Source organism: Salibacterium halotolerans, assembly GCF_900115625.1.
GTDB classification, from domain to species: Bacteria; Bacillota; Bacilli; order Bacillales; family Marinococcaceae; genus Salibacterium; species Salibacterium halotolerans.
Genome location: NZ_FOXD01000005.1, coordinates 115,027 through 172,697 on the forward strand (window position 1 = coordinate 115,027; position 57,671 = coordinate 172,697).

At 47.8% G+C, this 57,671-nt stretch carries 52 protein-coding genes (1 of these 52 running past the window's edge); 36 read left to right on the top strand and 16 right to left on the bottom strand.

The window, feature by feature from the left end:
* Positions 1-417, bottom strand: partial view of an HAD family hydrolase gene (locus tag BM124_RS06175; protein WP_093336070.1) — the 5' portion only. Its footprint begins 363 nt before the window's first position; the window shows 417 of its 780 coding nt (coding positions 1-417); its start codon is at positions 415-417; its stop codon lies off the left edge, out of view.
* A 480-nt stretch (positions 418-897) separates the two neighbouring features.
* Between BM124_RS06175 and BM124_RS06180 the strand changes: the two genes are divergently transcribed.
* From BM124_RS06180 to BM124_RS06215, 8 genes are all read left to right on the top strand, one after another.
* Entirely contained in the window at positions 898-3,732 is a 2,835-nt protein-coding gene (locus tag BM124_RS06180) for a 2-oxoglutarate dehydrogenase E1 component (protein WP_093336072.1), read from the top strand.
* Between the two features lie 13 nt (positions 3,733-3,745).
* Entirely contained in the window at positions 3,746-5,029 is a 1,284-nt protein-coding gene (odhB, locus tag BM124_RS06185) for a 2-oxoglutarate dehydrogenase complex dihydrolipoyllysine-residue succinyltransferase (RefSeq protein ID WP_093336073.1), read from the top strand.
* Positions 5,030-5,256: 227 nt separating this feature from the next.
* On the top strand, positions 5,257-5,478 hold the full coding sequence (locus BM124_RS06190; RefSeq protein WP_093336075.1) for a hypothetical protein: 222 nt from the start codon (positions 5,257-5,259) through the stop codon (positions 5,476-5,478).
* Positions 5,479-6,333: 855 nt separating this feature from the next.
* Positions 6,334-6,645 carry a hypothetical protein gene (locus tag BM124_RS06195; RefSeq protein ID WP_093336077.1) on the top strand — a complete coding sequence of 104 codons (312 nt, stop codon included), beginning with the start codon at positions 6,334-6,336 and terminating at the stop codon, positions 6,643-6,645.
* A 246-nt stretch (positions 6,646-6,891) separates the two neighbouring features.
* Positions 6,892-10,398 carry a helicase-exonuclease AddAB subunit AddB gene (gene addB, locus BM124_RS06200; protein ID WP_093336078.1) on the top strand — a complete coding sequence of 1,169 codons (3,507 nt, stop codon included), beginning with the start codon at positions 6,892-6,894 and terminating at the stop codon, positions 10,396-10,398.
* Entirely contained in the window at positions 10,391-14,074 is a 3,684-nt protein-coding gene (addA, locus tag BM124_RS06205) for a helicase-exonuclease AddAB subunit AddA (protein ID WP_093336080.1), read from the top strand. The genes addB and addA overlap by 8 nt, the downstream gene beginning before the upstream one ends.
* Positions 14,071-15,234 carry an exonuclease subunit SbcD gene (gene sbcD, locus BM124_RS06210; protein WP_093336081.1) on the top strand — a complete coding sequence of 388 codons (1,164 nt, stop codon included), beginning with the start codon at positions 14,071-14,073 and terminating at the stop codon, positions 15,232-15,234. Before addA ends, sbcD begins: the two co-directional genes overlap by 4 nt.
* Positions 15,234-18,644 carry an AAA family ATPase gene (locus BM124_RS06215; RefSeq protein WP_093336083.1) on the top strand — a complete coding sequence of 1,137 codons (3,411 nt, stop codon included), beginning with the start codon at positions 15,234-15,236 and terminating at the stop codon, positions 18,642-18,644. Before sbcD ends, BM124_RS06215 begins: the two co-directional genes overlap by 1 nt.
* A gap of 265 nt (positions 18,645-18,909) precedes the next feature.
* On the opposite strand, the gene BM124_RS06220 is transcribed toward BM124_RS06215, so the two are convergent.
* Positions 18,910-19,242 (bottom strand): CHY zinc finger protein, encoded by a 333-nt coding sequence (locus tag BM124_RS06220; RefSeq protein ID WP_342028599.1) that lies wholly within the window; start codon positions 19,240-19,242, stop codon positions 18,910-18,912.
* A 328-nt stretch (positions 19,243-19,570) separates the two neighbouring features.
* Here BM124_RS06220 and BM124_RS06225 point away from each other — a divergent pair, with 328 nt between their 5' ends.
* The 7 genes from BM124_RS06225 (at position 19,571) to BM124_RS06255 (ending at position 24,393) form a co-directional block, all read left to right on the top strand.
* Positions 19,571-20,005: a hypothetical protein gene (locus BM124_RS06225; RefSeq protein WP_093336084.1), complete on the top strand. Its 435-nt coding sequence runs from the start codon at positions 19,571-19,573 to the stop codon at positions 20,003-20,005.
* Between the two features lie 236 nt (positions 20,006-20,241).
* Positions 20,242-20,670 (top strand): hypothetical protein, encoded by a 429-nt coding sequence (locus BM124_RS06230; protein WP_212634939.1) that lies wholly within the window; start codon positions 20,242-20,244, stop codon positions 20,668-20,670.
* 236 nt (positions 20,671-20,906) lie between these two features.
* Complete coding sequence (locus BM124_RS06235; protein ID WP_093336088.1) at positions 20,907-22,127, top strand: NupC/NupG family nucleoside CNT transporter; 1,221 nt, start codon at positions 20,907-20,909, stop codon at positions 22,125-22,127.
* Positions 22,128-22,222: 95 nt separating this feature from the next.
* A complete protein-coding gene (locus tag BM124_RS06240) occupies positions 22,223-22,666 on the top strand; it encodes a GNAT family N-acetyltransferase (protein WP_093336089.1) in 444 nt (147 codons plus the stop codon).
* Positions 22,663-22,866, top strand: a complete 204-nt coding sequence (locus BM124_RS06245; protein WP_093336091.1) for a DUF6501 family protein — start codon at positions 22,663-22,665, stop codon at positions 22,864-22,866. The genes BM124_RS06240 and BM124_RS06245 overlap by 4 nt, the downstream gene beginning before the upstream one ends.
* Positions 22,867-22,920: 54 nt before the next feature.
* Positions 22,921-23,313 carry a hypothetical protein gene (locus tag BM124_RS06250; protein WP_093336092.1) on the top strand — a complete coding sequence of 131 codons (393 nt, stop codon included), beginning with the start codon at positions 22,921-22,923 and terminating at the stop codon, positions 23,311-23,313.
* Positions 23,314-23,559: 246 nt separating this feature from the next.
* Positions 23,560-24,393 (top strand): S1C family serine protease, encoded by an 834-nt coding sequence (locus tag BM124_RS06255; protein WP_170841003.1) that lies wholly within the window; start codon positions 23,560-23,562, stop codon positions 24,391-24,393.
* Positions 24,394-24,466: 73 nt separating this feature from the next.
* On the opposite strand, the gene BM124_RS06260 is transcribed toward BM124_RS06255, so the two are convergent.
* Positions 24,467-26,068, bottom strand: a complete 1,602-nt coding sequence (locus BM124_RS06260; protein WP_093336095.1) for an ABC-F family ATP-binding cassette domain-containing protein — start codon at positions 26,066-26,068, stop codon at positions 24,467-24,469.
* Positions 26,069-26,273: 205 nt separating this feature from the next.
* Here BM124_RS06260 and BM124_RS06265 point away from each other — a divergent pair, with 205 nt between their 5' ends.
* The 3 genes from BM124_RS06265 to BM124_RS06275 all read left to right on the top strand — a co-directional run bounded on the left by BM124_RS06265 (position 26,274) and on the right by BM124_RS06275 (position 29,529).
* Positions 26,274-27,155: a TetR/AcrR family transcriptional regulator gene (locus tag BM124_RS06265; protein ID WP_170841004.1), complete on the top strand. Its 882-nt coding sequence runs from the start codon at positions 26,274-26,276 to the stop codon at positions 27,153-27,155.
* A gap of 19 nt (positions 27,156-27,174) precedes the next feature.
* Entirely contained in the window at positions 27,175-28,587 is a 1,413-nt protein-coding gene (locus tag BM124_RS06270; protein WP_093336099.1) for an MDR family MFS transporter, read from the top strand.
* A gap of 135 nt (positions 28,588-28,722) precedes the next feature.
* Positions 28,723-29,529, top strand: coding sequence for a uroporphyrinogen-III synthase (locus BM124_RS06275; RefSeq protein ID WP_093336100.1), 807 nt, complete (start codon positions 28,723-28,725; stop codon positions 29,527-29,529).
* Here BM124_RS06275 and mobA read toward each other — a convergent pair.
* From mobA to modA, 3 genes are read right to left on the bottom strand one after another with little or no spacing between them, the layout of a single operon-like run.
* Positions 29,520-30,098, bottom strand: coding sequence for a molybdenum cofactor guanylyltransferase (gene mobA / locus BM124_RS06280; protein WP_093336102.1), 579 nt, complete (start codon positions 30,096-30,098; stop codon positions 29,520-29,522). The two genes, BM124_RS06275 and mobA, sit on opposite strands and share 10 nt — an antisense overlap.
* A gap of 12 nt (positions 30,099-30,110) precedes the next feature.
* Complete coding sequence (gene modB, locus BM124_RS06285; RefSeq protein WP_093336103.1) at positions 30,111-30,773, bottom strand: molybdate ABC transporter permease subunit; 663 nt, start codon at positions 30,771-30,773, stop codon at positions 30,111-30,113.
* Positions 30,773-31,561, bottom strand: coding sequence for a molybdate ABC transporter substrate-binding protein (gene modA / locus BM124_RS06290; RefSeq protein ID WP_139217074.1), 789 nt, complete (start codon positions 31,559-31,561; stop codon positions 30,773-30,775). Before modA ends, modB begins: the two co-directional genes overlap by 1 nt.
* Before the next feature lie 172 nt (positions 31,562-31,733).
* Here modA and BM124_RS06295 point away from each other — a divergent pair, with 172 nt between their 5' ends.
* Positions 31,734-32,435 carry a response regulator transcription factor gene (locus BM124_RS06295; RefSeq protein WP_093336106.1) on the top strand — a complete coding sequence of 234 codons (702 nt, stop codon included), beginning with the start codon at positions 31,734-31,736 and terminating at the stop codon, positions 32,433-32,435.
* Between the two features lie 125 nt (positions 32,436-32,560).
* Positions 32,561-32,716, top strand: a complete 156-nt coding sequence (locus BM124_RS06300) for an anti-repressor SinI family protein (protein WP_093336108.1) — start codon at positions 32,561-32,563, stop codon at positions 32,714-32,716.
* Positions 32,717-32,792: 76 nt separating this feature from the next.
* Here BM124_RS06300 and BM124_RS06305 read toward each other — a convergent pair whose 3' ends face one another.
* From BM124_RS06305 to BM124_RS18820, 3 genes are all read right to left on the bottom strand, one after another.
* Positions 32,793-33,299 carry a cupin domain-containing protein gene (locus BM124_RS06305; protein WP_244504252.1) on the bottom strand — a complete coding sequence of 169 codons (507 nt, stop codon included), beginning with the start codon at positions 33,297-33,299 and terminating at the stop codon, positions 32,793-32,795.
* Between the two features lie 65 nt (positions 33,300-33,364).
* Positions 33,365-33,655: a hypothetical protein gene (locus BM124_RS06310; RefSeq protein WP_093336109.1), complete on the bottom strand. Its 291-nt coding sequence runs from the start codon at positions 33,653-33,655 to the stop codon at positions 33,365-33,367.
* Between the two features lie 94 nt (positions 33,656-33,749).
* Complete coding sequence (locus tag BM124_RS18820; RefSeq protein WP_170841005.1) at positions 33,750-34,010, bottom strand: HPr family phosphocarrier protein; 261 nt, start codon at positions 34,008-34,010, stop codon at positions 33,750-33,752.
* A 393-nt stretch (positions 34,011-34,403) separates the two neighbouring features.
* On the opposite strand from BM124_RS18820, the gene BM124_RS06320 reads away from it, so the two are divergent.
* A complete protein-coding gene (locus BM124_RS06320; RefSeq protein WP_093336112.1) occupies positions 34,404-35,300 on the top strand; it encodes a 5'-3' exonuclease in 897 nt (298 codons plus the stop codon).
* Positions 35,297-36,151 (top strand): CvfB family protein, encoded by an 855-nt coding sequence (locus tag BM124_RS06325; RefSeq protein ID WP_093336113.1) that lies wholly within the window; start codon positions 35,297-35,299, stop codon positions 36,149-36,151. The genes BM124_RS06320 and BM124_RS06325 overlap by 4 nt, the downstream gene beginning before the upstream one ends.
* 17 nt (positions 36,152-36,168) lie before the next feature.
* Here the strand turns inward: BM124_RS06325 and BM124_RS06330 are convergent, their stop codons facing one another.
* Together BM124_RS06330 and BM124_RS06335 are read right to left on the bottom strand one after the other, a co-directional pair.
* Positions 36,169-37,731 carry an FAD-dependent oxidoreductase gene (locus BM124_RS06330; protein WP_093336115.1) on the bottom strand — a complete coding sequence of 521 codons (1,563 nt, stop codon included), beginning with the start codon at positions 37,729-37,731 and terminating at the stop codon, positions 36,169-36,171.
* A gap of 75 nt (positions 37,732-37,806) precedes the next feature.
* Positions 37,807-38,556 carry a sulfite exporter TauE/SafE family protein gene (locus BM124_RS06335; protein ID WP_093336116.1) on the bottom strand — a complete coding sequence of 250 codons (750 nt, stop codon included), beginning with the start codon at positions 38,554-38,556 and terminating at the stop codon, positions 37,807-37,809.
* A 186-nt stretch (positions 38,557-38,742) separates the two neighbouring features.
* Here BM124_RS06335 and BM124_RS06340 point away from each other — a divergent pair, with 186 nt between their 5' ends.
* Both BM124_RS06340 and BM124_RS06345 read left to right on the top strand, forming a co-directional pair.
* Entirely contained in the window at positions 38,743-40,797 is a 2,055-nt protein-coding gene (locus tag BM124_RS06340; protein ID WP_093336118.1) for a catalase, read from the top strand.
* A 137-nt stretch (positions 40,798-40,934) separates the two neighbouring features.
* Positions 40,935-41,132 (top strand): hypothetical protein, encoded by a 198-nt coding sequence (locus tag BM124_RS06345; RefSeq protein ID WP_093336119.1) that lies wholly within the window; start codon positions 40,935-40,937, stop codon positions 41,130-41,132.
* A gap of 12 nt (positions 41,133-41,144) precedes the next feature.
* Here the strand turns inward: BM124_RS06345 and BM124_RS06350 are convergent, their stop codons facing one another.
* The 3 genes from BM124_RS06350 to BM124_RS06360 form a co-directional block, all read right to left on the bottom strand.
* Complete coding sequence (locus BM124_RS06350) at positions 41,145-41,984, bottom strand: protein-glutamine gamma-glutamyltransferase (protein ID WP_244504253.1); 840 nt, start codon at positions 41,982-41,984, stop codon at positions 41,145-41,147.
* A gap of 127 nt (positions 41,985-42,111) precedes the next feature.
* Positions 42,112-42,654: a phosphoribosyltransferase family protein gene (locus BM124_RS06355; protein WP_093336121.1), complete on the bottom strand. Its 543-nt coding sequence runs from the start codon at positions 42,652-42,654 to the stop codon at positions 42,112-42,114.
* Positions 42,655-42,666: 12 nt separating this feature from the next.
* A complete protein-coding gene (locus BM124_RS06360) occupies positions 42,667-43,743 on the bottom strand; it encodes a solute carrier family 23 protein (RefSeq protein WP_093336122.1) in 1,077 nt (358 codons plus the stop codon).
* A gap of 234 nt (positions 43,744-43,977) precedes the next feature.
* Here BM124_RS06360 and BM124_RS06365 point away from each other — a divergent pair, with 234 nt between their 5' ends.
* The 10 genes from BM124_RS06365 to BM124_RS06410 all read left to right on the top strand — a co-directional run bounded on the left by BM124_RS06365 (position 43,978) and on the right by BM124_RS06410 (position 54,312).
* Positions 43,978-44,430 carry a MarR family winged helix-turn-helix transcriptional regulator gene (locus tag BM124_RS06365; protein WP_093336123.1) on the top strand — a complete coding sequence of 151 codons (453 nt, stop codon included), beginning with the start codon at positions 43,978-43,980 and terminating at the stop codon, positions 44,428-44,430.
* Between the two features lie 126 nt (positions 44,431-44,556).
* Positions 44,557-45,171: an NAD(P)H:quinone oxidoreductase gene (gene wrbA / locus BM124_RS06370; RefSeq protein ID WP_093336168.1), complete on the top strand. Its 615-nt coding sequence runs from the start codon at positions 44,557-44,559 to the stop codon at positions 45,169-45,171.
* A 302-nt stretch (positions 45,172-45,473) separates the two neighbouring features.
* Entirely contained in the window at positions 45,474-47,336 is a 1,863-nt protein-coding gene (locus tag BM124_RS06375) for an assimilatory sulfite reductase (NADPH) flavoprotein subunit (RefSeq protein WP_093336125.1), read from the top strand.
* 23 nt (positions 47,337-47,359) lie between these two features.
* Positions 47,360-49,081 carry an assimilatory sulfite reductase (NADPH) hemoprotein subunit gene (gene cysI / locus BM124_RS06380; RefSeq protein ID WP_093336126.1) on the top strand — a complete coding sequence of 574 codons (1,722 nt, stop codon included), beginning with the start codon at positions 47,360-47,362 and terminating at the stop codon, positions 49,079-49,081.
* Positions 49,082-49,176: 95 nt separating this feature from the next.
* Positions 49,177-49,368, top strand: a complete 192-nt coding sequence (locus BM124_RS06385) for a YfhD family protein (RefSeq protein ID WP_093336128.1) — start codon at positions 49,177-49,179, stop codon at positions 49,366-49,368.
* A 131-nt stretch (positions 49,369-49,499) separates the two neighbouring features.
* A complete protein-coding gene (locus BM124_RS06390) occupies positions 49,500-49,766 on the top strand; it encodes a hypothetical protein (RefSeq protein ID WP_093336129.1) in 267 nt (88 codons plus the stop codon).
* 144 nt (positions 49,767-49,910) lie between these two features.
* Positions 49,911-51,425 (top strand): BCCT family transporter, encoded by a 1,515-nt coding sequence (locus tag BM124_RS06395; RefSeq protein WP_244504254.1) that lies wholly within the window; start codon positions 49,911-49,913, stop codon positions 51,423-51,425.
* A gap of 3 nt (positions 51,426-51,428) precedes the next feature.
* Positions 51,429-52,274, top strand: a complete 846-nt coding sequence (locus tag BM124_RS06400; RefSeq protein ID WP_093336132.1) for an MBL fold metallo-hydrolase — start codon at positions 51,429-51,431, stop codon at positions 52,272-52,274.
* Between the two features lie 61 nt (positions 52,275-52,335).
* Complete coding sequence (locus BM124_RS06405; RefSeq protein ID WP_093336134.1) at positions 52,336-53,541, top strand: MFS transporter; 1,206 nt, start codon at positions 52,336-52,338, stop codon at positions 53,539-53,541.
* A 156-nt stretch (positions 53,542-53,697) separates the two neighbouring features.
* Positions 53,698-54,312: a cell wall hydrolase gene (locus BM124_RS06410; RefSeq protein WP_093336135.1), complete on the top strand. Its 615-nt coding sequence runs from the start codon at positions 53,698-53,700 to the stop codon at positions 54,310-54,312.
* Positions 54,313-54,486: 174 nt separating this feature from the next.
* On the opposite strand, the gene BM124_RS06415 is transcribed toward BM124_RS06410, so the two are convergent.
* Positions 54,487-54,696 (bottom strand): hypothetical protein, encoded by a 210-nt coding sequence (locus BM124_RS06415; protein WP_093336137.1) that lies wholly within the window; start codon positions 54,694-54,696, stop codon positions 54,487-54,489.
* A gap of 144 nt (positions 54,697-54,840) precedes the next feature.
* Between BM124_RS06415 and BM124_RS06420 the strand changes: the two genes are divergently transcribed.
* Positions 54,841-55,482: a LysE family transporter gene (locus BM124_RS06420; RefSeq protein ID WP_093336138.1), complete on the top strand. Its 642-nt coding sequence runs from the start codon at positions 54,841-54,843 to the stop codon at positions 55,480-55,482.
* On the opposite strand, the gene BM124_RS06425 is transcribed toward BM124_RS06420, so the two are convergent.
* Complete coding sequence (locus BM124_RS06425; protein ID WP_093336139.1) at positions 55,479-56,810, bottom strand: amino acid permease; 1,332 nt, start codon at positions 56,808-56,810, stop codon at positions 55,479-55,481. The genes BM124_RS06420 and BM124_RS06425 overlap by 4 nt on opposite strands.
* Positions 56,811-57,018: 208 nt before the next feature.
* Here BM124_RS06425 and BM124_RS06430 point away from each other — a divergent pair, with 208 nt between their 5' ends.
* Positions 57,019-57,639, top strand: coding sequence for a DUF421 domain-containing protein (locus tag BM124_RS06430; RefSeq protein WP_212634940.1), 621 nt, complete (start codon positions 57,019-57,021; stop codon positions 57,637-57,639).
* Positions 57,640-57,671: the final 32 nt, after the last annotated feature.

A 57,671-nucleotide genomic window follows, 5' to 3' on the forward strand; every position in this document is an offset into this window, starting at 1 on the left:
ATCAAATGTTTCAGGATAAACATAAGCAAGATGCATGCGGTGATACGGAAACCGGGCAGCCAGCCGGTTTCCAAGTTCAGTGTCCTGGATACCATGGCGGTGCAGGGATTTTGTCCATGTGCGCTGTTGAAAGTCGGGCATTTCTTTATTCATAAGGCGGAATCCTTTATCTATTTTATCCGGAAATGTTCCCCAGAGTCCTTCAAATGGATTAATGCCTATTTTTTGAGTGAAGCTGTAGGATTCATATCCAGCATACAGTTCCTTTGCGGTTTCACGGACCGTTTCTTCAAAAGTTTCTGAATCTATACCTGTTACTTCGGCAGCTTCCATACAGACAGCTCTTAATGCTTCTTTTACACTTTTTTTATCCCAAAGCAGTGTATCGTCCAAGTCAAATAATAAAGTATTTACCATAATCGATTCCCCTTTCTTATTCTTTTTGTTATTATAACCTCCGAAGCCGGTTCAAGCACCAAAGAATTTTATCAGAGGTCTTTTCATCTATCGGAAATGATGTACAATATGATTAGACACTCGGCTCCTGCCGGCTGCGTTACAGTTTGAGGACAGTAGTAAGCGTTTCAACTGGATAGCAGCGATATCGATTTAACGAATGTGTATCCGGTTTCGCAATTTTTTTTTGCAGTACATTTCACCTGGTTTCTTCTTATTTATTAACGCGGGCCATGAGAGCGCATATTTAACTGCACAGCTTTTGAGAAGGCTTTACCCGCATGTTAGAATAAAATATAGCGTTATAGAAAAAGGAAAATAGGTTTGTAACAAATGAGAGGGGGGAGTGGAAAACATCCGCCTTAAATATTGCAATGATACCGGAATGTCTACATATTTTACAAAAGCCAACTATCACGTACCATTTGGAGGTAGAGCCAGATGAGCAAAAACGAAGCCGGGCAGGCACCATGGGAAGAATTTTTCGGGCCGAACCTGGGCTACTTAATGGACCTTTACGAACAATACAAAGAAGACCCCGAATCCATTGATGAAGAAACCAGGGAATGGTTTGACACGTACGGCGCTCCAAAAGACCAGAACCTTGATACCAGCGGGGCGGCAATGCCGGCTGAATCCACAGCTTCTGAAAGGGATATCATCAATAAAACAGCTGCAGCTGTGAGACTCGCCGGCAATATCAGAATACACGGGCACCTTTCAGCCGATGTGAATCCTCTGCAGGAACCCGGAGGCGAAACATCATTTCTGAAAAGTGAAGAATACGGCTTATCAGAAGAAGATCTCAAGCGTATGCCCGCTGATTTGTTCTGTCCGGATGCTCCGAATCATATCGAAAACGGTCTGGAAGCCGTGAATCATCTGAAGAGAATGTACACCAGATCGATTGCATTTGAATTTGAACACGTACACGACGTGGAAGAACACCAGTGGTTGAACAAACAGGTGGAATCCGGCGAAATTTACCGTTCGCTTTCAGACGATAAACGAAAAAAAGCATTGCAGAGTCTCACTGATGTAGAGAGCTTTGAGCAGTTCGTTCATAAAACATTTACCGGTCAGAAACGTTTCTCCATAGAAGGCGTGGACACACTCGTACCAATGCTGGATGACTTTGCCCAGGACGCGATCAAAGACGGAGCAAGAGACGTCATGATCGGCATGGCCCACCGCGGCCGGCTGAGTGTTTTGGCGCACGTACTTGGAAAACCTTATGATCTTATTTTCTCTGAATTCCAGCATGCACCGAATAAAGACCTGGTTCCATCCGAAGGTTCCATCGGGATCAACTACGGATGGACCGGAGACGTTAAGTACCACCTGGGCGCCCATAAAAAGGTGGAACAGGAAGCGTTTGAATCCCGAATTACATTGGCCAACAACCCGAGCCACCTGGAGTTTGTCAACCCGGTGGTAGAAGGTTATGCGCGGGCTTCCCAGGATGACAGCTCCCGTCCGGGCTTCCCGCAGCAGGATACATCCAGGGCAGCCGCCGTACTGATTCACGGAGACGCTGCATTTCCAGGTGAAGGCATTGTAACAGAGACACTGAATATGAGCCGCCTGAAAGGCTATCAGACGGGAGGAACCCTCCACATTATCGCCAACAACCAGCTTGGGTTTACGACGGACACTCATGATTCAAGATCAACGACGTATGCAAGCGACCCCGCGAAAGGTTTTGAGATTCCTATCGTGCATGTCAATGCCGACGACCCGGACGCATGTATGGCGGCTGTGAAGCTGGCTTATGAGTACAGAGACCGTTTCAGCAAAGATTTTCTTATCGACTTAATCGGATACCGGAGATTCGGACACAACGAGATGGACGAGCCGGCATCGACACAGCCGCACATGTATGATGTCATTAAACAACACCCTACTGTCCGGAAAGTCTATGCGGATGAACTTGAAAAAGAAAACATCCTGAACAGCGGTGAACCCGACAAAATGAAGCAGGATGCGCAGCAGTTTCTGTCTTCCCAGTATGAAAAAGTGGCAGACGCCATGCAGGAAGAACCCCAGGAAGAAGACATCCCCGAAGAAGTGGAACGCAGACTTCCTATTGTTGATACGTCTTATGATGCAGAGGAACTGAAACGGGTTAACAAGGAGCTTATAACTTGGCCGGAAGGTTTCAGTGTCTTCCCGAAACTGAAAAAAATACTGGAACGCCGTCACGGACAGCTCGAAGAAGGCGGTAAAATCGACTGGGCACATGCAGAAACACTTGCCTATGCGACAATTATTTCCGACGGCACTCCGGTACGCCTTACCGGACAGGATACCCAGCGCGGAACCTTTGCCCAGCGTCATCTTGTTCTGCATGACTACAAAAACGGAGATATTTATTCGCCGCTTCATACACTGTCTACAGCTGACGCTTCCTTTGCGATTTATAACAGCCCGCTTTCCGAAGCATCTATTGTCGGGTTTGAATACGGGTATAATGTTCATGAACCGACGACCCTTGTGCTGTGGGAAGCCCAGTTTGGCGATTTTGCCAATGCCGCACAGGTCATTTTTGATCAGTTTGTTTCCGCCGGCCGGGCGAAATGGGGACAAAAATCCGGCATCGTATTCCTGCTTCCGCATGCCTATGAAGGGCAGGGTCCGGAACATTCCAGTGCGCGGCTGGAACGTTTCCTCACACTGGCAGCGGAGAACAACTGGAATGTTGCCAACCTGACAAGCTCCGCCCAGTACTTTCATCTGCTGCGCAGGCAGGCGGCAACACTTGGAACCGAAGAAATGAGACCGCTCGTTCTTATGACACCAAAGAGTCTTTTACGAAATCAAAACGTTGCATCTGCACCGGAAGAACTAACGAACGATCATTTTCATCCGGTGATGGAAGAGCCATTAACCGGGAAAGAAAAAGACAAGGTAACCCGGATGATTTTTGCTTCCGGCAAAATAGCTGTTGACCTGCATGAAGCAATAGATGAAGACGATGTGCCGGACTGGCTCCATATTATACGGGTCGAAGAGCTCTACCCATTCCCGGGTGAAGAAATCAAACAGATTATGGACCAGTACCCGAATGTTAATGAACTTCAATGGATTCAGGAAGAGCCTGAAAACATGGGAGCGTGGAGTTATATTCAACCGCTTCTGCGCGGTATTGCACCGGAACATGCAGAAACCGGCTATATCGGAAGAAGAAGACGCTCCAGTCCGTCTGAAGGCGATCCAAAAGCACACAAAAAAGAACAGACCCGTATCATTAACAAAGCTTTGACAGGAAAAGAATAAGGAGGACTCATTCATGGCGGAAATTAAAGTACCAGAGCTTGCGGAATCTATTACCGAAGGAACGATTGCAGAGTGGTTGAAACAGCCGGGTGACGCGGTTGAAAAAGGAGAAAACATCGCGGAACTGGAAACAGACAAAATCAATGTGGAAATCACATCCGAGCATGCCGGAGTCATTCAGGATTTGTCCAAGGAAGCCGGCGACACCGTTGAAGTCGGCGATGTTATCGGTCATATTGATGAAAGCGGGCAGGCTTCGGGCTCCACAGGCGGCGCTGCTCCCGCGCAGGAAAGTGAACCGGAAAAAACACCTGAAAAACCAGCAGAACCGGCTCAAACTTCTCCGTCAGAAGACGAAAGCAGTGACGAACCGGATGACAACTCCAGCGAACGCCCGGTAGCTTCCCCGGCAGCACGTAAAATGGCCAGAGAAAAAGGTCTGGATTTAAACGCTGTACCGACTAAAGATCCAATGGGCCGGGTACGAAAAGAAGATGTAGAGAACTATGAAAGCAATAAAGCCGCAGCTTCTGCCGCCAAAGAGCAGACATCCGCCAAGGAAAGTGCTCCTGCACCGAAAGATGAATTTGACGGAAAGCCGGTGGAACGCCAAAGAATGTCAAGACGCCGTCAGACGATTGCGAGCCGCCTGGTTGATGTTCAGCAGAACACAGCCATGCTTTCCACCTTTAACGAAATTGATATGAGTGCTGTAATGGATATTCGTAAACGCTGGAAAGAGACCTTCCAGGAGCAGCACGATGTTCGTCTGGGCTTCATGTCTTTCTTCACCAAAGCCGTCATTGCAGCTCTTAAACAATTCCCGCTTCTTAATGCGGAAATTGACGGTAACGAAATTATTCAGAAGCAGTTTTATGACATTGGTATGGCTGTATCCACTGAAAACGGTTTGATTGTTCCTGTTGTGAAAGATGCAGACCGCAAATCATTTGCCGAGCTCGAACAGGAAGTTGTCGATCTTTCCCTGAAAGCCCGCGACAACAAATTATCACTGAGTGAACTGCAGGGAGGATCCTTTACGATCACAAACGGCGGCGTATTTGGATCGCTTCTCTCGACACCGATTCTGAATGCTCCGCAGGTTGGTATTCTCGGCATGCACAAAATCCAGTGGCGTCCGGTGGCAATCGACCAGGAGAACATGGAAAACCGGCCGATGATGTACATCGCGCTGTCCTATGACCACCGGATTGTAGACGGAAAAGAAGCCGTCAGCTTTCTTGTTAAAATCAAGGAACTCCTGGAAAATCCGGAATCCCTCATGCTTGAGGGTTAATAAAGAATGAAAAGAGTCTGGGACAAAACCTTTATAAGATAGAAGAATGCCGAACGATTTCTTAAAATCGTTCGGCATTCTTCATTTCTGAGATACACCGCTGCTCCAAAATGTTTTGCTTTTACTCCGGAGTACAAAGGCGTTATCAGTTCGCTGGGGCTCACCGTGTCTTCTTTGCCCCGGCATGGCTCGAAAAAGAGGAAGATCGGCTAAGAGCCCTGCGCCGGGTGTCGAAGCCACCACAGCTCGCGGCCGTGGTCCCACCGTATCAGCTGCTTATTGAAACCGACGAACCCCGGCCGTTCCAGGGCCCGTTTGCCGGAATCGAAACCACCCATGAGCTGCTCCGCGATGTGATCACGACACCAGCCGGTATAACGGAGGAAAGGGAAGCAGTTCCGGCCGTACGGATGCAGAACAATGCAGGGCGGATGTACGGTGGTTCGTAGAAAATGGAGGCGTTTGTTTGTTTCGTTCAGGTTGGATGGAAAGCGGGGGGACGGATGTTCATTGGGAATGGGTCCCAAGGCACTTTAGGGAGTTGAGCGCCCCCTTAAACGTCGTTAAGCATGGCTCATGAGACACTTTAGAGTGCCCGGTGCGCCCATAAACGTCATTATGAATGATTCATAAAGCACTTTAGAGGGTTTCGTACCCCTGTAAACGTCATCATGAGCGAATCCAGGTTGCGTTCAGCCGGGAAACGAACAGGTCGACGCAGCAAAGAGCCCGCGTCGCTGCATGAAAAGTAGGATGAATAGTCCATAAGGCACTTTAGAGGGTTCAGCGCCCTCTTAAACGTCGTTAAGCATGTCGCCTGAGGCACTTTGAAGTGACAGGTGCACCCTTAAACGCCATTATTCTGTGGAGGTACGTCACGTGCGGGCGCCGACGTGCCCCGCATCCTGTGGGGTACCCGTGATTCATGATTTTCTCAGCAGGAGCCGAAGCATTTTGACTCCACTGCTATGCGGCTCTTGAACAACGCCGCAAGACATTCGTGTTTTCCTGCGCCTTCTTTATTCTTGTCCCAGATTTTTTTAGTAACAGGCCGTGTACTGCAGGACGGCTGGTCGGAAAATACGGCAGGCGGATTCATGTGATCATGATTATTTTTACTCCTGTTTCAACCTCAAATAATTGTGACATAACCTGATGAATATCCACATTATTCGATTAAAACGTAATATATATAAATAAATCAAAATTCCTCATTGTATATATTGATAAATACGTGTACCTCTGTGTTATAATCATAGTACACAAATAACATGTGATGATATGGAGTGGGGGAGGTCCTGAATATGAACCGCATTCATCTGGACAAAAAATCGGCAGCATGGATTAGTAAAAATGGCGGCGCCGTATGTTTGTATCCGTTTTATCCCTTCAGCCACCATAAAGAGCGCGGACCCCTGGATGTTATGATGTCATTTGAAAATCCTTCTTCTGAAACAGATTATGAAACCATTACCTGCCACAGCGGGGTTGTACTCTATATTCACCGTGATCTGGAAATTAAACGACAGCTGCGTATCAGAATCAACGGGTTCGGACCTTTTCAGCACCTGAGCTGCACAGGCATTAAGCATTTCAAAAAGAAGTCCGGGGCTTAAGCGTCTGAAAAAAGCCGCCTGCCGGCATAAGTCAAAGGGGTGCTGCCGAAGCAGCCCATGTAAAAAGCTGTTCCTTTATGGCCGGGAACAGCTTTTTTGTGCAAACAGGTGATGTCATCTTTTCGAAAGGACCTCCTATGCATTCGTCAAGACTTTATCTTTCCTCCATATTTGTATAAAATAAAAAAAGCGAACATATGATTTCCGTTTAATGTACAATACCTCAAAAAGTCGGAGGGACGTAACATGACTGTACGTTTTTTTACAGGAAGATCCGGTACCGGAAAGACGACCGCTGTTCAGGAAGAAATCATTAATTCCCTTCAAAACACAGCTTCATCAGACAAATCTATTATTTATCTCGTCCCGGACCAGATGACGTTTCAGGCCGAACAGAATCTCGTTTCGGCACTAGGGACCGGCTTCACAAACCTGAAAGTGCTGAGCTTTTCCCGTATGGCCTGGAATGTGCTGCAGGAAACCGGAGGCATAACACGCACGTACCTGCAGCAGCACGGCATTTATGTACTGATTCGTAAAATCATTGAAGAGAAAAAAGAAAGTTTTCGTCTATATGAGTCGGCAGCGGGAAAAACCGGCTTTATCGAGCAGATGGAACAGTTTATTACCGAATGCAAGCGCCAGTTGGTCTCAATCCCCGGGCTTCATGAAAAGCTGGAAGAGCTCGATGAAAAAGAGGAAAAGACCGGACGGGAAAATGTACTTTCCGATAAAATCCATGATATTCTCACCGTTTGGGAACAAACCGAGCATGTACTGGAAGGGCAGTATGCCGGTGCGGAAGATTACCTGGAGCTGCTGGCTGAAAAGGTGAAAGACGCTGCATTTGTGCAGGAGGCGGACCTGTACATTGATGGATTTCATTCCTTTACCCCGCAGGAATACAACGTCCTGCAAGCTCTTTTTCAATGCGCTTCAAACATGACGTTTGCATTGACGATGGACCGGCCTGATCCTGAAGAGACTCCGTCGATGCTTGATTTGTTTTATCAGCCGGCGCGCACGTACCAGAAACTTTCGGCGCTTGGCAGTGAGATGACAGCAGATGAGGAGCAGGCCATCCATTTTTCAGCGAATCAAAAACATCAGAGCAGCGGCCTGGTCCATTTGGAACAGTCTTTTGAAAAAAGACCCGCGCAGCCGGGGGCAGTCGATAACGACATTTATCTTGCAACAGCTGTGAACCGCCGGACTGAAATCGAAGCCTCGGCGCGTGAAATCAACGAACTCGTTAGAAACGGATACCGCTACAAAGATATCGCCGTGGTGAGCCGCAATGCGGCAGACTACAGCGAAATGCTTCAGTCTGTTTTCCGGGATTACAATATCCCCTTATTCATGGATGAAAAACGCCCGATGCTCAACCATCCCGTTGTGGAATGCCTTCGTTCCACCCTTGAGACCCTGTCGCTTCGGTGGAGATATGAACCATTGTTCAGAGCATGGAAGACGGATATGTTTTTTAACCTGGATGAGGACTGGAAACGGGCCAAAGAAGAGCTCGACTTTCTGGAGAACTATGTCCTGGCCTACGGGGTTCAGGAAAAACACTGGAAACAGAGCGGAGACTGGTCCTATACGAAAGCACAAACCTCGGCAGAGGACAGCGCCAAAGTTGTGCAGGACACTTCCGTCGAAGAACAGTTGAACCAGACCCGGAGACGACTGGCATCGCCCCTTTTAAACCTTGAAAAGCAGATGAAAAGAGCGGGGACAGTGAAAGAATACTGCGCTGTACTGTATACCTTTATGGAAGAGCTTTCGATTGCACAAAAGATCGAGAAAATACGGGATGAAGATCTGGCGAAACAGGACTTGTCGAAAGCAGGCGAGCATGATCAAGTCTGGAACGCGGTCATGGATTTACTCGATCAGATGGTGGAAATGGCGGGAGAAGAAAACGTTACGTTTGATACGTTCTATCAAATGATGGAGACCGGTTTTCATTCCATGTCTTTTGCCATCGTTCCTCCTGCTGTCGATCAGGTGACTGCCGCTGACATGGAACGCTCCCGTGTAGGAGACGTGCGTGTCTGTTTCATTCTTGGAGTGAATGAAGGTATCCTCCCGGCAACGTTTGAAGAGGAAGGATTATTGACGGATGAAGAACGGCAGTGGTTTGCCGGAGAAGGAATAGAACTTGCTGATGACGCGGGCACCAGGCTTCTGAATGAATCGTTCCTCATTTACAGAGCCCTTACTCTCCCCCGCGAGAAACTTTATATCAGCCGTCCGCTGGCTGATGAAGAAGGACAGTCCCTGCAGACCTCAAGGCTGATCACACAAATCCGGAGTCTGTTTCCGGAGCTTGAAGATAAGCTTCTTTATAATGAACCACAGGAATATCCCGAGGACGAGCAGGAAGCGTTCGCCGGTGCTAACCGGAAAACCCGTTCGTTTTTGACGTATCAGCTGCAGCGCTGGAAACAGGGCTATCCGGTTGCTCCACTCTGGTGGGACGTGTACAACTGGTTTACCACAAGTGCTGATCCGTCTTCCGTACTGATGATCGTTGACAGCCTGTTTTTCACGAACAAAGCAGACCCCGTTCCCTCTCATCTAACCAGGCAGCTGTACGGGGAGACGCTGAAAACAAGCGTGTCGCGGTTCGAACAGTTTGAATCCTGTGCTTTTGCCCAATTTGCATCCTATGGTCTCCGTCTGCGGGAACGGGAGTTGTACAAACTGGAAGCGCCCGATATCGGACAGTTGTTTCACGGGGCGTTAAAAGACATGAGTGAACAAGTGCAGGAAGCCGGAAGAGAATGGGGCAATTTGTCGCAGGAGGAATGCCGCTCCTTTGCCAAACAGTCGGTCGGACGTGTTGTACCAACGATACAAAAAGAAATTTTACTGAGCAGCAGCCGGTACCGCTATCTGCAGCAGAAGCTTGAAAATACCGTCGTACGGGCGGCTGATATTCTGCGGCAGCAGGCGGGAGTATCGGGATTTACGCCGATGGGACTCGAACTTGGATTCGGTCCGGGGGAAACACTGCCTCCGCTCGCCTTTCATTTATCCGACGGAACGAAAATGGAAGTAGCAGGGCGTATTGACCGGGTGGACGGCGCCGAAGGAGAAAACGGCTTCTACGTCCGGATCATCGACTACAAATCCGGAGCGAAGGACATTCGTCTGTCCGAAGTCTATTACGGGCTTGCTCTGCAGATGCTCGTGTACCTTGATGTCGTTCTTTCCTTTTCGGAAGATTGGATCGGCCGCAGCGGGATCAAACCGGCCGGCGTCCTTTATTTTCATATTCATAACCCATTTCTGCAGGCAGCAAACAGCATGGATCCCAATGAACTGGAGCAGGAATTTTTTAAACGGTTTAAAATGAAAGGACTTCTTATGGCTGAAGAAGAACCGGTCCGGCTCATGGACACGTCTCTATCGACAGGTTATTCGAATGTGGTCCCTGCAGCCATCAAGAAAGACGGTTCATTTTATTCCAATTCCTCTGTTCTGCAGGATGAAAAGTTTGAAGCGATGCGTTCGTTTATCCGGTCCAAGCTTCAGCAGGATGGTGAAAAGATTATGGGAGGAGCGGTGGATATTCAACCGTTTAAAAACGGACAGACGACAGCTTGCGCGTATTGTTCCTTTAAGCCGGTCTGTCAGTTTGACACGTCGTTTGCATCCAACAGTTACCGCCAGCTTCGCAGCAACCAGGAGGAGATTGTGTCACACCTTTTCTCCCCGGACAAGGAGGATGATGGAGAACATGAATAGACCTGAAAAACCGCTTCATTCCGGATGGACAGACGCGCAGTGGGAAGCTGTCTCTGCCTCAGGTGCGGATATGCTCGTTTCGGCGGCGGCAGGAAGCGGAAAGACCGCAGTGCTCGTTGAGAGAATTGTTCATAAAATGACGCACCCCGATCCACCCGCTGATGTGGACCGTCTGCTTGTCGTGACGTTCACCAAAGCAGCAGCGGCAGAAATGAAAGGGCGGATCTCGACAGCTCTCAGCCGGGAACTCAACAAGCATCCGGGATCGCTTCATCTTCAGCGTCAGTTGTCCCTTGTCAACCGTGCGCAGATTTCCACCCTGCATTCTTTCTGTATGAGCGTGATCCGCAAATACTATTACAAAATAGACATCGACCCGCAGTTCCGCATTTTGGATGAAACCGAAGGCGAGTTAATGCGCGATGAAATCATGGATGACCTGCTGGAGGAGAAATTTCAGGATCCGGACAACGAAGCGTTTCTCAAAGCGGTGGAACGTTTCAGCAGCGACCGCAGCGACGAAGGCGTGCGCCGCATCATCCGCCGGCTGTTTCAGTTTTCAAGAGCTCATCCGGATCCTGATGAGTGGCTCGCACAAAACGCTGATTACTATAATATACCGGCCGGCACCCCTCTTGAAACAACAGATTGGGGGCGGGAGATACTCGAAGATGCATCCGTCCGTCTCCGCTCCTCGGCAGAAAAGCTGGAGCAGGCGGAATCTCTCTGCCGGCAGCCAGGAGGCCCTGAAGCCTACCTTGCCAACCTGGAAGAGGATAGACAGATGCTCGAGCGCCTGCTTGATACGCCGGACTGGACAGACTTATATGAAGAACTTCAGACAGCATCTTTTGCAAAACTGAAAACCATCAAGAAAAACGAGGATGTTGATGAAGACATTCAGACCCGCGTGAAAACCCTGCGCGATGTTGTGAAAAAGGAAATCCGCGATCTGCAGAGTGAAGCATTTGCGCGTCCGCCGGAAGAACTTCGCGAAGACATCCTCGATATGGCCGATTCCATCCACGTACTAACGGAGATGGTTCAGGATTTTACGAAAAAGTATCAGGAAGCAAAAGCGGTGAAAAACGTCGTCGATTTCGCCGATCTGGAACATTTGTGCCTGAGCATCCTTCAGATGGAAGGGTCAGAAGCCGCTGAAGAGTACCGGAACTGGTTTGATGAAATTATGGTCGACGAGTATCAGGACACGAACCATACTCAGGAGGCTATTCTGCGGCTCATCTCAAAAGGAGGCAACTTGTTTTACGTCGGGGATGTGAAACAGAGTGTGTACCGCTTCCGTCTGGCTGATCCGGGGCTGTTTCTCGAAAAATACCGCTCCTACAGCCGCAGTGAGGATGGTCCGGGCCGACTCGTCCATCTGGATCAAAACTTCCGCAGCCGCAAAGAGGTGATCCAGGCTGTTAATTTCGTTTTCCGGCAGCTTATGGACGCGTCTACCGGTGAAATCGATTATGACGATGCAGCAGAATTAAAAACTGGAAACACCGATTATCCGGATAACGATGCGCGGCCGGAGCTTGTTTTGATTAATAAAGGAAATCCCATTTCCGGCGGTGCAGAAGAAGAAGTGGAAGGGATGGAAGATCTCGAGACAGCCCAGCTGGAAGCAAGATGGACCGCAAAGCGGATCAGGAGGATGCTGGAAGAGGGGTACCAGGTACTTGATAAAGACACAAAACAGATGCGGACGATCACCTTTCGCGACATCGTGATTCTGATGCGTTCCATGAGCTGGGCATCCACCTTTATGGAAGAATGCAGAAACGAAGGTCTGCCGGTTCATGCGGACATCAGCGGAGGCTATTTCGAAGCTGTGGAAATCAATGTGATGCTGTCGCTGCTGCAGGTGATTGATAACCCAAGACAGGACATTCCCCTCGCCTCTGTTCTTCGCTCCCCGATTATCGGAATGAACGAAGAAGAGCTTGCGTCCGTTAGAACAATGGACAAGCAGGGAACCTTTTATGACGCTTTGACAAAAGCGAAAGCCGCACCGGCGGACTCGACGTGGAAAGACAAAGCAGCATCTTTTCTCGAAAAACTCGAGGACTGGCGGGAGCGGGCCCGAAGTGAAGCATTGTCGGAGTTTATCTGGGACTTGCTGCAGGAAACCGGCTATTACGATTTTGCCGGCGGACTTCCCGGCGGAAGACAGCGCCAGGCCAATCTGAATGCCCTCTATGACCGGGCCAGAACGTATGAAAAAACATCGTTCCGGGGTCTTTTCCGGTTCCTTCGGTTTATCGAACGTATCCAGGAACGGGGTGATGATCTCGGGACCGCACGCGCTTTAAGTGATCAGGAAGACGTCATCCGGCTGATGACGATCCATAAAAGCAAAGGACTCGAATTTCCAGTCGTTATACTGGCGGGGATGAACAAAATGTTTAATTTTCAGGATTTGAACCAGCCTGTTCTTTTTCACAAAGAACTTGGTACCGGCACCCGCCACATTGATCCGGAAAACAGGGTGATGACAGCATCCGTCCCACACCAGGCTGTGAAAATCAGAAATCATAAAGAGAGTATAGCCGAAGAAATGAGAATCCTGTATGTCGCGATGACACGGGCACGCGAAAAGTTAATCATGACCGGCACCCTGCGCAGGGCGGAAAAAGCAATCGATGACTGGGCAGCCGGGTACAACCACGATAAGGTCCTGCTTCCGGAGTGGAAACGACGGAAGGCAAAATCTTTCATGGACTGGGTAGGAGCGGCTGTTTTCCGGCACCGCGCTGCGTCGGATTATCATCCGGAGGCACCTGTCGAGGCGTACCAAGAGCTTTATTATGATCCTGTTCCGTGGAACATTGAACTGGTGGAGCGCGCGGAACTTCCGTCTCATGAAGAGGATGAACAGGAAACGGATAAAACGGTGGAAAAATCGTTAGCGAACATGGAACCCGTGCCCTTTTCATCAGACCTCCATCACCGGGTGGAAGAGCGTTTGTCATGGAAGTATCCCTATCAGAAAGCCCTTCAGACACGCTCCAAGCAGACAGTCAGCGAGTTCAAAAAATCGGTGCAGGATGAATACAGTGAACCGGTTTATCAACCGGCGTTTCATTCGCAGTATGCACAAAGACCCGCGTTCATGCAGGAGACAGATCTCCGGCCGGAAGAGAAAGGGACAGCGCTTCATACCTTAATGCAGCACCTTCCGCTCGACAAGGAACTTACCTCTGCCTTCTGCCGCATGTTTGCATCTGAGCTGGTAAAAAACGAGCTGTTAACCGAAGAACAGGCTGCTGTCATCGATGAAGAAGAAGTGGCCGGATTTTTCCGGACAGACATCGGACAGCGGATGCAGCAGGCGCCCCGTGTCTTCCGCGAAACAGCATTCACCTACGGCAAACACGGCACGCCGGAGCTGGATCTGGTTCTGCTGCAGGGAGCGGTGGACTGCATTTTTCAGGAAGCAGACGGCGCCCTCGTTCTTCTGGATTATAAAACAGATGCGCATATGGAACGGTTCCCCGGGCAGCCGCAGAAAGCACGAGCAAGAATGAAACAAAAATACCAATCCCAGATTGACTTGTATATCGAAGCCGTGTCCGCGATCTGGGAGACTACGATTCAGGAAGCTTATATTTATGCGTTTGACGGAGGAGAATGGATTGATATGAAAGAACAGGAGCCTTCCCTATGAGAATACTGCATACTGCCGACTGGCACATCGGGCGGACACTGGAAGGAAGAAGCCGCATGGCCGAACACACCACCTTTCTTGAGGAACTCGAGTTGATTATCCAGGAGGAAAAAGCGGACGTCCTTCTTATCGCTGGAGACGTGTTTGACTCCGTGAACCCGCCGGCAGACGCCGAAAGCCTGTTTTATGAGACGATGGCACGCATCAGCAGCCGCTTTGACATTCCAGTTGCCGTCATTGCCGGCAACCACGATCACCCGGAGAGGCTGGAAGCGCCGCGGCGGCTTGCCAAAGCGCAGAACATCCACATCCTGGGGTATCCGGGACGTGAGCCGCTTCACATTCCGGTAAACCATGACATCCTCCAGCTTGCAGCACTTCCGTATCCATCGGAGGCGAGAATGAAAACCCTGTTCTCCAGAGACCCACAGGAAACGAAAATCAGGCAGGCTTATCAGAAAAAAGTACGGGAGTTGTTTGACGCAATGACGTCCTCCTTTCAGCCCGGACACGTCCGTATCGGCATGAGTCACGTATTTGCTGCAGGGGGAACAGAAAGTGACTCCGAGCGGCCGATTGAAGTCGGCGGCGCCTACACGCTTTCTTCCGACGCCTTTCCGGCCGGTGTACAGTACACCGCGCTCGGTCATTTGCACCGGCCCCAGCATATTCATCATCCTGATTACCCGGTCCGCTATGCCGGATCGCCGCTTGCTTTCAGTTTTTCCGAAGCGGGGCATCAAAAGTCGGTGACGATGGTGGATGTAAAAGCAGATGATTCGTATGCCGACGTGCGGGAGATTCCACTCCAGAGCGGCAGCCCGCTCGTTCAGTGGAAAGCGGAATACGGAATGGATCAGGTGAAATCATGGATCAGCGAAAAGAAAGACCAGGACGCGTGGGTGGAGCTGCATCTTCATCTCGAGGACTCTCCATCCATGGAAGATATCCAGCTGATCCGCAGGAACCATCCCGGCATTGTTCATATTTATCCCGTGTTTCCAAAGAACCGGGGGAAGGCAGCAGCGGAACATAAAAAAAGTCTGCCGATCGACGCCCTGTTTCAGAAGTTTTATGAAAAACAGACCGGGGGAGCATCCCCCGATGAAGAACTGGTTCAATTATTTATGGAACTGATTGAAAAAGGAGACGAAGACTAATGCGCCCGCTGGAATTATCACTCAAAGGCCTTCACAGTTTCAGGGAAAAACAGACGGTTGATTTCACCGATCTCACCGAAGAAGGTATTTTCGGGATATTCGGACCGACCGGAAGCGGCAAGTCTTCGATACTGGATGCTATGACACTCGCGTTATACGGTAACGTCGAACGGGCACCGAATAATACAAACGGTATCATCAATCAGGCCGAAGATGAGCTGTATGTCTCGTTTACATTCCAGCTCGGAAACGGAGCTGATCATTCAGTGCTGAAAGTAGAACGTACCTACAAACGCTCCGGCGGCCATCACGTTAAAACCGCATCGGCGCGCCTGCATGACTTGACCGGTGACCCGTCTGTACTCGCCGATAAAGCCAGTGATGTTAATAAAGAAGTAGAAAAACGGCTCGGCCTTTCGATTGACGATTTTACCCGCGCCGTCGTACTGCCACAGGGGAAATTTTCCGATTTTCTAACCCTTCGAGGCAATGATCGGCGGGTGATGCTGCAGCGCATTTTCCAGCTTGAGAAATACGGGGATCAGCTTATAAAGAAAGTGAAAGCAGGCTTGCAGGATGCCGAACACGGCCGGGAAAAAATAGAATCAGAACAGCAGGGGCTCGGTGTCGATGCAGCCGCTCTAAAGCGCGCGGAACAGGAAACAGCTTACTGGGATGAACAGCTGCAGTCGGTGCTGACAACGAGAGAAGTGCTCGAGGAACAGTGGAACTACGGCAGGCAGCTTCGGGAATGGGAGCAGGAATGGAAGAAAAGCACTCAAAATATTGAGGAGCTTCTGGTCAAAAAACCCTCGATCGATCAGCAGCGCAGGCAGCTTGCACTTTCTGAAAAAGCGGAAATGCTTGTGCCGTATGCAGACAGTGTGATGGACGCGGCGGCGGAAAAGCAAACGTGGACCGCCGAAGAAGAGAAAACCCGCATTCGGCGCGATCAGGCCCGCGCGCAGTATGAAAACGCATCCGGGGAGATGGAAACATTCAAGGAGGAAAAAAAGCAGGCCGATGAGCGGCTGCGTCGGCGCGAAAATGAAGTAGACAAAGCCGAAGAACTCAAGCAGCAGATGACGGAAGCTGAAAAAGAGCAGGAGAGTCTGCTGAAACAAAAGACGGACATCGATAAACGGCTGGACACTCATCAAGCGGAGCAAGAACAGATCGAAAAAGATCTAAAACGGTATGAAGAGGCGGTATGCCGTTTTCAATCGGAGCTTGATGAGCTCGATAAAACGATGGAAGATGCCTATCTCCTGATGGAAGCAAAAGACCGAAAGCAGCATATCATGCAGCTCGAGCATCAATACGAGACGGCCCGTTTGGAAAAAGAAGAAGAAAACAAACGGGAACTTTCTCTGAGCGGGACGCTGAAAGAGAAAAACAACCAGGCGGTTCACGCCGGAAATCAGCTGCAGGAACGAACCCGGCAGCTGCTGTACTGGTACAATAAATGCTCAGACGAACGGCAGTGGCTGGAGCGTACTATACATCGTCTTGGAAAATGGTCCGAGTCCTGCCGAATCGAAGCAGATCATATTCAAAAGCAGGCAGCAGCAGCCGGTCTTGCCTCGCAGCTTACAGCCGGTGAAGCCTGCCCGGTGTGTGGATCTGTCCATCACCCCGATCCGGAACAGGAGGGAAATCCAGATAAGGACCTACAACCTTTGCTGGAGCAGAAGAATAATTTCGATGACTGGATCCAGTGTCTGAAAACAATGGAAATGGAGTGCCGAAACCGGCAGCGCGTGCTCGAGCAGCTTTCCGAACAAACAACCGGCATGGTTCTCACGCCGGTTCATCATAGAGACACGGTGCAACGTCCGGATGCCGACTGGTTTCTGCCGGACATCGAACATAATGAGGACTGGGAACAGCATCTCCAAAAGAAAATTACCGAGTGGGAACGGGAAGAAGACACGATAGATTATATACAGCGGGATATGGACAACAAGAAAAAACAAATCCAGCAGCTCGCCGTTGAACAACGAGAACTTTACCACCAGTGGAACTCATCGCGAAGTTCCCTTAAGAAAAAGCTGGAGCAGGCTCATGCTTTAAAGAAGCAGATAGAAGAAAAGAAAAAAGAATGGCAGAAGACGTATCCGCGGTTTGATTTTGAAACCGTTGAGGAAAAACAGCGCAGGCGGATGCAGCAGGATGAACAGAAACAAATGCTTCAAAAGAGGGTGGAAGATGGTACCAGCCACGTCCAGAGCCAGCAGCAGAAACTCACAGAGAAAAGAAATGACATCCATGCTGTGACAGTGGAGCAAAAAGAAACAGACACCAAGCTCGAACAGGTTTCATCGACTATCCGCCAGCATAAACAACAGCTTTTCGAATGGCTTCAGGATGAAACCGTCCAAAACGCCCGCGACGAATTGGAACGTGAAAAAAAAGCCTGGCTGGACCAGGAGGAGCAGCTTTCCGGCAGACTGGAAGAGGCAGGTACCGAAAAAGAAAAAGCAGAAAATGCTCATTCCATCGCGTTGCATGCTCTTCAGGAAGCACAAAAAAGAGAAAAAAGCAGCACAGAGAAATGGAACGAACAGTCCACACGGTACGAAGAACTGCCGGATGAACCATCCCGCGTCAAAGAGTACGTCCTGTCCGGAGATCAAAAAAGAGACATGGAGATCAGCATTAAAAATCATGACCAATCGCTTGATTACTGGAGAAAAGCGAAAGAAGAGCTGGAACCGAAAATTGCCGGACAGACGATCTCCGACGAGGCATGGCAGCGCCTCGACCATGCTAGAACCAGTGCCATGGAGCTGGTTGATGATACAAGAGAAAGGCGTGCTGCCGCTCATGAAACACGCAAAACAATGGAACAGAAAAAAGAACGTTATGAAGCGCTTGAGAAAGAACGCAGAGATTGGGAACAACAAGCGGAAAAATACCGCAGACTGGATCAGGTGTTCCGTGGGAAAGGGTTTATTGATTTTCTTGCCGAAGAACAGCTGGAGCAGGTTACCCGCACCGCCTCGGAGTGGCTCCGCCAGCTGACAAGAGGGCGCTACACTGTGGAACTCGATGATCAGGGGGGATTCATTATCCGGGATGAGACTAATGCCGGCCTGACACGGCCCGTTTCCTCGTTGTCCGGGGGTGAAACGTTTTTGACGAGTCTGGCGCTTGCTCTTGCTTTATCATCTTCCATTCAGCTGAAAGGGCGGTACCCGCTCGAATTTTTCTTTCTGGATGAAGGGTTCGGCACACTTGACCAAGAGCTGCTTGACACCGTGATGACGGCTCTGGAAAAACTCCAGATGAATAACCTGGCAGTCGGCATCATCAGCCACGTGCCGGATATTCAGGAACGTCTTCTGCATAAACTGATCGTTAAAGAAGCAGAGCCCGGCGGGAAAGGGAGCAGCATTGAAAAAATCTAGGTTTCCGCACAGAATATTAATGAACGATAATATAATTATGTAAACTAAATTCGGAACACTTTCATAACGTCCGGCTGAATACTGAAAAAGCCGGACGTTATACGTGTATCTTTTTTTGTACAGAATATAACAAAAGTCATCTGAAAAGGACGCATGCTCATGAATACGGATAAACTCGAAAAAAGACTGGCTATTGTCTGCCTCATCGCTGCTGTGCTGCTTTTCATTTCCCTGATACGGAACGTTATTGGATTTTTGTGAAGCATTACTGAAAATACAGGGAATAATGAAGACGGCAGCCGGGGTTGAAAGGTGCACTGCAGGAAGGGCACTGATAGCCGCTTTTTAAATAGTCATGTATCGAAAGACGGGCGGCACATGTTCCACACAGCACAGCTTCCTTATGGAACTCCTCCTGCGGCCATGTCTTTGGTGGTGCGTGGCACAGCTCTTTGTGGCATTCATAACAGCAGTAATACGACTTACAGCAGTAACACTTAATTGCAATCACATCGTGATGCTCGTGATAATGGGCGCACCTTGTTTCATGATCCATATCAACTCCGTAAACGACGTTATCTTTTATCATGATCTTCATAAACATCCTCCTGGTGCAGAATAATAAAAGGTTTAACGATGTAAAATCAGGGTAATATAAATAGGCATAATAGACAATCCCGTCTGTTCTTTTCATCAGATTGTTGAATAAAAAAGTAATTGACACACTGGATTCCGTGAATTAATATGTGATTGTAGACACTTTTACCTCTTTGATGTGTGACAAAAGTTAGAATTTTTGTTCAATTAATCGACAATGTTTCTCACTTGTGCTATAGTACAGATGCGGTCTATTGTTCAGAATTTTCAAGATGCCTGTCCGGAATCCAGATATATCCGTTGTAACGCAATATTTAAGGAGGGATACGATGCCTGTTAAAGAGAATCAGGAAACGCTCGTACGTACAAAAGCAAGGGAGCTCTGCAGTGCTATGGAGCTTAGAGGATGGGCAAGTACAAAATTTGTACCGACTCCTCCTTATGGTTATACTTTGATAAGCACAACGGGATGCCGCGCATGGTTTGGTAAACGGTGGGGTATGATCTGCGATGATATGGAAGACCACTTGAAAGTTGTTCTGGATGTTCCGCGGGGTAAAGTAACCGAAGCGGAGTTAAGCCAGAGAACCGCTCTGCCGATCACCGGGGAAAACGAAGGCATCAGTTCGGTCGAGATCATTGATAACAGAGACCGGGATACCATTGTTCTTTATCTTTATGTTTCTGAACTAAAGCATCTTGAGTTCAAAAACAGTGAAATAATGGAACTTGTCAGTGATGTGCGCCGCTGGGCATGCCTTTAATAATCTAAACCATGCGTCACCCTTTATGGGTGCGCTTATTTTTTATGAAGTAAAGACGGTTGTCCAGAGCTTGGAACACTTTTTCTTTTTTATCAAAAGAGTAGAGAAGTGTTTTTATACATGTTACAATAATTCAAACTATGTTTTTAGACAAAAATCGAAAGACGGGGTGCGGAATGAAAGCGTATCGTCGTAAATTTTTCTATTTAGGAATAAATAATGAAACACTTGAACCCATGAGTATGGATAGAATCAGACAAGCCGGGTTTGATCTGACCGTCAGCAAGAACGACCTTCCCTATATGATCAGTTTCTGCCGGGAGTGGCGCGGATTTTTTAAAGAAGCCGCACGCGGTGTTCATCCGCTGTACCGCCCCTATATTGAAGAAGCCGCTTCGTTTTTTGATGAGCAGGTGGAGCAGATGACTCTCTGCACAGCCCCTCATCATGATTCCATGTCGTATATTCTCCCATTCACCGATCTTGTATCGTCATTGATGCTTGCCTACAATGCGTTTGACAGGGTTTTGGAAGAATATGAGAAAATGCCGGCTCATTTTGAAACAGCTTTAAAATATTACAGACAGTTTGCAGTAAAATCCGATTCCGATAAGGCTCAGTTTATCCTGAACAACCTGCCGGATCTCCGCTTGAGTGTCGAATAAGAAATACCCCGCCTCTGATAGTATCAGAGGTTTTTTTACGAATACATGAAAAATTGCCGCCACCTCCTTCGTTTTGCTCATTTATTCATTTGAATGGAGAGGTTTTATGCCATTCCTTTTTCCTATATATTATTTACTTTTTCGGGGAAATTTGATAAGTTATCTATGTCCTTTCAAAAAATGGGGAAAGCGCTTCCCTTTTGCGGGATAGGATAATATAAAAGAGGGGTGACACAATGAATTTTTTATGGGGACTCATGGGTATTGCTTTCATATTGTTTCTGGCATTCCTTTTCTCCGAGCGTAAAAAATCAATTAGTCCACGGACCATTCTCGGTGGACTGGCTTTTCAGCTGCTGTTTGCTTTCATCGTACTGCAGTGGGAACAGGGGCAAAAGGCACTCGAAGGATTGACCAGAGGGGTGCAGGCTGTTATTAACAGTTCCACTGAGGGGATCGAATTTCTTTTCGGCCAAGTGGCCACTGCCGAAAGTCTCGGGAATGTGTTTGCTTTCGAAGTACTTCCTATCATTATTTTCTTCTCTGCACTGATTGCCGTTCTTTATTACATCGGTGTTATGCAGATTCTAATTAAAATTATCGGCGGATTCCTATCTTATATTCTTGGAACGAGTAAAGCAGAAACTATGTCTGCGTCTGCCAATATTTTCGTCGGCCAGACCGAAGCGCCGCTCGTTGTACGTCCGTACCTTGCCGACATGACCCGTTCCGAGTTTTTTGCAGTCATGACAGGCGGACTGGCCTCCGTTGCCGGTTCTACGCTGTTCGGTTATTACGCGCTCGGCATACCGCTCGACAGCCTTCTCGCCGCAAGTTTTATGGCGGCACCGGGCGGACTGATCATGGCAAAAATCATAATGCCTGAAACAGAAGTGTCAGCCACAAGTGATACCATCAAGATTGAAAAAGACACAGAGTCCCAAAATGTCATTGATGCCGCAGCCCGCGGTGCTTCCACCGGTGTTCAGCTCGCGTTGAATGTCGGCGCAATGCTGCTTGCTTTCATCGGTCTGATAGCTGTTATCAATTTGATCGTAGGCCTGCTTGGAAGCGCGGTTAATATTGACAACTTGACGCTTGAAATGATTCTCGGCTATATCTTTGCTCCGGTTGCCTTTATGATCGGCGTGCCATGGGGAGAAGCACTGCAGGCGGGAAGTCTTATCGGAACGAAACTGGTGGTGAACGAATTCGTAGCCTACGCGAACTTCGCCCCGCAAATAGAATCATTTACACAGAAGTCACAGGTCGTGATCACGTTTGCTTTATGTGGTTTTGCAAACCTTTCTTCGATGGCGATCATTCTCGGCGGGTTTGGGTCCCTCGTTCCGGAACGGCGGAATGAACTCGCCCAAATGGGACTTAAAGCAGTACTGGCGGGCGCTCTTACATCCCTTCTCAGTGCTGCCATTGCCGGTATGTTTGTCGTCTCATAAAATATTGAAGCAGCGCCTCCATGAGAGCGCTGCTTTTCTTGCCAAAAGAGTCATTTCCTGATATGCTTTGAGAAAATCGACTGGAGGAACGATTCTTGGAAGAGCTTTTTGATGAAGCAGAGGTGCGCCGGGTTTTCTTTCTTATCCAGCAGCTGCGGCCCAGGCTGCATGAAGAAGAATACATAAGAGCGGTCCGACGGATGCAGAAAGAAGGGTATCGTCTGTTTGCATGGAAAGAAGGAAAGTCAATCACGGCAGCAGCGGGACTCCGATTTCAGGAGAATTTGTATAACGGCTTTCATATGTGGCTCGACGATTTTGTCACAGATGAACGAAAGCGGTCACAAGGTATCGGCAGAAAGGCTCTGTCGGATATCGAATCGTTTGCTGAATCACAGGGGGCGGAGCTTGTCGCATTATCTTCGGGGCTCGAGCGGACGCTGGCTCATTCCTTTTATGAAGATAAGATGCAGTACAGCAGGAAAAGTTATGTGTTTTCTTCGCCGCTCTTGGATGAAAAGGAGGGACAAAAGCAGTGATTCATCTAAACTGGACAGAAACAGAAACGATAAAGCAGTTGAAGTGCAGGCACGTGAACGCCAAAAAATATCAGGTGAATAATGTCTTGACTCCGGGAGAAGTATATGATGTCAAAAATGAAACAGAAGAGTTTTATTTCATCATCGACGACACCGGAAAAATTGGAGGATTTGAAAAATACTATTTTGAAGAACTCTGAAACGATAAACATAGGATGTTTTGAACGAATCTTATATACAAAAGGTTGATGTCGATGAGTCTCTGGTACAAAATCAGCAGAATCTTCAAACCGAGAGAAGAAACATCCGAAGAACCGAAGCATCAGGGTTTGAAAACAAGGTACTACGCCGCCGGTTTCACGAGAGTGTTCCGCAACCTGGAGCAGCTGCCGGAAACGAGCGGGAAAATCAGCAAAGTGATAAAAGCCGATCAGGAGCGGGGGGAGCTTTTTCTCGAAGCTGCTGAAGGCAGAGACCGGTTTGATGTCATCATCACGATCGTACAGGTCGGTCCCAATGAAACAGCGGTTGATATTGTGTCATCCATCCAAAAAAAATCCGGTGACTGGGGCAAAAACTACGCTGTCATTCAGTATATTCTTCAGAAGCTCGACCAATCGTTTCCTTCTATCAGAAAAACAATTTGAAAAGAGTAGAGTAGAAGCCGTCCTGTTTCCAGCAGGACGGCTTCTTTTTTTGCTGCATTAAATCCTTTCATATCAGGTGTTTCACATTTTTGTGTTTTCACAGAGGACACTTTTTTATACAAAGTGTTATTTTGGGATAATAAGGTGAAATAGAGTATATTATATTGATATAAAGAATGAAGACCCGTGCCTGGAAGGCCTGATATGTTGTATAGTAGAAGGGGGAGAAATACAAAGGAGAATGGCATGAAAAAAAGGCATAAAGATTCGTTGGAAGAGATGCATGATGAAGCATATGAAGATCTTTCCTATGAAGAATTCCAGGAAGCTCTCGACGAAGAACCGAAACGACGTACAAAAGATAAACGAAAACAAAGAAAAAAACATAGAGGGGTCAAATGGACCGCTTTTATTATTGCGGCCATGCTCATTTTTCAGACGTCCTCGATGTTGTTTGATACATTCCGTCTTGATGTATTCAGCTTCCTGCAGACGTCTTACCGGCTCTCCCAGGATGAGCAGATTCAGGATTGGAAAGAATCTGTTGTTACCGTGCAAGGAGATGGAAAGTACCTTCGAACGCAGGGAACAGGCTTTTTTATTTCTGAGGACGGTCTGGCATTGACCAATCACCATGTGATCGAAAACCAGGATGCGATCGCGGTAAGTGCCGAGGACGGGGAAATATATGAGGGAGAACTTCTGGCGGCTGACGCAGAGAAGGATCTTGCGCTTCTCGATATGGAGGGAAGTGGATTTTCCCCGCTCCCACTGCAGAAAAAAAACGATACACCGGGAGATCATATTTATGTTATAGGAAATCCTCTGTCGTTCACTAAGATTGCAAATGAAGGAAAGGTGCTGAACCGGCAGGAAACCGGAAGTGATGCAATGGGGTTATCTGCTCCTATTTATCAGGGAAACAGCGGCAGCCCTGTTATCACGGAAGAGGGAAAGGTCAGTGGTGTGGTATATGCCAAGAAAACCGGGGCCGGTGCCGATCAGGAAACAATTGGTCTTGCGGTTCCCGCAGAAGAAGTACAAGCCTTTCTGGATGAACACAACGAATATCTGAAGTAAGCAAAGAAGACATGTAAAAAGGCTGCCGGCCCCTGAATCAGGGTCCGGCAGCCTTTTTACATTCATTCGTTCGTTATTTCTTCTGAAGTTTCTGGTCTTCAATATATTCATCATACGTTGTCTGCTTATCAATCACGCCATCCGGAGTGAATTCAATAATCCGGTTGGCAATCGTCTGGATGAATTCATGGTCGTGGGAAGAAAAAAGCACCGCACCGTTGAAGTTGATCAACCCGTTGTTCAGCGCCGTAATGGATTCGAGATCCAAATGGTTCGTCGGCTCATCCATGATGAGAACATTGGCTCCGCTCAGCATCATTCTGGATAGCATGCAGCGTACTTTTTCCCCGCCGGATAATACCTTCGCTTTCTTGAATACTTCCTCTCCGGAGAAGAGCATTCTGCCGAGAAAACCACGGATAAATGTTTCCGTCTGGTCATTCGGGGAATACTGACGGAGCCAGTCGGCCAGATTCAAATCGACACCATCGAAGTACTCCGAATTGTCTTTCGGGAAGTAGGAAATCGATGTCGTGAGTCCCCATTTATAAGAACCGCTGTCCGGCTCCATTTCGCCGGAAATGATTTTAAACAGCGTCGTTTTTGCTATTTCCTGATCTCCGACGAAAGCGGCTTTTTCATTTCCCCGCAGTGTGAAACTTACATTGTCCAGAACCTTGACCCCGTCAATCGTTTTACTCAGGTTTTCTACGACCAGCAAGTCTTTCCCCAGTTCGCGGTCGGGCTTAAATTGAATAAACGGATAGCGCCTCGAGGAAGGCTTAATGTCATCGAGGGAGATGTTATCGAGCATTTTCTTTCTCGAGGTAGCCTGCCTGGATTTTGACTTGTTCGCACTGAAACGTTCAATGAATTCTTTCAGTTCTTTGATTTTCTCTTCTTTTTTCTTGTTTTCTTCTCTGGCCATCTTCTGAGCAAGTTGACTGGATTCGTACCAGAAGTCATAGTTACCGACATAGAGTTCAATTTTGCCGTAATCAATATCGGCAATATGTGTGCAGACCTGGTTTAGAAAGTGACGGTCGTGGGAAACGACAATGACCGTGTTCTCAAAGTTGATCAGGAACTCTTCCAGCCACTGCACGGCTGCGATGTCAAGGTTGTTGGTCGGCTCGTCGAGCAGGAGAATGTCCGGAGAACCAAAAAGCGCCTGAGCGAGCAGAACTTTCACTTTTTCAGAGCCGACCAGCTCTGACATTTTTTTATCATGCAGCTCTTCGTCTACGCCGAGACCGCGCAGGAGCTGTGCGGCTTCTGTTTCGGCTTCATAACCGCCGAGTTCGGCGAATTCGCCTTCAAGCTCGGCCGCTTTCATTCCATCTTCATCGGAAAAATCCGGTTTCATGTAAATGGCGTCTTTTTCCTGCATCACTTCATGAAGGCGGGCGTGTCCCATGATGACAACATCCATCACCCGTTCCGACTCATAAGCAAATTGGTCCTGTTTCAATACGGCGAGCCGCTTTCCGTTTTCCATCTGCACGTGTCCGGCCGTGGAGTCAATTTCACCGGACAGGATCTTAAGGAAAGTCGATTTCCCGGCACCGTTTGCGCCTATAATGCCGTAACAGTTCCCCGGCGTAAACTTAATATTAACGTCTTCAAACAGTTTTTTATCTCCAAAACGGAGCTCTACATTCTGGCAGCTAATCATCAGCATTCATCCTTTTCATTAAACTAATTGTCATGATAACACATTCTCACCGGTTCATACGAAGGGTGAAGGGAATCCGTTTCTTTTTTTCAATCTCATCTTTTGACATGGGGAGGGATGACCTATAGAATATAGTAGGTTGTTGAACTGATCAGTACTTAAATGACTTTTTGGTCAGTACAATATGAAAGGAAGCAGTATGCCGATGGATAAGCATGAAACCATTATAAAGACAGCGTTGCAGATGTTTTCGGAAAAAGGTTATTTTTACACGTCCGTTCAGGAAATCGTCACCTCCTGCGGAATGTCGAAAGGGAGCTTTTACAACTATTTTGCCTCTAAAGAAGATCTATTGATTGAATCTTTCCGTTACAACCACCAGCAGATTCTAAAAAAAGCGGAGCATCTTCATATGGACGAGAGTCTTTCATTGAAGAATCAGTTAATCAAAATGATCAGCATGGAACTGGAGGGAATGGCTGACAACAGGGAATTTTTCCTTCTTCTTCAGAAGGTGGTATCCGTCCAGGAACACAAAAAACTGATGCCGCTTATGAAGCGGACCAGGGCAGCGATGATCAATCTGCATAAAGAGTGGCTTCTAAAAGTGTACGGCGAATCGATCCGGCCACAGATATGGGATCATGTGCTGTTTCTGCAGGGAGCAATGAAAGAATATATTACGATTCTGAAAGAGCACAATTTCTCTGCCGATCCGGAAATGTTTGCCGGCCGTATCATTTCAAAACTGGATGTTCTGGTGAAACACGGAAGCCATCTCGACCCCATTTTAACCGATGACTGGATGAGCGATTACGAACAGATGGCAAAGCAGCCGGACAGAAAAACAACCGAAGAAAAGCGTGAGGAACAGCTGACTGCTATCCGCGAACAAATTGCTGCATTATCAGAGAGCAGCGCCGTCAAACAGGAACTGACGGATGCTGTGCATCTTCTCGAGGAAGAATGGAAAAAAACCGAACCCCGTTCGTTTCTTATAAACGCTCTTTTCGGCTTTTTAACGCGTCCTGAACTGAAGGAGACAGTGGAAACCCTGAAAGAATGGTACCACTCAGAACAAAATTAAAGAAAAGAAGGAAGATAGTATGGCGAATCAAAACGAAGAAAACAGTCAACAAGGTATGAGAAAAATTCCGATTATGGCCGTTCTTCTGGTTGGGGCTTTCGTAGCTATTTTGAACCAGACTCTCCTGGCCACTGCCATTCCGCCGATCATGAACGATCTGAATATATCGGAAAGCACGGCCCAGTGGCTCACGACCATATTTATGCTCGTAAACGGAATCATGATTCCAATTACCGCGTTTTTAATTGAAACATTTACAACAAGGAAGCTTTTTATTACGGCTATTTCTACTTTTGCTGTTGGCACATTGATCTGCGGCATTGCACCGAACTTCCCTCTTTTAATGGTGGGACGGATTGTACAGGCCTCTGCCGCAGGTATTATGATGCCGTTGATGCAGACGGTTGTCCTGCTTATTTTCCCGGTGGAAAAAAGAGGGCAGGCCATGGGCTTTCTAGGGCTTGTTATCGCGTTCGCACCAGCCATCGGCCCTACGTTATCCGGAGTGCTGGTTGACCACTTCCACTGGAGATACTTGTTCTTTGTCGTATTTCCGATTGCCGTGATCGATATTATTGCTGCGTATTTCATTTTGAAAAACGTAACAGAACGCCATTTTCCGAAAGTGGATGTGCCTTCCATTATATGGTCCACCCTTGGGTTCGGCGGTATTCTGTACGGTTTCAGTACTGCAGGTAATACCGGCTGGGCGAGTGTTCCGGTTATTCTTTCCATGACCGTCGGCATCATTACGTTAATCATTTTCGGCTCCAGACAGCTGAAGCTAAAAGAACCAATCCTTGAAATCAGGGTTCTTCGCTATAAGATGTTTACTTTGACGACAGCAGTCGGAATGCTTGTCTTTATGGCCATGATCGGCGCAGCTACCGTACTGCCGATCTACATGCAGAACTACCGCGACTTCACTGCAACCGAATCAGGATTAATGATGCTTCCCGGAGCTGCGTTAATGGGCTTGATGTCTCCGATCACCGGGCGTATTTTTGACAAAGTGGGAGCAAAATGGCTTGCGATTACCGGTTTATTTCTCGTTACGTTTTCCAACGTCATGTACACCGTTTTGTCCACCGAAACTTCGTTTGCGTATATGACCACATTCTACGCCATGAGAATGTTTGGTGTAGCAATGGTTATGATGCCTGTAACAACCGCCGGTCTGAACGTTCTCCCAAGAGAGCTTATTCCACATGGAACGGCGATGAACAATACTCTGAGACAGGTGGCCGGCTCGATTGGTACCGCTCTGCTTGTTACCGTGATGACAACGACCGCTCTGAATCCGGACGGAGGTGCCCCGGAAATGGCAGGTCTTATTCACGGAGTCAACGTTGCCTTCTGGGTAGCTTCAGTCCTTGGCGCCCTTGGGTTTATTCTAAGTTTCTTCATTAAACACAAAACAGCTGCAAAATAACGCAGCCCCTGTTTCAGTATTTCTGATAAAAGCAGGAGGCCGGTCTTTACAACAGAACCGGCCTCCTGCTTTTTATATTATACCTCCGACAATGGAGAGAGACATGGTAAAATACGAAGGAGGGGAGGAGATAAAATGACAGGCAGACTGACAGGTAAAAAGGTTATGATCGCCGCTTCAAGAAAGACAGAGGAGATGACGACATTGATTGAAAAGCAGGGAGGGGAGGCCTTTGTGCATTCCCTGCAGGGCACCACGTTTCCAGCGGAAGAAGAAGTGAAGAACGCTCTGCAGCATGTAATCGACCGGGAACCGGACTGGTACATTTTTATGACGGGAATGGGGACGGCAAGTCTGCTGGAATGGGCGGAAAAGACAGGAAGCAGAGAAGCATTTATTACTTCTGTCAAACGCGCCAGTGTAGGAGCACGGGGATACAAAACCGCCGCTTCCCTGAAACAAATGGAACTTGTTCCGGATGTAAGAGATGATGACGGCACCATAGACGGACTGATTCGTGTGCTGGCCTCTAAAGATTTCAGCCAAAAGAAGGTAGCGGTTCAGCTCCACGGTATTCAAGCGCCAAAACTGAATGCTTTTTTGTACGACAGAGGAGCCGCATCCGTGGAGGAGCTGTACCCTTATAAGCATGCCGCACCGAAGGATAACGTTCTCCGCGCAGCCCTGAATGAACTCCTTGCCGGAGAATATGATGCCGTCTGTTTCACCACCCAGATGCAGGTCCATTCCTTGTTCCGGTACGCTGAAAAAGAAGGAAAGAAAAAAGAGCTGATGGATGGGTTCAGCAAAACCATTCTGGCGGCGGCTGTCGGAAAGGTAACCGCAGAAGCATTAGAAGAAGAAGGAGTAACAAGAATGATTGTTCCGGAACCCGAGCGTATGGGAGCCATGATGATGGAACTGGGAGCCTTCTATTCCTGAAGCCGGCTCCAATCAGTGAAGCGGTTGATATTGATAAAAGCAGGATCACCTTCGGAAAACGACAGATAGAAAGGATCAATGCGATTGAGCAGCGCCCGCATGCTTTGTTCTCCTTCGGCCAGCAGCTGCTCCGTGCATGGCAGAACGCGCCGGTGGTACACCCCGTGGACAGGATGGATGCGGTCTTGTGACACCGGAATCAGCGCATCTTTTTGCGTTAGAATGGAAGACGCGTGTTTCATCATCCGGGCTGTGAAGGCGGCATGGACCCGGGGCACATCCGCCGGAAGCAGAAATACTGCCCCGCTTGCTGGCAGCAGTGTCATGGCGCTTTGAAGCGCGTATAAAGGGCCCTGATAGGATTGTCCTTCAACGAGGATACGATCCTCAGGTTCCCTGAAATGAACCGAGAGTTCCGCGTTTGTTAATAGATACGAAGGGAGTCCTTCTGAAGTAAAGGCCTGAAGACTTCGTTCATAAAGAAAGGAGCCTTCGTATGTTTCAAATATCTTTTGCGCGCCGTAACGGGACGACTTTCCCCCGCATAATACAACACCGGCTGTATTCATCGCGCCACCTCCTTATATGCTCCATTTCCGCAGCAGAAATAACAGAGAAAACGAAAGGACCACAACCGAGGCCGCCCAGGCCCAGGCAAGCTGCATTTGATTGGATTCCATCGCGGTAAATACGGCAATGGGGACAGTCCGGGTCACACCGGGAAGGTTCCCGGCAAACATGAATGTCGCCCCGAATTCACCGAGGGCTCTCGTGAAACTGAGAATGACTCCGGAAATAACGGCACGCGAACTTAAAGGAAGAGAGATGAACAGAAACACTTTCCATTCCCCGGCACCGTCCGTGCGGGCTGCGTGTTCAATATTTTCGTCCACCTGCTGCAGGCCGGTTTTCACCGACTGATACATAAATGGGAACGCAACGACTGCCGCAGCGAGCACGGCAGCCCACCACGTGAACATAAGCGACTGTTGAAAAATACGCTCAAGCAGCCGACCGATAATATGCTGATTTCCAAATATGACAATAAGCAGAAATCCGGTGACGGTTGGGGGGAGAACGGTTGGCAGCAGGAATATCGTTTCTACAAAGGTTTTACCGAAAAATGGTCTTCTTTTCATAAAGCCTGCCGCAGCCGTTCCGCCTATAAAGACTACAACAAGGGCGGCGGCAGCGGTCTGAAGGGAGAGCAGTACGGGGTCGAAAAAAGCACTGATGTCTGTCATTATTTATTCGTCTCCGTTTCAAAACCGTACTCTGAGGCAATACCGGCCATCTTTTTGCCGGTCAGAAATTCAAGAAACTCTCCAGCTGCCTGTTTATGCTGGGAGTCTGATATGATGCCTGCCGGATAAACGATCGGGGAGTGGGCTCTTTGTTCTATTTGCTGTACGATCTGCACGTCGTCGGAAACCATGGCGTCCGTTTTATATACAAAGCCGGCATCTGCATTCTTGTTTTCCACGTAGGTCAGTACCTGCCGTACATTTTTCGCCTGCACGAGATGATCCTGCACATTGTTCCAATATCCGTAATATTCCAACGCTTCTTTGGCGTAACGCCCGGCCGGTACACTTGCCGGAACTCCTGCTGTTATGGTCCATCTGCTGTTTACAGCATCCTCCAAATTTGTGATGGAAGAATCGGAACGAGCCGGTGTGATTAGAACAATCCGGTTTCTCAGAATATTTTCGGTATCTTCCCGGGTCATCTGCCCGCTTCGAATCAACCTTTCTACCCGATCATCGGACGCGGAAATGAACACATCCACCGGAGCTCCCTGGGCGATCTGCTGCTGGAGGGATCCGGATGCCCCGTAGTTCAGCGTTATTTTTGTATCAGGGTGCTCGTCCGTAAACGCTTTTTCTGCGTCGTCCATGACGTCCTGCAGGCTGCTTGCGGCCGCTACGACCAGCTCGGTCTTATCCTGTCCGCCATTTTGACAGGCGGAAAGCAGCAGAAACAGAAAGGCGGTCAGCATCATTAATTTCCAGCGCATCATTGAATCAGTCAAAACTCGTACCTACTTTCCATTTGGTCTCTTTATATTGCTCTACATCTAATCATAACTCTTTCTATCTTTCAACCCTTTTTCCACATGTAAGGTGCTGCTATATGATTCCTATGATTCTCAATCACAACCACCATGCTGTAAAATAGAAACAAGAAAGAACGGAGGGGACGACATGGTGAAAAAAAAGATACTTATTGTAGAGGATGAAGAGGATATCCGCCGCTTAATTACCATGTACCTGAACAAGCGGTACGATGTGGTGACCATTGTTGATGGAAACGATGTGTTGGACGCTGTGAAGCAGACAAAGCCGGATTTAATTCTTCTTGATATCATGCTCCCCGGCAAAAGCGGCATCGAAATCTGCGCGGATCTGCGGGAGTACGATCAAGAGACACCTATATTGTTTCTGAGCGCGAAAAGAGAATTTGAGGATAAAATCCAGGGGCTGGACACAGGGGCGGATGATTACATCACAAAGCCGTTTGACCCGGGAGAACTTGTAGCAAGAATCCAGGCAAACCTGCGAAGACACGATGTGCTTGATACACAGAATACCCAGCCGGAAAACGTGCTTACGGCAGGAGATCTTGAAATTGATTTGAACAGTTTCACTCTCAGAAAAAAAGGGAAGACGCTGCATCTTTTCGCCAAAGAAATGCAGCTGCTGCTCGTCCTGGCCCGCCATCCCAATCAAGTACTGAGCATGGAACAGCTGTATGACAATGTGTGGGGAACCGACCGCTTTGGTGACCTGAAAACCGTTTCTGTTCATATCAGCAATTTAAGAAAAAAGATTGAAGAAGACCCTGCCAAACCTGCCTATATTCAAACCGTCCGCGGCTTCGGATACAAATTTTCCAACCTATCCTGAAAATAATTTTATTTTTCCGTCTTGTTTAACCTCATTTTAACCTGTCTTTACTATCCTGAATAGTAGAAAAATAGAGACAACAGAAAAAATCTGAAGGATGATGGAGTGAAACGGAGGAGACGGGAATGAGTCGAACACAATATCATAGTCCTTTAGACGAAGAGTGGGTGGAATTAATGAAGACGGCCAAAGAAGCCGGCATCACCAAAGAAGAAGTGCAGCAGTTTCTGCAGCAAAACAGCGCACCCCGCCGCGGAAGCCGCGAAACCACCGCCCGCTGATCTGCGGACGCGGCAGCGTATCCATAAGGCCATCTTTCGAAAAGGAAGAGCAGGGCGCGGTGCCTGCTCTCTTTTTTTATTCCATATGCCACATTTCAAACATCGGCCCTTCTGTCCCGTAGACAGGGTCTTGATCCGGGAGGGGGACTTTTTTTATGTCTTCAAAGACGCCGGGACGTTCTTCCGGCCGGCCGGTCTTAAGGTTATATTCCATACCGAAAGGGTAGGCGCCGACGATTTCAAACTCAAAGCTGGAACTCATTTCTTTGTGGCCGGTTCCAGCCGGCAGAACGATGACATCTCCTTGTTCAAGATCAAACGTTGTGCCGTCCCTGCCTCCGATTTTAATCGAGACATGCCCGTTCAGCACGCCAAGAACTTCGTGAGCATTGCTGTGATAGTGATGATAGTCAAACACACCGCCCACCCAGGTATTACTCCAGTTGTGGCGTTCAAAAGCGGGGCGGATGTCATTTGGGTTCCCGGCAAATACACCAGAGTAAAGGATAACGGGAAGATTTTCATTGTTGGGTATCTCACCGTCGTCCTGAAACCGCATTGGTGTTACTTTTTCATGTTTCATTTCTCTCTCTCCTTTTGACAATGAGTACTCTGGACTATTTCCTTTTGTGTCGTCCATCAAACCGGTTATTTTTTTGTATGCCGGGATACAGTATGAGCGAGATCATCATTGCCATACAAGGATAGAACACCAAATAACGTATCATCAGCAATTGTTTCGGACTCTTCTTTCGGCACGGTTAACGAGAGCGCTTCCTGTAACAAAGGATTGTCTTTCTGGTCAGGATACGTCTTTGTATAAAGATCGAATGCATCCAGGTCATGGTTCACGCACCACTGGGCAAAGACGAGAATCATCATCTTTTCGTCCTGTTTATAACTTTCTATGATTTGTTCTTCCATATCTTCACGTTTCATGGTACGACCCCTTTTCCTTCAGCATAACAGCTGAAGCGCCACACCGCCAGAGTAGAAAAAAAGCAGCCGGACAGCTGCTTTTTTTCTTCATGTTTCACACCCGTCTGAATAGATGCTGTATATCCTGCACAGCCTGTCTGGAATCGTGTCCAATGGCCCGTAGTGTTACATGTTCGGAAGGAGTCAGAAAGGATGACAGTCCTAAAATGCTTTTGCCGTTTACCGTTTTGCTTTCTGATTCCAGTACAATGTAACTTTCATATTGATTCGCCCGGCTCGCAACTGTTTTTAAATTGTCGAAATACGTCTTTTCCTCCAGTTGAATGGTGGCCGTGGATTCCAGTTTGTCACTCATCGAATCACCTTTCTTTTGTATGATATTCAGGAAGGATGCCCCTTCCGCGTTCAGGAAAGTACCACCACATACCGCAGGACACGTATCGACCGTTACATGGGAATCCCTCCTTTTTTGCGCGCATACGACAAACGGTATGCCGCGTACCCGGCATTTAGAATTAAAAAGAAGAAGCATATTTTTGTTCCTTTCATTATATATCAGCGCTCATTTTTTAACTGCTTTAATGTTAAATGATCTGCCATAAAAAACAGGAAAGGGGAAGATTATTTTTCATGCGGGGCGCCGGCTTTTCAGCTGATCTGACAAAAGAAAATAAAAGGAATCCACCGAATTATTTTGGCGCCGTCCTTTTTTTATGTGCTATGATCAAAGAGTTGGGAGAGGAGATAAATGAAAAACAGCCACATTCTTCTTATTGACGGCATGGCTCTTTTATTCCGTGGTTTTTATGCGACCTCGGTATACGGCAATTATATGTACAATAATCAAAACACGCCGACCAATGCGGTGTACGGTATGCTTAAACATTTTCTGAAAGCGGTGGAGGCGTTTCGGCCGAGTCACATTATCTGCTGCTGGGATATGGGAAGCACAACCTTCCGCACGTCCTTGTATCCGGATTATAAAGCGAATCGGTCCGATCCGCCGGAAGAGCTGATCCCGCAGTTTGATATGGCAAAAGAGGCCATGACCGCTTTTGATGTACCAAATATCGGCGTACCTTGGTTTGAAGCGGATGACTGTATCGGAACCATTGCCGGGCAGGCCGATCCGTCCTCTAAAGTGACCGTCCTGACTGGTGATCAGGATCTGCTGCAGCTGATCACCCCCAATGTAGATATCGCTGTCATGAAGAAAGGGCAGGGGCATTACACCGTGTTCAACGAGAACAACATAATGGAAGAGAAAGGATACTGCCCCGGGCGCGTTGTCGAGATGAAAGCGCTGATGGGGGACACCACCGATAATTACCCCGGAGTTAAAGGAATCGGTGAAAAGACGGCATTGAAACTTCTGAACGAATATGGTTCCCTCGATTCCCTGCTCGAACAAATGGACAAGCTGCCTAAGGGGATCAAAAACAAAATCGAAACACATATGGATATGCTTCACCTTTCCCGTCATCTGGCTGCGATACGCAGAGATGCGCCGGTGAAGTACAACGAAAATGAAGCCCTCTGGACGGCAGATAAAGAACACGTTTTTCATGTTCTAAGACAAATGGGGATCCATCTCTCTATAGACACTGCCTTTCAGACGGATGAAGAAAGCAGGGTGGAACAATGATAAAACGCGGAACTATCGCAACAGCTTATGTGAGCAGAGAGCAGCATAGCGGCTATCTCGTGGAAGTGGAGGGGATTATGCTGGAACTTCCTGCTTCCCAGGCAGAGCGGAGTCTGTCTGCCGGCGAACAAGCGGATGTATTCATTTATACCGATAAACAGGGACATGCGGTGGCCACTATGCATCTTCCGGACGTGACGGCAGAAACATATGGATGGGCGGAAGCTGCCGAGGTGGTACCGGAGCTGGGAGTATTTGTGAACCTTGATCTCCCACACGACATTCTCGTGCCGAAAGATGATCTGCCGTTTCTAGAAAGTGTATGGCCAAAACCCGGTGATCGGCTGTTTGTCACACTTACAGCAGATAAACAAGGAAGGCTTCTCGCTAGAACCGCCGGAGAAGAGACGATGCTCGACGCGGCTGTTCCTGCTTTTTCATCCCTCCTCCATCAGACGCTGACCGGATGGGTATACCGGGCGGGGAAGGCAGGTTCTTTTATACGGACCGAAAACGGACACCGCGCGTTTCTCCATCCAAGCCAGCGTATGCAGGAACCGAGAATGGGGGAGCAGGTTGACGTCCGTGTGGTTGATGTGAAAGAGGATGGCACTATTAATGTATCCATGTTTCCGCCTGCAGAAGAAAGCATGGACAAAGATGCCCATGCCATTATGCTGCATTTATCCAGAAACCGTGGAGAAATTCCTTTCAGTGACAAAAGCAGTCCCGGTGATATACAAGATACCTTTCACATCAGTAAAGCAGCGTTTAAGCGGGCTGTTGGGAGGCTTTTGAAACAGGACCTTATCGAACAAACGGAGCGCGGAACCATCCGAACGAAAGAATAACCACCGAACTCCCCGTTTCAGTATCCTGAATTCTCACTTGTCAGGTTGTCGAGCATCGTATGCGAATGCTTTTGCAGCGGTTTTTCCGCAGGCCCTTCAATCACTTCACCGGTGCAGGAAAAACGGGAGCCGTGACAGGGACAGTCCCATGTCCGGTCTCCGTGGTTCCATTCCACTTCGCACCCAAGATGCGTGCATGTGGTATCCACGATATATAGCTCCCCATTTTTATCCCTGTAAGCTCCTTTACGTTGTCCATCCGCCATAAACACGGCAGCGTCCCCCGATTCCAGCTCTTTCACGGAGGCGCGGGGCATCTCCAGTTTCCCTTTGATTAAATGTTTCGCCACGTCCATGTTTTCTTTGAAAAAGTGTTTTATGCTCGGATCGGCATGAAATCTTGCCGGAGTATAGAGTTCACTGTATGGGTTTTCCTTTTTCAGTACAAGATCTTTCAAAAGAAGCGCCGCACAGGTGCTGTTGGTCATACCCCATTTGTTGAATCCGGTCGCGATATACACGTCGGGGCGGGAGGTCGTCACTTCGCCGATGTAAGGTACCTTATCCATCGTCGTTAAATCCTGGGCGGACCAGCGGTACAGAATTTCTGCTTTATCAAAAAGGGATCCGGCGAATTGCTGGAGGGCCCGGTAATGCTCAAGGGTGTTTCGGCCCTGCCCGCTTTTATGATTTTCGCCGCCGATCAACACCATTTCCTGTCCGTTCATCGAGGCAGAGCGAAGCGAGCGTACGGGACTTCCGGCGCTGAGATACATGCCGCCGGGATAAGGGCTGCCGGTCTGGACAGCGAGGACGTAGGAGCGGTCCGCGTGCATCCGGCCGGAATAAAAACCGGTTCCTTCATAAAAAGGGAAATGGGAGCAGCAGACAACAGAATCCACGGTCACCCGGCAGTCATTTTCGGTCCGTACAGATTCCTTGTGTTTTTCACGGGCAATGTTAACGGCCGTCGTATCTTCGTATATCCGGCCTCCGTGTTTTACAATGTCCTGTATGAGATGCTTCACGTACTGTAAAGGATGAAACCGGGCCTGCTCGGGCATGGAGAGAGCGCTTTTCACCTGTAATGGAAGCGGGATGGTGTCTAACGTATCCACAGGGATATGAAGCGTTTGGCAGGCTTCGTATTCTTTTTTGAGCCGGCGGGCGTCCTGATCCGATTCAGCATACAGATACGCCGTTTCTGTATGAAAATCACAGGATATCTGCTGCTTTTCCATGTTCTGCTTTATAAACTGCAGGGCCTCGTTTTGGGATTCATAGTACAGCCGTGCTTTTGTTTTTCCCATGTGATGGATCAGTTCGTCATAAATCAGACCGTGCTGGGCGGTGATTTTCGCGGTGGTATGTCCGGTTGTTCCGTTCAGCAGCCTGTCCGCTTCCAGAACGACAACGTCCAGACCTTCCTTCACTAAAAGAGAGGCGGTCGTCAACCCGGTTATTCCGCCTCCGACGACCACCACATCAGCTGCAGTGTCCTCTTCCAGTTTCCCGAAAGAAGGAATATCGATCGTTTCTCTCCAATAAGACTCAGTATGTTCGGGCAGTTGCGTGGACATATCTTATTCCTCCCGTTTCTGTACTGTGTTTAGTTTGGCAGGAATAAGCGTCTTTTATGCCACCGGCCGGATGTTTTAACCAATTAACAACCGGATACCGCCGAATACCGTCAACATCATGATAATGATACGAAAAGCCTGCTGCGGAATAAGCGGAAGGAACTTAATTCCAAGATACGTTCCGATAAGAATAGGCGGCACGAGCCAAAGGTTAAAAGTGAGTGACTCTACCGTGATAAGTCCAAGTGCCGCATACATAGGCACTTTAATAAGATTCACGGATATGAAGAACCACGCGCCTGTCCCGATGAATTCCTGTTTCGGGAGGGCCAGTGCCAGCAGGAATATTGCCATCACAGGGCCGGATGCGTTGCCAATCATAGTGGTAAACCCGGCGAGTGTCCCCATGACCGCGATAAACCAGGTGGACTGTGGTATTTTCTCCGCCCACGAGGTCTTCTGCCTGTCTCCGTACAGCTGCAGACTGATCAAGAGGAGAATCAAAATACCGAGTACAATTTCAATCGGACGACTCGCCTGTACATAAAACAGCATAACGAATCCCGCACCGAGTCCTCCGAGCACCCATGGGAATATGGAGAATAATGTCCTCCAGTTGACACTTCGTCTGTAATACAAAATCGCTACCACATCCGCGGTAATCAGCATCGGCAGAACGATGCCGAGCGATTCCCGAGCCGGAAAGATGGAAGCCATTAGCGCCACGACAAAAATCCCCATTGTCGGAAGACCCGTTTTGGAAACGCCGATAAATAGGGCGCAGATGATAACAATCGCGAGTTCAACGGTACTTAAATCAAACATATGTATCCTCCTTCAAACATCCATTGTACTACTGCAGCAAGAGAGCGGAAAGCAAAATGAAGAAACAGGAACGAAAAGATATGTTAAAACCCTCTCCATTATTGGAATATTTAAAATCTGTTGTTTCGCTGTCATCCTGCACCGGGTACATAAGCATAGACTTTCAAAACAAGGAGGCTGCACATAATGAGTAACGACCGCAGGCACGGCAATCGCAAAGATGAGCAGCTTGAACACTACCGGACAAATGATCAGGGCAAAAAGATGACGACCAATCAGGGACAGAAAGTATCCGAAGACGAATTTTCGCTGAAAGCCGGTGAACGCGGACCGACACTGATGGAAGACTTTCATTTCCGTGAGAAGATGACGCATTTTGATCATGAGCGGATTCCGGAGCGGATTGTTCACGCCCGCGGTTACGCAGCTCACGGTGAATTTCATGTCTATGATGACTCCATGAAAGCCTATACGAAAGCCGCTTTCCTGACGAATCCGGAAAAATCAACGCCGGTATTTGTCCGTTTTTCCACCGTTCAGGGTTCAAAAGGATCGCCGGATACGGTCCGGGACGTACGGGGATTTGCGACGAAATTTTACACGGATGAGGGAAACTTTGATCTTGTAGGGAATAACATTCCGATTTTTTTCATACAGGATGCGATGAAATTTCCGGATCTCATTCATGCGGTAAAACCGGAACCGCATAACGAAATGCCGCAGGGTGGATCGGCGCACGATACATTCTGGGATTTTGTTGCGAACAACCAGGAAGCGGCGCACATGTCAATATGGGCTATGTCGGACCGTGGTATTCCGCGAAGTTTCCGGATGATGGAAGGTTTTGGCATCCACACGTTTCGTCTGGTCAATGAAAAAGGGCAGGCCCACTTCGTGAAATTCCATTGGAAGCCCAAACTAGGGGTCCATTCGCTCGTATGGGACGAAGCACAGAAGCTTTCCGGAAAAGATATAGACTTCCATCGCCGGGACTTGTATGAAGCGATTGAAAACGGCGATTATCCGGAATGGGAACTTGGTTTTCAGATTATCCGGGAAGATCAGGAATTTGATTTCGATTTTGATATTCTGGATCCGACAAAAGTGTGGCCGGAAGAAGAAGTGCCGGTACAGATCGTCGGCAAATTAACACTGAACCGGAACGTCGATAACGTATTTGCCGAAACCGAACAGGCAGCTTTTCATCCCGGGCACGTAGTATCGGGTATCGATTTCTCCAATGACCCATTGCTGCAGGGAAGACTTTTCTCCTATACAGATACCCAGATTTCAAGACTTGGCGGGCCGAACTTTCACGAACTGCCGATCAATCGTCCGGTCTGTCCGTTTCATAACAACCAGCGGGATGGTATGCACCGTTCGACGATAAACAACGGGCAGGTGAGCTACCACAAAAACTCTCTCGCCGACAACACACCGGAACCGGCAAGTGAAGAAGAAGGAGGGTACGTTCACTATCAGGAAAAAGTGGAAGGACATAAGATAAGAGCTCGGAGCGAAAGCTTTAAAGATCATTTCTCCCAGGCCGTATTATTCTGGAACAGTATGAGTGATGTCGAGAAAGAACACATCATTGACGGATACAGCTTCGAACTGGGAAAATGTGAAAACGTGTCCGTGCAAAAACAGGTGGTGGACATGCTTCGTCAGATCTCCCTTGACCTCGCACAGCCGGTCGCTGAAAACCTTGGTATCCATCCTCCGGTGGAAGGCGGAGCAGGCACAGGCATCACCAAGTCCTCTCCGGCATTGAGCCAGCAGCACACTTCCTTTAAGGCTGAAACCCGCAAAGTCGGCGTCATCGTCGGAGAAGGATTTAATGGAAGCGAAGTCAACGCGGTGATCGCAGATATGAGAAAAGCGGGTATTCATCCGGAAGTGATCAGCAGTACATTCGGAACCTGTAAAGCGGCCGACGGCCCTGAACTTGAAGTACAGCATACCTTCCTGACGGCGGATTCGCTGTTGTTTGATGCGCTGTACTGCGCCGGCGGCCAAAACACAGATGAAGCGTTCCGGAAGAAAGCCAAAGATTTCATCGATGAGACATTCTTCCACTGTAAACCAATCGGCGCCACCCACGAAGGAACGTCCTGGATAAAAGAAGCCGGCATCGACACCGCACCCGGTGTTATAACAGGGGAAGATATAGATTCTTTCTCCTCGGCCTTTATTGAAGCCGTTGCTTCCCACCGCTTCTGGGACAGACAGGTCATTTAACCATAAGTGAATGGAAGAGAACACCATCCCAATCGGTGGTGTTCTTTTTTGTCAAAAATGTGATATGCTGAAATTATCATGATGATAGCAGATGCTAGCATATTAATAGCAAGAATCGACAAAGAAGGGTGTATCAAATGGAGGAACAGAAAAGAATCCAGCTTAACGTCCGTGTGGCACAAGATACAGCAGATAAATTGGATGAGCTGACGGCATATTATCAGAAACACACCAAATACGGAAAAGTCTACAAAGGAGATGTCTTAACAGACATCATTGATAAGTCGTATGACATCATGGAAAAGCAGGTGTCTATGGAAAAACGATACCAATAATAATGATACCTTTTATTGCGAGCTGTAATATTGATACCGCTTATGGGAGATCGACGTTTCATTATGTTGTGTAACTGGCGAGGTGTATTTCTGCAGCCAGCTTCCCTGCGTCCGCAAATGCTGCGATCGTTGATACAACTGTCGGCTGTCCGCCCTCGTGACGACATTCGTTCTATAAGCACTCTGCTGGCTCCCCGGCTGCCGGAGTTCATTCAGTACACGAATGATTTCTTCCGCTCCCGTTATGCCGATGCCGTGACCAAAAAAAAGATCATCCATCAGTAAGACAGCATTTTCTCCCCGCCACTGCGGCGAATCCGTATCAAAATCAGGATTATTGAAATAAACGACATCTCCTGGAATGAGATAGGTGGAACGTACAGATGTCAGGCCCAGATCTTCATCTATATGCCAGCTGTATAAATAAAGATTCGGGAACAACTGGTTAAAGGCATGACGTCCAATCGTCCGCAGCGCAGCATAGTAGAACACGATAATCACCGCTGTCGCACATTCAAACCCGTACGATTCTCCGTTTTTGTAAATATCCTCAAGAGCCCATGCAGGAGTGACACCATACCCCAGACGCAGTCCTCCTGCATTTGTCACTGTCCAGTACGCGGGATTGGCATGTGTACCGGCGAACACCTCAAATGACGCTCCACTTTGATAAAGCGCCCGCGCTGCTTCTACCACGTGTTTACGAAAAAGTATATCAAAACGTAATTGCTCTGGAGAGTCATAAGCATGACGTGCCGGATCATCCTTCAGCCTTTCTAAGATCTGTTGTTCTACATCACCGGTCATCCATCCTGAGGGCGGGTTAAACAAAGTCCCGGAAATTAACAGCAACCACGTTTCCCCCTTCTCATTTATACGAATTTATAGAATATATGAAATGTCTTCTTTACATATGTTCCAGTCATACATATAAAAAACAGGGACCACTTTCACGAAGTGACCCCAAGACTTTTATTCTTTATTTGGAAGGAAACACAGGCAGCTTTTCCAGGAAAACAATGTCGTTCAGCTGATCTGCATTCCCTTCGGCCAGTATGGCTGCTTTCGTTTTCACCCTTGCTCCTGCTTGATGGACGAGGGTTTCCAGTGCCTGTAATGACTCTCCCGTACTGATTACATCATCAATTAACGCGGCCCGTTTCCCTTTGAGAAATGCCGCATCCATTTCATCAAGAACGAGCTGCTGTTCTTTCTGAGTCGTGATGGACGCAGCGGAGCTGATTAGCGGGGTCGTCATATAGGGTTTTACACTTTTTCTTGCTACGACGTACCGGCTCATTCCAAGTTGCTTGGAAAGTTCATGGACAAAGGGGATACCCTTAGCCTCCGCAGTAACCAGTACATCCACCTCAGGAAGCTGCTGTGCAAGGAGCGGCGCCGCGGCTGTAACCATTTCCGTATCTCCCAAAATAACAAAACTTGCAATGCTCACCTCAGGCGAAACCTGCATTACAGGAAGTTCCCTCGTTAACCCTGCCACTTGCAGTGTATACGTAGACATATAATCACCTCCCTAAAAGCCGAATATTTCGATTAAAAACTCTATAATGATTCCAGCCGCCATCCCAAGAAATGGGTCGGTCAACGCAGTAACGACCATTGTCATTCCACCAACAACGCCGGTTCCGGCTCCTTCTCCGGCCAGTGCCGCTGCTGCGTTTGAAGGAAGAGTTACAATGGCTCCGAGAACAAATAAAAACCCGGCAATAGAAGCACTGGGGACGTATTTCCCGATTTTCGGAAGCCATCCGGCAAACAAAATAACCGCCATCAATGCCATCATAAGCACCCCGGACCATACGGCGTGGGGCGCACTTGCCGTAGCAGAGATGACAACTTCTACCGGAGCCCCTCCGAACAGAGAGGAAGCCATGTCCGCAAGACTGCTGATGATAGTCAGTGTATCGATATCAACATCCATGCCGGCAATGTCCTGGTTAATCCGGCCAAACGCAATGTTAGCCCCAATGTTCAGACAAACCATAGCCATTGCACCGCGCAGAATCATGGGACTGATCAGGATTTTCTGCATGTTAAATCCTTCATTTTGAACAGCTTCTTCCTGGTTTACGTTAGAGTTTCTTTTCTGCAGGTTGGAGATAATACTCGCCAGAATGACAGAAACGGTAATCGTATATACTAAATCCTGCAGCGCCATGTAAACGAGCAGGGCACTGACGAAGGAGACGGTACCGACAAGGCGATCGTTTTTGGCCATGTCCCAGGCCACCTTGGAAAGCATAATCCCGACGCCTGCCATCATACCACTTGTAATCACCGGGCCGATCCAATTGATCAACCATTCCAGTACGCCCAGCAGTCCAATCACAAGCAGAATAGCAGCTCCTATAAAAATCATGGACAGCCTTTCCCGCATGCTGCGTCCCATCGTCCCGGCAACTGTAATTGTTTCAGCCTGATAGGAAATGACAGCAGCATTGCCGGCGGCGGCACTTCCGGCGGCTCCTACGATAAACGCAAGGGCGGTCGGAATCGACGCAAATCCAAATGCCAAAGCGAGCAGTCCCTGAGGAAGTGCGTTCAAAACACCGCTGAGAGCAGCCAGAATATCTTTGAATATCTCCAGCATATTCACCTTTCCTTTCCTCCGCAAAAATGTTCGGTTTTTACGGAATTTTTTTTAAAATAAATAGATAAAAGTACGTCATTTGACAAAGTAACACATTTTCATTGTTTCGACAATATTTGCAGAAGGAAGGATGATATTGTTTCCACATTATCCTTGAAAAAGACATAGCGTTTTATTATAATATACTTAATTAAAGATATTTTAATTTGAAATATTATTGAAGGCGATGGTAGAATGAGTCACCCTGAAAACAGCTATGATTCCGCTCTGAAAACGATGGTTGTGCTGTCAAAGGCTTATCATTCCATAGAAAAGACACTCTCGCAGGATATGAAAAATCATGGACTGAACCCTAATGCTTTTGCGGTGCTTGAACTGTTGTATCATAAGGGCAGTCAGCCAATTCAACACATTGGGAAGCGTATTCTGATAACGAGTGGGAGCATGACCTATGTTATTGATAAACTGGAAAAACAGGGGCTTCTGACGAGGGAGCGCTGCCCGGAAGACCGGCGTGTGATTTATGCTGTGATTACAGAGGAAGGACAAACACTGATGGACCGCATTTTTCCAAAACACGCGGCACGCATTCAGGACTTGTTTTCTGTTTTATCCGATGAAGAGAAGGAGCAGCTTATCCCCATGCTGAAAAAACTGGGTATCGCTGCGGAAGATTACTCTGCATAGGAGGTGGTACGATACGTACTACACTGGGTAAAAGGTGAGCATGACATCATGATTCAATCGAGGAGGACTGGAAGATTAACCATGGGCTTATTTGATATGTTTAAAACAAAAAGGAGCGATGAAACAATGACAGCAGTTAACATAGCAATTGTGTATTACAGTTCCACAGGTACCAACTATAGAATGGCCAAATGGGCTGAAGAAGCGGCCAAAGAAGCAGGCGCGAACGTTTATGTTGCGCGCACAGCCGAACTTGCCCCGCAGGCGGCTATTGAATCCAACCCGGCCTGGAAAGCGCATCTGGAAGAAACAAAAGACATCCCGGAAGCGAAGCCGGAAGACCTTGACTGGGCTGATGCCATTCTGTTCAGCATGCCGACCCGTTTTGGTAACGTGCCTGGACAGATGAAGCAGTTTCTTGATCAGACAGGCGGACTCTGGGGAGAAGGCAAGCTTGTCAATAAGGTTGTCAGCGGCATGAGTTCTGCCATGAACGACCACGGCGGACAGGAAGCCACGGTGAAAAGTCTTTACACTACGATGATGCACTGGGGCGCAATCATCGCAGCACCTGGTTACAGTGACCCTATCACATTCAGCACCGGTGGCAATCCGTACGGCACATCCGTCACTGTTGACGGAGAAGGCCAGATGAAAATGGACATTGAGCCGGCTGTAAAACACCAGACGAAGAGAACCATCCAGGTGGCATCCTGGGTGAAAAACGGACAGGAACAATAAACGTCTGACATGCCGGACCACCGCTTTCCATGGAGGAAGCGGTGGTTTTTTTATGCATACACAACATAAGCTTTGTCACTTATTAAAATTTTTTATAAGTCTATTTATAACTTTAAATAGGAGGGATTACGGCAATGGGCGAAATCCAACTTGACAGATAGGGATAATAAATATAGCATGAACACTAATCCATAGACTGATATGTTTTGTATGCTCTTTAAAATGCAGTATTTTCCCTTTCATATATACATAGTGGAAGAAAAACTGGATTCCCTATCAATCCTTTGTGAGGTGTATAATCATTGGACCTTCAAGTGACCAACAGTCCATTCAATCAAGATCAGATTGATCTTTTAAACCGTTTGCTACCGACACTTACAGAACAGCAGAAGATCTGGCTGAGCGGTTATATTGCGGCTGCACCCGCCGCTGTATCTGCTGAAGCTCAAGCGGTGCAGGCACCTGCTGCACCGCTTGAGCTCGAGTCCCAGCCGCAGGTGCCCGAAGTCTCAAAAGATGTAACCATTCTTTTCGGTTCCCAGACCGGAAACGGCCAGGGTATTGCTGAAGAACTTTCCGGTAAGCTCGAAGCCAAAGACTTCAATGTCATCATGTCTGCCATGGATCAGTTTAAAACCAATGCGCTGAAAAAGGTGGAAAATCTATTCATTATTGTCAGCACACACGGTGAAGGCGATCCACCAGACAACGCGATTTCGTTCCATGAATTTCTGCACGGACGGAAAGCGCCGAAACTCGAGAACGTCCATTATTCCGTTCTTGCACTCGGTGACACATCATATGAGCATTTCTGTCAGACCGGCAGGGAATTTGATAAACGACTGGAGGAACTTGGCGGAGACCGGTTGTATGACCGCGTCGAGTGTGATGTCGATTTTGATGAAGATGCTGCAGAATGGGTCGAAAATGTCGTGGAGGCCTTAAGTAAAGAAGTGGAACAAAGCGCAGCAGGGGCCCCCCACGCACAGCCACAGCCTGTCGGAGCCGGTGCTCCAGCTCCGGCCGAATCAAAACCGGCCCATTCCAGAACCAATCCTTTTCAGGCCGAACTGCTTGAAAACATCAATTTGAGCGGCAGAGGATCCAATAAAGAAACAAGACACCTGGAATTGTCACTCGAAGACTCCGGTCTCGAATTTGCTCCCGGTGACAGTGTCGGAATCTATCCTGAGAATGAACCGGAACTGGTGGATAAATTAATGGATGAAATGAGCTGGGACCCGGATGAACTTGTGGTTATTAACAAAAAGGGAGACACCAAAACCGTCCGGGATGCCTTGACAGGCACCTACGAGATCACCGTTCTCACGAAACCTCTGCTGGAAAAAGCAGCCCCGCTTTCAGACAATGAACGACTGCACGAACTGGTGAAGGAAGGAAACGAAGAGGCAGTGCGTGAGTATATTTACGGCAGGGATTTAATCGATCTCGGCCGCGATTTTTCACCATGGAATGTACCGGTCAGTGAATTTCTTCCTATTCTGCGTAAAATTCCGCCGCGCCTGTATTCCATCGCGAGCAGCAGCGAAGCCAATCCGGAAGAAGTTCATCTGACCATTGGCACCGTGCGGTATGATGCCCACGGCCGGGCGCGAACAGGAGTATGCTCCGGACAGTGCGCAGAACGGGCCGAAATCGGGGAGAAACTTCCTGTCTTTATCCAGAAAAATCCGAACTTTAAGCTCCCGGAGGACACGGACACACCGATTATTATGATCGGACCAGGAACCGGGGCTGCGCCGTTCCGCGCCTTTCTTGAAGAACGGGAGGAACAGGAAGCAGAGGGGAAAACGTGGTTCTTCTTTGGTGAGCAGCATTTTTCAACGGACTTTCTGTATCAGGTGGAATGGCAGCGCTGGCTGAAAGACGGTGTATTAACGAAGATGGATGTCGCCTTTTCCCGCGATACAGAACAGAAAGTGTATGTCCAGCACCGCATGCTCGAAAAGAGCCGCGATTTCTACGACTGGCTGATGGAAGGCGCCATTGTTTACGTGTGCGGAGATGAAGAATATATGGCAAGTGATGTTCATGAGGCGATGAAAACCATTCTGCAGCAGGAAGGCGGCATGAGTGAAGAAGACGCGGACGCCTACCTTGAAGACCTGCAGCAGCAGAAACGCTATCAGCGTGATGTGTATTAAACAGAGAGGGAAGGAGAACAATGATGGAAAATAAACCAACTACTCCGGCCAAGTACGGCCCGCCCAGTGACAACGAACGAATCAAACGGGAAAGCAATTACCTTCGGGGAACAATCGAAGAATCTTTGGCTGATCCTCTCACAGCTGATATATCGGCAGACGACGCCCAGTTAACGAAGTTCCACGGCAGTTACATGCAGGATGACCGCGACCTTCGAAACGAGCGGCGCAGGCAGAAGCTCGAGCCGTCCTATTCCTTTATGGTCCGGGTGCGGCTTCCGGGAGGAACAGCCACACCCGAGCAGTGGCTGACGATGGACCGGATTGCACATGAATACGGCAACGGGACCCTGCGTTTAACGACGCGCCAGACGTTTCAAATGCACGGGATTCTGAAATGGAACATGAAAAAAAATATGCAGGCTATGAATGAAGCCATGCTCGACACGATCGCCGCCTGCGGAGATGTGAACCGGAATGTGATGGCAGCGCCGAACCCATATGAATCCGAGATTCACGAAGAAGTACAGGAAGCGGCTAAAAACATCAGTGAGCATCTTCTCCCACAGACGAAGGCGTACCATGAAATCTGGCTGAATGAAGAAAAAGTGGCGGACAGCTCGGAGGAAGTGGAGCCTCTATATAAAGACGTGTACCTGCCGCGAAAATTTAAAATCGGCATTGCCGTGCCGCCGTCCAACGATATCGATGTGTTTTCACAGGATATCGGCCTGATTGCGATCGTGGAGAACAATATCCTGCAAGGTTTTAATATCGCTGTCGGAGGCGGTCTTGGCATGACACACGGAGAAACAGACACCTACCCGCAACTCGGCCGGGTGATTGGGTTCTGCCCGGTGGACCATATCGTGGAAGCGGTCGAAAAACTGCTTACAATCCAGCGGGATTACGGCAACCGCTCCAACCGCAAAAACGCCCGCTTTAAATACACGATAGACACCCACGGACTCGATTGGTTGAAAAACGAGTTAAAAGAACGTCTCGGATGGGATCTTGAAGAGGAACGTGCGTATCACTTTGATTCAAACGGGGACCGCTACGGCTGGATGAAAGGAAGCAATAACCGCTGGCACCTGACCCTTTTTATTGAAAACGGCCGTATCAAAGACACGGAAGATTATCAGCTCATGACAGCCCTTCGCGAAATCGCCAAGGTGCATACCGGTGAATTCCGTCTTAGTCCAAACCAGAATCTTATCATCGGGAACGTAACGAGCCAGAAGAAGAAAAAAATCAATGAACTCGTCGAGCAGTACGGTCTATCCGACGGAGAGAGAGACTCAGCTCTGCGCAGAAACGCCATGGCCTGTGTGGCATTCCCGACATGCGGGCTTGCCATGGCCGAATCCGAGCGGTATCTGCCATCCCTTCTTGAAAAACTGGAAGGGACGATGGACGAAGCCGGGCTCAGAGATAATGAAATCACCATCCGCATGACCGGCTGTCCGAACGGCTGCGCGCGCTCCACCCTTGGAGAAATCGGCTTTATCGGGAAAGGTCCCGGCAAATATAATTTGTATCTCGGCGGTGGGTTTGCCGGAGAACGCCTGAATAAACTGTACCGGGAAAATATCGGTGAAGAAGAAATACTAAGCATTCTCCAGCCAATGCTTCAAGAATATGCCAGAGAACGACTGGAAGGCGAACCGTTCGGCGATTACGTCATCCGTGCCGCATACGTTGACGCTGTGCACGACGGACGTGAGTTTCATGCATCATCTTAAAAACATGGACCAATGCAGGGTTCCAAATGGAGCCCTGTTTTTTTGTATAAGAGATCATAAAACGAAAGAACCTAAAACACAAAGGAGGCATCAACATGACAAGAGGACAGTCACGAAATAACCAGCACAAACCAAAAGATAAATTGTCCCAGACCCCTGAGAAAGATATTCAGCAGGACGGAATGGATATGGAATTTTCGAAAGATATCTCTGATCTGGAGGACAAAGAAGCTCAATCAAGGTCCCGTGCTGCCGATAAGCGCGCTCGCGAGCATGATCACTCGTAAGGCTGTTCCCAAAGCGGCAGGTACCGTTCATGGGAATATAAGGCATGATAATCCCGTACCAGCCTGTTCAAACTACGAATGTGGGGACCGATTCCCCATGCTTCACTTCGAAGAAAAAGGGGAATAAAAGGATGAATAACTTTCGCTGGAATGTTCCTTTCATGCAGATGGGCCGCCGCAGAGGCTTTATGGGATGGAACAATCGAAGAAACAGTAACTGGGGAAGATGGAGTATGTTCATGACATTACTCGGAGCAGGCGCCGGGGCTGCTTGGTTCGGTTTGAGCCGGCAGGACCAGACAGAAAGAGAGAACCCGGTGCGGGAACAATTTTCAGACATTCCAGACCGTACAGAAACAGCCTTTGCCCGTGAATTTCTGACAGATGATTCAGAGTAATGGGCAGCGGTCGTAAAGAGATCAGGATGCATTCCTGGTCTCTTTTGTTTACCATCATTATATTATGTTAACAAAAGGGGATGACAAGCAGGTATAAGAATGAAAAAGGAAAACATACTAACCTTTAGGAAGGAGGGGCAGACAGTGAAAAATACGTCAACCGGTTCGGTTTTTTATATAACCATCGGCATTCTCGTGCTGGCGGTGATTCTTGGTGCTGTTGCACCTCATATCCTTGAGAATGCAACCGCAGCGGCTCAGGCTTTTATTTCGGAACGCTTCGGCTGGTATTACCTGATTGTGGTTTCTCTTTTTGTTCTCGTATGCCTGTTTATTATCGTGAGTCCATATGGGCGGATAAAACTTGGTAAGCCTGATGATAAGCCGGATTATAATATAGTTACATGGTTTGCCATGTTATTCAGTGCAGGAATGGGAATTGGTCTTGTGTTCTGGGGAGCAGCAGAGCCTATACATCATTATGCGGTAAATTCTCCCACAGCCGATGTCAAAACACCAGCAGCCATTAAAGAAGCCATGCGGTTTACTTATTTTCACTGGGGGATTCATGCATGGGCCATTTATGCGATTATCGCGTTATGCCTCGCTTATTTTAAATTCAGACGCGATGCGAGCGGCACCGTAAGCTCATCGCTCAGCACCCTCATGAATACAGACGGCGCTGCGGGGAAAACGATTGACATTATCGCTGTGACCGCAACGGTTTCAGGTGTCGCCACAACTCTCGGTTTTGGAGCCGTACAGATAAATGGCGGATTATCATTCACCACCGCTCTTCAATCCGGATTTTGGATTCAGTTTGCAATTATTGCTGTTGTCACTGTTTTGTTTCTGCTGTCGGCCTCGACCGGGCTGAATAAAGGGATACGCATATTAAGCAACACCAACTTGGTTCTTGCTCTGCTGTTATTTGTTTTTGTTCTTATCGCCGGACCTACCTTGTATATGCTGAATTTGTTCACGAATACACTCGGAGAATATATTCAAAAACTCCCGGCGATGAGTTTCCGGATTGCTCCTCTCACACAGAGTAACAGGGAATGGATCAACAACTGGACGATTTTTTACTGGGCGTGGTGGATTGCGTGGTCGCCCTTTGTGGGGACATTTATTGCGCGTGTATCCAAAGGAAGAACGCTTCGTCAGTTCACCGCCGGGGTGCTGCTCATTCCGCCTCTTGTCAGTTTTTTATGGTTTTCGGTATTCGGAGGTGCCTCGATATTACTCGAATCAGAAGGCATTGCAGCCATTTCCGAATTGTCAACGGAAGAAGCGTTATTCGGTGTTTTCGAACATTACCCTCTCGGTCTCGTGATGTCTATACTGGCCATCTGCCTCATCAGTGTCTTTTTTATTACATCGGCAGACTCCGCTACCTTTGTATTGGGGATGCAGACCTCTAATGGAACGATGAACCCCGCCGTCAAAGTGAAATTCACCTGGGGTATTATGCTGTCAGCAACAGCTGTCATTCTGCTTTATTCCGGAGGCCTGCAGGCGCTCGAGAATACAATGATCGTTGCCGCCTTTCCCTTTTCCATTATTATGGTGATGATGGTGCTCGCGTTATTTAAGGCATTAAAAGAAGAAAAACCCGGACTGAAGGCCGAAAAAAGCAAAAATAAGCAAGGAGGGTAACGAATGAAAGGGGATCTCTCTTATGGCAAGGATCATACATTTATTCCTGCGTTCTCGGTGAAAAGCGGAAATACGATTTCCGTGCTCGATGATATTTGGTGTTATACGAATCAGATAGTAAACGTTATATTTATTGGAACTCCCGAAACCGGCTTTGTTATGGTCGATGCTGGAATGCCTTATTCCAGCGGCAGCCTTTTGAAAGCAGCAGCTTCCATCTTTGGAGAGGGGAGAAAACCAGAAGCAATCATTCTTACCCATGGACATTTTGATCATACCGGATCCATTATTGAATTAATCAAACACTGGAATATCCCTGTGTATGCTCACGAGCGGGAGATCCCTTATCTTAACGGAGAAGAAAACTATCCAGAACCAGACTCCTCTGTCGAAGGGGGAATGATTGCAAAAATTTCTCCGTTTTTTCCCCATAAAGGAGTAAATATCAGAGAACATGTCCGTGCTCTACCCGAAAACGGCAGCGTTCCGTATCTGCCGGAGTTTCGATGGGTTCATACCCCGGGGCACACTCCCGGACACATTTCATTGTTCCGGGACCGCGATCAGACCCTTATCGCAGGAGATGCCTTTGTGACAGTAAAACAAGACGAATTGTATCAAGTCTTCACGCAAAAAATCGAAATGAACGGCCCGCCGAGATATTTAACAACGGATTGGGAAGCAGCCGCGAATTCAGTGAAAAAACTGGCGGAATTACATCCGAAAACAGCAATTACCGGCCACGGGAGACCTGTAGAAGGAAGGGTACTGGAAGAAGGGTTGCCTTCTCTTATGCAGACGTTTCCTTCCTCAGCTGTTCCGGATTACGGCAAGTTCGTACAAGAATAATAATCATGAAAATCCTTTTCTTCTTACAACAGAGGTGAAGAAAGAGACGTGGAGGAACAAGATGGAAGATAAAAAATGGGACTTGTTAGCACTGGCTTCCATTCCTTTAATGATGACGCTGGGAAATTCAATGTTTATCCCGGTCCTTCCGCTCATTGAACATGAAATCAATATTACTTCGTTTCAATCCAGTTTAATCATATCGGTGTATTCTATTACAGCCATTCTTTGTATTCCAGTATCGGGGTACCTTTCGGATAAATGGGGGCGGAAAAAAATAATGGTTCCAAGTCTGCTGATGGTTGCTGCAGGAGGGGCAGTGTCTGCTTTTGCTTCCTGGCAGCTGGACCAGCCTTATCTGCTTATTCTGCTTGGGCGGATAGTGCAGGGAGTTGGTTCAGCCGGCGCGTTCCCGGTCGTTTTACCTACTGTGGGAGATATGTTCAAACAAGAGGAACAGGTAAGCCGCGGTCTGGGAATAATTGAAACAGCGAATACGCTCGGAAAAGTATTAAGTCCTATTATCGGAGCACTTCTGGCTGTGCTGGTATGGTATATGCCTTTTATGTCTGTGCCGGTGCTTTCCATGATCTCGGTGTTTCTCGTTTGGTTTCTGGTAAAAGTTCCCCGAACGAAGCAGAAAGAGGATAAATCCTTCTCCGTTTTTCTCACAGGAATTAAGAAAACCTTTCTTTTTAACGGTCGCTGGCTGTGTACCGTTTTTTTCATCGGCGGCATATTGATGTTCGTTTTATTTGGCGTGCTGTTTCATTTATCTTCTCTTTTGGAAGACCAATATCACTTAAAAGGGTATATTAAAGGCCTATTGTTAGCCGTTCCGCTCCTTTTCCTATGCTCAACTTCCTATTTAAGTGGAAAACTGATTGGGGAAAACAGACAGAAAATGAGAGGGTTTATCCTTATCGGCGCTGCTCTTACGACCGTTTCCTTAGTTTTTGTAAGAGAAGACATGACCTTACTATGGCTGCTGACGCTGTTATCGTCTGCCAGTATCGGAATTGGATTGGCTTTGCCTTGTCTTGATGCACTTATTACGGAAGGGATTGAAAAAGAAGAAAGAGGCCTGGTTACTTCCTTTTACAGCAGTATGCGGTTTGCTGGAGTAGCTGCCGGACCTCCAATTACCGCCTTACTGATGAAACATCAATCTTCTGTCATTTATTTTGTTTTAGCCACGGCTTCTCTTCTTATCATCGCCGCCGCGTTTGTCGGAATCAGGCCTTCAAAAACTTCTCAATCTCCATGATGGGGGGGAGCGGCCGCTCCTCTTCTTAAAAGGTTCTTAAGAACAGCAGATCGCATGAAGAATGTGAGACTCACTTCTTATTTCTACTGCTGCAGCCAAATTCATGTTTATAAACAAAGGAAAAAGGGGGATGGGATAGCGAAGGAGGTTGATGATATGAAAAAAGTCATTTCTGCAGGGTGGGCTGTTTTATTTTTCATTGTTTTTGTTCCACAGATTGAAGCACAGGAAGATTTACTGCAGCAAGGGGAGAAAGGTCCTGCAGTAACGAAACTGCAGCAGTCTTTAATTTACATGGAATACTTACATACCAATCCCACCGGCTATTACGGTCCCTTAACAAACAACGCAGTACAGAAATTTCAAAGCGACTTTGGTCTGGCTGTCGATGGGAAAGCCGGGGAGAATACTCTGCAAAAATTAGATGAAGTAAATAAGCTGGCCCGGATCGTCCACGGGGAAGCCAGAGGAGAAACATTTAAAGGACAGGTAGCGGTGGCTGCTGTGGTTCATAACCGGATTCAATCCTCTGAATTTCCAGGAACGGTAGAAGGAGTAATAACAGAAAAAAATGCGTTCACAGCTGTTCAGGATGGCCAGTATAATTTAGAACCCGACCGCACCGCTTATCGTGCCGTGAAGGAAGCTTGGAACGGCTATGATCCATCCAAGGGTTCGCATTACTATTACAACCCCGTGCTGGCCACGTCCGATTGGATTTGGACCCGGACCAAAAACCTGCAAATTGGAAAGCATGTATTTGCTGATTAACACTGGGATACAGGAAATAACGGAAATACTTCCCTGCTGTGGCTCTTTTGAGAGCTGACTGTCAAGATATCCCGTACCACTTTAAAAGTGGTACGGGATAATTTTTGGAATGAAGATAACATTCCAATAACAGCAATCCCTTCGTCTGCTTTGAAAAGGATTACCAGAGTTTTTTCATTTCTCTTCGTTCATGGATTGCTTCATGTTTTCAATATTTTCTCTGCGATGCTCATTCTTTTCATTAATGTTCCGCTTTTCTTCTTTACTCAACGCTTTTCCGTGTTCTTCCGCAAATTCTTCTGTTGCGTGCAGATTTTCTTCTGTTTCTGTTATGTTATTTTCCACTGTTTCTTTTCTTCCGGCAGAGTGTTTTGATTCAGCCACTAGTCTTTCCCTCCTTTATATTTACTCGTAGTATGTGAACATACAGAGCAGCTATATACCATATAAGAAGAAAAAAAGAATCGTACGAGCTTCCAGTTATGAATACAATCTAACTAAACACTGTGTAAAGTAGGAGATGCTCCAATGAGTGTATTTTTTAGTTACATTTTATTAGGGGTAACGCTGGCTGCTCCAATTGGACCGGTAAATGCAGCTCAATTAGACAAAGGGATTAAAAACGGGTTCTGGCATGCCTGGGTTGTCGGAGTAGGGGCGATGATCGCCGACGCGTTGTACATGCTTCTCGTTTATCTAGGTGTCGTTCATTTTTTAGAAGTACCTATGGTAAAAACCTTTCTTTGGCTATTTGGATTCTTTATTTTGGTGTATATCGGAGTGGAAAGCTTAAAAGGGGAAAGCGGAGCAATAACGGTTACGTCCCGACGCAGCAGTCCACCCCTCATCCGTTCTTTTGGATCTGGTTTTTTTATGTGTTTATGCAACCCACTATCCATCGTTTTCTGGCTCGGAATTTACGGTTCCATTGTGGCAAAAACATCCGCTCATCATAGCAGTGAACAACTGTTGCTGTACAGCGCTGCTATCTTTATCGGCGTATCCTTATGGGATATCACAATGGCAGGAATTGCCAGCGGTTTTCGGAAATATTTATCGGAACGTATGCTCGCTTTGATTTCGACCGCCTCGGGCATATGCTTGATTTTATTCGGTATTTATTTTGGCTGGGAAGGAGTAACAGCCGTGCTGGAATTCCGCAGTCATTAAAAAGGGGAGGGAGATTGACGGGACCAGACTCTTTTCATGATTATTACCACTACGGCAAGAATGATAAGAAACCCCAGGCTGACAAAAAAACCAGGTCGGCTGGATGTATCCAGCAGCGTGCCGGTGACTGCGCAAAGGATGAGAGCAAGTCCGCCGAAACGCTGAATATGGCTGAACCCTTTTATGACCACCAAGCGGTTTGCATACAGCAGAATGAAAAACCAGTTGTACAGGAGCATCAACCCTGCGGCGGTGGTCATGTATTCGTATATTTTTTCAGGCAGAAGAAGAGAAAAAAAGATGGAAACAAGCATCCCGGCGACAGTCAACCCTAGGGCAGGCAGATGAAGATCTATAATATTCTGTCCCTTTTTTTGAAAGAAGGAGGGGGCATCACCATCCTCTGCAAGGGTAACGAGCATGCTCGTTACTGCAAACAGGGAGGCAGCCATAGTAGAAAAACCGGCTATGATTAACGCGCCGTTAAATACATCTGCAACATACGGAAAATCATACTGATTCAGCGCAGTAACAAATGGGCTTTCATCGGCATGGAACGATTTCGATGAAGTTAAAAGCAGAGCCATCCCCAGGGACATGATATAAATAGAAGTAATAACAGCCAGCATAACTTTTCCGGATTTAGGGGCTTCTTTTTTTTCGTTCAACCGGGTTGCCATCATACTCATAATTTCAATACCTCCAAACGCGTAAAAGGCATAAATCAAAGAAGCCCAGAGACCTTTTCCTCCATGCGGGATAAATTGCTGCCCTGTTTGAGGAAAAAAAAGCGGGTCGCGAGCACTGTGAAGTGAGCTGAATATCGCAATCGCAGCCACAACAATAAACATGAGAATAGCTGCAATTTTTACCACTCCAAAGATATTTTCAATCCGGTCAAATCCTTTCGCTCCCGTTAGGACGACAAGGATTCCAAGGAGAGAGTAACCGGCGGCGAATATCCATAATGGAACACCAGGAAACCAGTATCTCGAGAAAATAGATACAGCTGTCATTTGACTTCCCAGGATCAGCATTTCCGCTCCCCAATACACCCATCCTGAACTGAATCCCGCCCAGCGCCCATAAGCTTTTCTTGCATATGTATGAAAAGCTCCCTTTTGCGGATCCTTTCTCATCAGTTCCGCCAGAAAATGATACACGGAATACGTTCCAAAGCCAGCCAGCGCAAAACTAATAAGGACTGCCTGTCCTGCCATGGATATAGCCAGACCTGCTCCTAGAAAAAAACCTGTTCCGATCGTACAGCCCACACCAATCAGCGACAGTTGCCACCATGTCAGGCTGCTGTTTTCTTTTTTCTTCATTGGCATGTTTCCTCCTTACCCATCCACTGATATTAGTATTGATGTTTTGTTATTGTTTTTACACATAAATTTTCTGTTTTAGATTCAATCTAGTGAAAGAACGACATTCATTCTTCGTCTTGAAGCTGATGTAAAAGGTGGTTGTATGCTTTCTTTTATTGGATCCCTGCTTTTTTTATTTTTTACAGCGATTGTGGTTGTCCGATTTATGGGAAAAACAGCACTTGCTCAATTCACCCCGCATGATTTTACAGCCATATTTTTCATCATTGCTATGGCGATGAACCCAATTGATGCTGACAGCATAGGAAAAGCCCTTATTGGTATTCTACTCATCATCACCCTTCATCTTTCTTTTGCGAGGTTGAGTTTATACAACCACCTCAACCGTTTTCTTATCGGGGAGCCTGCGATATTGATCAAGCACGGGAAGCTGGACCGGCGGAATTTAAAAAAAAGCCGGTTCTCGCTGGCAGAACTATTGTCGAGTGTCAGGAGCCAGGGATACAGCGATGTGACAACTATTCAATACGCGATTCTGGAACCAAACGGGGCCATCAGTGTACTGCCAAAGCCGGAGATGATGCCGGCAACGAAAGAAGACATGAGTATAGAACCTGATTACCAGGGTTTTCCTATGGCGCTTATCGTCGAGGGAGATATACAGCACGAACATCTGAAAATGATTGAAAAAGATGAAGTGTGGTTAAAACATGCTGTGAAAAAGGCTGGATTCACCGGTGTACGGGCTGTGTTTTTTGCAGTTGTGAAAGATACGGATCATTCATTAATTATTGATGACGGACACGGGACCATCCGGAGTGTATAAGAACACTGAAAACAACGATTTTACATTCATTA

What these genes read in the sequence shown, in the direction of transcription:
- BM124_RS06235 (WP_093336088.1), top strand. Translation starts at nt 20,907, where the DNA reads ATGAATTTTTTATGGGGACTCATGGGTATTGCTTTCATATTGTTTCTG.
- BM124_RS06275 (WP_093336100.1), top strand. Translation starts at nt 28,723, where the DNA reads ATGACAGGCAGACTGACAGGTAAAAAGGTTATGATCGCCGCTTCAAGA.
- BM124_RS06355 (WP_093336121.1), bottom strand. Translation starts at nt 42,654, where the DNA reads ATGTCTACGTATACACTGCAAGTGGCAGGGTTAACGAGGGAACTTCCT.
- BM124_RS06325 (WP_093336113.1), top strand. Translation starts at nt 35,297, where the DNA reads ATGATAAAACGCGGAACTATCGCAACAGCTTATGTGAGCAGAGAGCAG.
- BM124_RS06410 (WP_093336135.1), top strand. Translation starts at nt 53,698, where the DNA reads ATGAAAAAAGTCATTTCTGCAGGGTGGGCTGTTTTATTTTTCATTGTT.
- BM124_RS06295 (WP_093336106.1), top strand. Translation starts at nt 31,734, where the DNA reads ATGGTGAAAAAAAAGATACTTATTGTAGAGGATGAAGAGGATATCCGC.
- odhB (WP_093336073.1), top strand. Translation starts at nt 3,746, where the DNA reads ATGGCGGAAATTAAAGTACCAGAGCTTGCGGAATCTATTACCGAAGGA.
- BM124_RS06385 (WP_093336128.1), top strand. Translation starts at nt 49,177, where the DNA reads ATGACAAGAGGACAGTCACGAAATAACCAGCACAAACCAAAAGATAAA.
- BM124_RS06365 (WP_093336123.1), top strand. Translation starts at nt 43,978, where the DNA reads ATGAGTCACCCTGAAAACAGCTATGATTCCGCTCTGAAAACGATGGTT.
- BM124_RS06360 (WP_093336122.1), bottom strand. Translation starts at nt 43,743, where the DNA reads ATGCTGGAGATATTCAAAGATATTCTGGCTGCTCTCAGCGGTGTTTTG.
- BM124_RS06260 (WP_093336095.1), bottom strand. Translation starts at nt 26,068, where the DNA reads ATGATTAGCTGCCAGAATGTAGAGCTCCGTTTTGGAGATAAAAAACTG.
- BM124_RS06345 (WP_093336119.1), top strand. Translation starts at nt 40,935, where the DNA reads ATGGAGGAACAGAAAAGAATCCAGCTTAACGTCCGTGTGGCACAAGAT.
- BM124_RS06265 (WP_170841004.1), top strand. Translation starts at nt 26,274, where the DNA reads ATGGATAAGCATGAAACCATTATAAAGACAGCGTTGCAGATGTTTTCG.
- BM124_RS06220 (WP_342028599.1), bottom strand. Translation starts at nt 19,242, where the DNA reads ATGAAGATCATGATAAAAGATAACGTCGTTTACGGAGTTGATATGGAT.
- BM124_RS06300 (WP_093336108.1), top strand. Translation starts at nt 32,561, where the DNA reads ATGAGTCGAACACAATATCATAGTCCTTTAGACGAAGAGTGGGTGGAA.
- BM124_RS06430 (WP_212634940.1), top strand. Translation starts at nt 57,019, where the DNA reads ATGGGAAAAACAGCACTTGCTCAATTCACCCCGCATGATTTTACAGCC.
- BM124_RS06425 (WP_093336139.1), bottom strand. Translation starts at nt 56,810, where the DNA reads ATGAAGAAAAAAGAAAACAGCAGCCTGACATGGTGGCAACTGTCGCTG.
- BM124_RS06250 (WP_093336092.1), top strand. Translation starts at nt 22,921, where the DNA reads ATGAGTCTCTGGTACAAAATCAGCAGAATCTTCAAACCGAGAGAAGAA.
- sbcD (WP_093336081.1), top strand. Translation starts at nt 14,071, where the DNA reads ATGAGAATACTGCATACTGCCGACTGGCACATCGGGCGGACACTGGAA.
- BM124_RS06305 (WP_244504252.1), bottom strand. Translation starts at nt 33,299, where the DNA reads ATGAAACATGAAAAAGTAACACCAATGCGGTTTCAGGACGACGGTGAG.
- mobA (WP_093336102.1), bottom strand. Translation starts at nt 30,098, where the DNA reads ATGAATACAGCCGGTGTTGTATTATGCGGGGGAAAGTCGTCCCGTTAC.
- BM124_RS06405 (WP_093336134.1), top strand. Translation starts at nt 52,336, where the DNA reads ATGGAAGATAAAAAATGGGACTTGTTAGCACTGGCTTCCATTCCTTTA.
- BM124_RS06215 (WP_093336083.1), top strand. Translation starts at nt 15,234, where the DNA reads ATGCGCCCGCTGGAATTATCACTCAAAGGCCTTCACAGTTTCAGGGAA.
- BM124_RS06390 (WP_093336129.1), top strand. Translation starts at nt 49,500, where the DNA reads ATGAATAACTTTCGCTGGAATGTTCCTTTCATGCAGATGGGCCGCCGC.
- BM124_RS18820 (WP_170841005.1), bottom strand. Translation starts at nt 34,010, where the DNA reads ATGAGTGACAAACTGGAATCCACGGCCACCATTCAACTGGAGGAAAAG.
- BM124_RS06255 (WP_170841003.1), top strand. Translation starts at nt 23,560, where the DNA reads ATGAAAAAAAGGCATAAAGATTCGTTGGAAGAGATGCATGATGAAGCA.
- addA (WP_093336080.1), top strand. Translation starts at nt 10,391, where the DNA reads ATGAATAGACCTGAAAAACCGCTTCATTCCGGATGGACAGACGCGCAG.
- wrbA (WP_093336168.1), top strand. Translation starts at nt 44,557, where the DNA reads ATGACAGCAGTTAACATAGCAATTGTGTATTACAGTTCCACAGGTACC.
- modB (WP_093336103.1), bottom strand. Translation starts at nt 30,773, where the DNA reads ATGACAGACATCAGTGCTTTTTTCGACCCCGTACTGCTCTCCCTTCAG.
- BM124_RS06195 (WP_093336077.1), top strand. Translation starts at nt 6,334, where the DNA reads ATGAACCGCATTCATCTGGACAAAAAATCGGCAGCATGGATTAGTAAA.
- BM124_RS06320 (WP_093336112.1), top strand. Translation starts at nt 34,404, where the DNA reads ATGAAAAACAGCCACATTCTTCTTATTGACGGCATGGCTCTTTTATTC.
- BM124_RS06270 (WP_093336099.1), top strand. Translation starts at nt 27,175, where the DNA reads ATGGCGAATCAAAACGAAGAAAACAGTCAACAAGGTATGAGAAAAATT.
- BM124_RS06225 (WP_093336084.1), top strand. Translation starts at nt 19,571, where the DNA reads ATGCCTGTTAAAGAGAATCAGGAAACGCTCGTACGTACAAAAGCAAGG.
- addB (WP_093336078.1), top strand. Translation starts at nt 6,892, where the DNA reads ATGACTGTACGTTTTTTTACAGGAAGATCCGGTACCGGAAAGACGACC.
- BM124_RS06335 (WP_093336116.1), bottom strand. Translation starts at nt 38,556, where the DNA reads ATGTTTGATTTAAGTACCGTTGAACTCGCGATTGTTATCATCTGCGCC.
- BM124_RS06400 (WP_093336132.1), top strand. Translation starts at nt 51,429, where the DNA reads ATGAAAGGGGATCTCTCTTATGGCAAGGATCATACATTTATTCCTGCG.
- BM124_RS06420 (WP_093336138.1), top strand. Translation starts at nt 54,841, where the DNA reads ATGAGTGTATTTTTTAGTTACATTTTATTAGGGGTAACGCTGGCTGCT.
- BM124_RS06230 (WP_212634939.1), top strand. Translation starts at nt 20,242, where the DNA reads ATGAGTATGGATAGAATCAGACAAGCCGGGTTTGATCTGACCGTCAGC.
- BM124_RS06340 (WP_093336118.1), top strand. Translation starts at nt 38,743, where the DNA reads ATGAGTAACGACCGCAGGCACGGCAATCGCAAAGATGAGCAGCTTGAA.
- BM124_RS06330 (WP_093336115.1), bottom strand. Translation starts at nt 37,731, where the DNA reads ATGTCCACGCAACTGCCCGAACATACTGAGTCTTATTGGAGAGAAACG.
- BM124_RS06180 (WP_093336072.1), top strand. Translation starts at nt 898, where the DNA reads ATGAGCAAAAACGAAGCCGGGCAGGCACCATGGGAAGAATTTTTCGGG.
- cysI (WP_093336126.1), top strand. Translation starts at nt 47,360, where the DNA reads ATGGAAAATAAACCAACTACTCCGGCCAAGTACGGCCCGCCCAGTGAC.
- BM124_RS06310 (WP_093336109.1), bottom strand. Translation starts at nt 33,655, where the DNA reads ATGAAACGTGAAGATATGGAAGAACAAATCATAGAAAGTTATAAACAG.